The organism is Mycoplasmopsis agassizii (genome assembly GCF_002276225.1).
Taxonomy (GTDB): domain Bacteria; phylum Bacillota_I; class Bacilli_A; order Mycoplasmatales; family Metamycoplasmataceae; genus Mycoplasmopsis_B; species Mycoplasmopsis_B agassizii_A.
The window spans coordinates 1-50274 of the sequence record NZ_NQNY01000010.1 but is presented as its reverse complement, the minus strand read 5'-3'; the positions used below and the strand labels follow the sequence as shown (position 1 = coordinate 50274).

Below are 50274 nucleotides of genomic sequence, written 5' to 3'. Positions count from 1 at the left end.
ATAGGAAGATGATATTTGTTCTTGAATTTTGAAAAATATGATCTTCTTCTTCACCATCTGTTTTTGTAAGAAGATCTCAATCTCCCTTCTGGAGAGTAGGTAGTATGGCACAATCATTAAATAATTATGGTTATGATGAATACATCCGACAATTAAATTGAAATCAAAGAGATATTGATTATAAATATAGGAAAATTAATTTACATAATGCCTTAAATGTTGCAACCCTTAATTTAAATTCATTTAATGTATATCAGAATTTATTGGATCGTAACAATAGGGATGAACCTATCTATTGAGTGGAAAAAAATAATTCAAATAGTATTAATGATAAGGTTATTAAAAAACGCTTAATTAGTGAGGTGGGTTATGAGATTAATTTAAATAATAAGAGTATTACAAAAGGCGTAAATCAATTTAAATCTTATAAACAGTGAATTAGTCAATTTGAAAATGAGATAAAGACTACATTACTTACACCATTTAAGGTAGTGGAAAAAATTTATGAAATTTATCAAATTGATTAAAGGATGAGTTATAATATAATAGGAGATATAAGAGTTTTTAAATTCTCATAATTTCCCAATTTTTGATAAATTCATAAAATGAATAACTTTCTCGGGGTTTATAGGTTACCCCGTAACTTTATAATTTTTCAATTGGTACATCCAATTTATAATGCATTTTTAATTAAAAAAACTACCTGTATTAGGTAGTTTATTTTTTTATAAGAACCACTCGTTTGAAACTATCGCAGAATCTAATGTCGCCTTTAGTTGATGATGTATAATATAAATCATCTTTATTACATTGATAGAAGGCCCCTGATTCTATTACATTTTTTTCTGCGTATCTTTTATCATGCCGTATTAGTTCTATGCGTTCATTATACATGTCATTGTAGCCTTCAATTAAATAATTGCGGGAATATTTTTCTATATAGGTAATAGGGGCAAATATTTTAATATTGGGCTCGTCAATTTTTTCGGGGATGTCTGAATACGTCTCGCATAATATCAATTAGGGTGATTTAACATGGGCGCTAGTTTTTCTAGTTTGCCTTTATGAGTGTGAGTATTTAGGGGTATTTTAGGGGGCTTGTTTGAGATTCAGTAAGTGAATGGGACTTTTTAATTGTCTTATGATAGGCGCTAAAAAATCGTTGTGAATGGGGTGCAAATAGGTGAATTTTGAGGCCTGATATAAGGGGAAAAATTGCTTGTTGATGATGCTAAAAATTGTCCCTATTAGATAGAATTCTTTTCCCATAGCAATTAAATTCTCATATCATCATTTTATTTTAGAAAAAAGGGGGGTTGTGATGATGGGATCGCTATTTTTCATAATTGTTAACTGGTACTCGTTCATGTTAAGATGATCGAGGGCTCAAAATAGTTCATAAGTTTGCTCGAGGTTGTTGTCTTTGAAGGTGAATGAATCAATATAATAATTGATGTCATCAAAATAGGTAAAGGTGACTGTCTTAAATTGTAACTGCTGCGCTGCTTGAGGATTAGTGAAATATTTGTAAAAACCGCTTTGTGAGGAATAGTTAGCGTTACATAAAATGTGCTTATTTTTAAATAAGTCTTTGTTATTAGTTACAAATTGCTCAATGTCCCTTGCTAGGGTGTAGAATTAATCCTTTGGTTGGCTTTTTAATGAGTTGAATCTCTTTCATTCGTGATATTGTGACATTAGTGAGTCTCTCTTTCTTGGGGGGTTTAGTTTTAGGGTTTAATCTTTTCTCAATATCTGAGATTATTTTTAACAGAGTTATTAAAAATCTCCTTTTTTCTTTGTCTAAGGTGTTAGTGTAGAGGGTGTAAATTAGGCGATGATAGAAATGCATATTCAAGTTCCACTATTTATTCAATAATAAACTGTTCTTCAGTGGGGCACTAAAACATTTGGGTGTTTTTGCTTTATCACTTCTATCGTTGCTCTAACACCATGATAATGTCTTTCAAAAAGTTTAAAAAATAATTTTTCAAACTCACTGTAATCAGCTTTATAAAGTTGTGCTCTAACAAATTTTCTTTCTTGACTCATTTTTAAAGCACTGAAATAACCGTAACCATTTTTTGTTGAATTTCTTTTGAGTTCACGAAAAATTGTCGATTCAGCCCTGCTTATTGTTTTTGAAATTTCAGTAATGTTTTTACCTTCTTTTCAAAGTTTGTCGATTAAAAATCGTTCATTTTCAGTTAAATGTTTAAATGCCATATTGTTATTATAAAAAATATTTATTAAATCCTTTTCCTTGCAATTAGGATTTCAATCGACCTAAAGAAAATTACTATTTATTTGATTTTTCAGTTTTTTCATATATTAATTGAAATTTCAATTTATATTGCATACCAAAAATTATAATTCTTTAACAAAAAAGAGCCAAAAAGGCTCTTCGTTCTGCTCTTTTGATGCACCCCGTTTCACACTTGATAACCCACTAGTTAGTCAGTTAATAAATTTAACTTTTTCTCATATCTCATGTTTCTAGCAGTTTCTATCACGACAACATGGCAATAGTGGTTTGATAGCTTTAACGATAACGTAGGGAGCAGTTTATAGCTTTATTATATTTTATTTTTCTTTTTTATCTTTTGGATAAAAAGGAATTATATGAATATGTAAATGGTCAATTACTTGTCCTGCATCTCGACCATTATTAACAACAACTTTGAAATCCTCAAAGTGTCCTTCTTTTCTTCTAACATTAGCTAGTTCAACTGCTTTTGCAAAAGCATAAGTAATATCATCAGTTTTACTATCTTTTAAGTTAACTGAATGATTCTTAGTAATTACTAAAAAGTGGCCTGGATTATAAGGAAATTTATCCATGATTGCAATCACTTTCTCATCTTCATAGATGATTTCGCTAGCTAGTTCACGGTTAATGATTTTTTTAAATGTTAAGTGTATTTCTTCCATAATTAAGCGTAGTACTCTTCTCCTTCAATACTTTTCTTCAGTGATTCTATATCAGTTGAAACACTGTAACCTAAAGCTTTATAATGAGTTAAAGCCTTTGTAATTAATGTTGAATCAATCTTATTTAATCAGAAAGTAATTAGTCTTTGTTGCTCATTACTTGCTCAAGGTGTACCTGTAAAAGTGAAGGTTTCACTAGTTGTATTAAATAGTGGTGCAATCTTAATTGCGTAAGTTGCATTAACTGTAGTTGTACCATTAGTTTCACTCATGACTGTTACTTCTGTAACATCATCTGTACTTGCAGTTGCAGCATTAGCTGTCAATTGCTGTTGAGTATAAAGTACATTACTTGGTAAATCTTGAAATCCTTCAACAATTCCATTACTTGCCGTTCTTGCTTTTAAACTATCCATAGTTCAAGAAAAATCACCTGCAGGAGTAACTGTTTCATTGAAGTTGACAAACCCTTGATAAGCAAATAACGCTGCTAAGTTATCGCTTGAAGCACCATTAACTGCAAAATTAGTGTTAATTGTTTTTAACTGCTGTGCTGAATCAGTCACAATTGCATTATAATCAGCAACCGATTTAACAGTTGCGATTACCCCGGAAGTTATCTGTGATAAAGGTGGTGTAGATGTGTATTTTCACTGATTAACAATTTTTGCATCACTTAATAAGTACTTCATTAAAAAGAAATCACTAGTATTTTCTACATTAATTGCTTTATAGAGAATTTTAGTAGCATCTGTTTCAGCAGTTGCATCACTCATAATTGTGTCATAGTTTGTTAAGGATTTTTTAACATCTTCTAGTGACTGATTCAGTAAATAACGTTTTACTAGCAAGTAATTTACTAAATCATTTCTAATTGTAGAAGTTTGGTTTAAAAATAATGTTTTAAAAGTATTTGCTGATTGGTAGTTATTATCTACATTAATAGTGTTAGTTGTATCTTTAAAATTGTATGAAGAAATTCCGTTAGTATCTCAGGTGCTGCGTTGTTCTTGGAATCAATTAATATTATTTAAGATGTTGGTTGAAGCATAAAATAGTCATGCTGAATAAGCATCTTGATAGAATTCACTAGTTGAATCATCTAGGTAAGTATCATTACTTTGCAGACTATCAATTCCGTATAAATTAGCAAGAATAGTTTCTTTATAAAGATTAAAAACGGCTGCTTTTACAGGTGCTCCACCTAGTGTACCATCTTGTTCACCTTTTTCTGCTGAATCAACTACTTGCCCACAAGCAACTGCTGAAACTGCGACTGCAGATAGACCAACTAGTGGTAGTGATAACTTTAAAAAACTTTTTAAATTGAACTTTTTAGCCATTAGTTTGTCCCTTCTTGAATTGCTCTTGCACCTAGTTGTGAACTAAGTTGTCTAAAGATTTGTGTATTTCAATTTCTTGTGATTTCTACAACGCTAGGGAAAGAAGAGTTGTATAGAAAATCTACATAAGTACCTTTTGAAATTGCTGTATTTAAGGCGTTAGTTGCAGCATCAATCACTGTTCTTGAACTAGTAATTTGGTTTGAAACCGCGTTAACTCTGACATATTGTTGATACTTAGCATAGTCATTAACTATTGAAGAACCATCTGTCACACCTAGTTGAGTTCTAAGAGCAGAAAGCAGTTGTCCATCGTTAGCATTAACTTGTGGTTCTAGTAGTCCTACATAGTAGCTGTTATTAATGTATTCGCTATTTAATGACTGTAATTTAGTGATTGCGCCAAAACTAAATCTCTGTGATTCGTTAGATAATAAGTTAGCATATAAGTCATTAATTAGGTAATTGTTAAATTCTGATTTTGTCTTGACAGAATTTGATTTAACAACTCTTAGACCTGTAGAATCTAGCACTATATAAAGGTTATTGGTTGCATCATAGTACTGAATTTTTCGAGCATTTTGGGTTGCTTTTTGATCAGCATCATTTGTTAAACTTTCGTTATATCTTTCACTTACTGAGAAGGCTTGATTCATAACTGCGTTAATTGCATTTTGGAAATCATTTGTAGGAATGTTATCAATTTTGTCATTCATTTCTTGGTTAAGTTGCACCGCATTATCAGCAGTTACTGTTTCTGTAGAAAATAGCGAAGTAAAGGTAGAATGACCTTGAATAGCAGTAAATAACTTAGTAATAGGATTTCATGCACTATTATCAGTTGTTGAAACTGTTACATTTGTATTAATTAAGTTATTTGCAGGCGCCTGCGCTGTACTTGCATTAATTCTTAGTAATGCAAGTAATAAAATCGCATCCGTAGTTGCAGCGGGTGCTGGTGTTGCAGGATTTGTAGAAGCTGCAGGAGCAGGATTAACTGCATTATATAGGTCTGCAATTGTTCCAAAACTTAAGAAACCATGGTTTGTTTTGCTTGTGTTTGAACTTCTTGTATTAAATCAGAAATTATCAGTAGCAACTTGTGTCTTTTCTGCTTCACTAATGGTTGAATTAGCAAAAACTGTTGCTCCACCGTATTTTAAAACACCGTCATTACTTAAGAAAGTAACTGGGTTAGAATTTCTAATGGCATAGTTAATTAATTTCTTGAAAGTTTCTTTTGAAACTGTTCAATTACCTGTTAAGTTTTCAGGCGCTTTAATATCGATATTAAAGCTACTTACTGTATAAAGTTCACTATATTCTTGTAAATATCTATCAACTAAAGTAGCAGCTGTAGGAACATTATTGGCAGTTACAACTGATTCAGGTAAGAAGTTTAAGAAACTGTTTGTAGAGAAAATTCTTGTAGTTCTAGTACCTTGTGTACCGTTAGGATTAACTATATAATTTTGCAGTTTATCACCTGTAGTAGTTGCATAGTAATTTTGGAAAATCTTACTTCCACTTGTTAAATAAACATCACCTTTTTTAATCCCTAGTGAAGGAATATCGCCTTCATAAGTCACATCACTTGTAACAGTTGCATTTAAGAATGTTTCACTAAAAACATTCAATACTTGAGCGTTAAATCTGCGATTTGCATCAGCTTCAATTGCTTTTAAAACAAGATAATTAAACGCACCTTCTTCACTACCTGTTTTACCGTATTTTTCATCAGTTGCTAGTAAGTTATTTCATTGAGTTAATCAGTTGTTAAATCCAAATTGTTGCTGAGTATTAGCTTTTTGCTCATTAATCACTTGCCGTTGGTTAGTCTTAATAGTTTCTAAAGAATTTAGTTCAGTAAAGCCTGTAGGTGCTGCAGTTGAGGCAAGTGAAGAAGTTGCTAATGCTTTTGAAAAAGTTAAAGACATTACATATTCTTCTTGATAAGCAACCTCTGCTAGTGCCTGATTATACTTTGTATAAGTTTGCTGATTAACTGTTGCTGAAGTTAGACTTCTATTAATTAGATCATTAATATTGACAACTTTTTTGTTATCACCTGGTAAGTTGATAGTAATTCCTGGATTAGAACCATTTAATGCTGGTATTTGAGTAACTGTATTATTAACAATTCCTACTGGTACACCAATACCAATAGCAACTGCTACACCAACTCCACCTAGTATTGATCAGGTCTTAATAGTGCGCTTGCGCGACTCATCTTTTTTCTTTGACTTAAAAAGATTTTTAAAATTCAGTTTTGAGAGATTATTTTTTGCCATAGATTTCCTTTTTTTGATTATATAAAATATAATGCATAATTTTCGAGTTTCTCTTAATATAGACTAAAATAAAAATTATGACCAATGATAACGTTATTTCTTTATTGAAATTATTCGATGAGATCTGTTTAAAGCACGATCTCTTTTATTCGCTAGCCCGTGATGCTGCCTTTTCTATCTATAAGCAGGATGCTTTTTTAGCATCTGCTAAAAATATCGATGTTTTTATGCGTATCGAAGACTATGAAACTTTAAAAAATTATTACCCTCAGTTCTTTGTAGATTCTTTGAGTGATAGTAATTATAAAATATTAAAACCTAGATTCCTAAGTGATAATAATAATTTTAAGACTGCTGATATATATATTAGCATTTTGCTACTAGTTCCTACAAAAATAATAAAAATAGGAAATTTTGATAACCTTTATTTCAAACTATCTCGTATCTGGTCACGTTATCAGCAAGATAAAAGTGTTTTTACTTGAAGATTTAAATTAGTAAAATGGTTTTTCTTGCTCTTTAAAAAGCACTGAGTTCCAATGAATTATAAGTATGTTTATGAACTACTTTACGATCGTGAATTTGAAGGTTACTATTCAATTTCTTCTCCTAAAGAACTGAGAAACGTGAACTGAATTACTCATTTAACTTTCACAACACATCGCTATCAATATGGTGGTAATTACTTTAATTTACTGAATGAATTTAAACTTCACTTTCATAATTATTTTGGTACTGACTGAGAAAGTATTGAATACGACCCAAATAGATAATAAAATGTGCTCTCGTTTGAAAGCACATTTTTTTGTGTAGTTAGCCAGCGCTCATCAGCGTGATGGCTTTAATCTTGACAATCCTGATAAAGGATAGCATGATCGAGAATAAAACAATAACTAGCACAATTACAAACGCTAAAACTATGTGTCACCACTGAATTGAATCAGGTAGTGATAAAGAAGAAGTTCTAGTTAAAATCTCATTTAAAAGCCTGAAGAATAAGTAAGTTGCACCAACTCCGATTGCAAAACTTAAGAGCGTGTACGGTAAGAAAATTGTTAAGAAGATTCTTAGTTTTTCTTTAACGTTGTATCCTAGGATAGAGAAAATAGCTATATTTCTTTCATTTTCGTTAATAATTAAGGCTGAAATTAAGATTAGAATAACGATTGAAATAACTGTTGTTATTAACACAATTCAGTTAATAAATCTTGATAGAGCATCAGAAACTGAACGAGCAAAACTTTCTTCTAAAGTACGGTTAGAAACATCTTGAAGTTGTGTTGTATAGATGGCGTTATCATAGAGCGTAATATATTTGGCAACTGCTTCTTCTGTTAAAACTGTACTTGCAGCAATGTCACTTAATGAATTGACATTAGCAATATTTAATCAGTTTAAAATCTGTTCTTCAGTAAATCCTTTTGATAATAGTAAGCCACCTTGCCCAAAGATAGTTTCAAATAGTTGACTTCTATTTGCTACAGGATAACTAAAGATCGCTGGGTAATAGCCGCTCTTTGAATAAAAAGCAATGCTTTTTGTTGATAAAGGAGAACTTGAATCACTAGTTAGAATTCCGTTATATGGCACATCTCCTGAAGTTCTTAAGGTTTCTAAACCAGTTATTCTATTTACTATGTTTCTTAAACTGATAAATTCATCAGAAACATAGGTGTTATTAATACCAACAACTTTAAAGTAATAAGTATGTGAAGGATTAGTTTTTAGAATTTGTTCTCTGAAGCGATCTACATGGTTTTGCACATCAACTTTAAAGAAGCTGCCAACCTCTAGATTATAACGAACTGAGCTAACATGGTTAACCAAAATTGGAAAGACTTCTGTAGTTGCACTGATAGAAGGATTAATACTTCTAATTTCTTGTAGTGCTAAATCTGCATCGAAATTAGCTAGAGCATCGTTTAAGTTATTACTGAATTTATCTCTTAAAGTAACAAAACGAGAATTATCTTGATAGCCATAAATCTTAATTTCTGGCTTTGTAAGTGGTGTATCTTTTTGATTTAATCTTTCTAAATTGGCTCTTGCATATGAATAAGTTTCATCAGTTTCAGGGTTAAAACCTGATCCTGCAAAAGAAATGATAAAGTCGCTTTCTCCAGTTTCTTCATACAGTCTTCTGTAGCCATCTACTAAGAAATCACGTAGTAAATCTCTTGATGAAGTATTTTTCTTTTGATAGAAATTATAAAGCGTATCACCATTAGTTATTGGTCTAATAGTGGTTTCTTCAGTTCTTTCATCATAATGAACTAAGAAAAAGGCTGAATAGTCAATGTCTGGATTATCAGGTGCATAGTTAATGTAAGAATAAATTTTGCCATCTGCATCAACTAGATTATCTCAGTTTTGATCATAAAGACCTGTATTAGGACTTGGCAATCTAACGATTGCACCACCATTCAGTGCTGAAGTTTGGTATTTAACTAACTTAGAACCAATTGTCTCTAGCGAGAAATTAATTCTTGATCGATAAATTTCAGGTAACTGAGTAAATGAAGCATCCCAAGGATTAATAGTTGTTGCTCCTGTTAAAGTTAGTGAAGCAGAAGCTTTAGTAATAACATGGGGGTCACTGCTTGTAGGACTACCATTTGTTATTCTCTCTGAACTATTAGTTGTATTGCTATTAGGACTATATCCTGGGCTAAAATAATTAGCACTGGTTGTGTCCGCTTCATTTAAAAGACCAATTGGAACATATAAATTATTTTCTAAGTTAGCCCTATTATAAGAAACAAAAGCGCCACCTTCTGTAGTAGGAGTGTCTAAATCTTGGCGATATTCGTATTTCCTATTTTCATAAGTTAAACTGATTGCATCTGTGAAAGTCAAGCGACTGCTAAAGGACAGAATCACGACTATTGAAGTTAGAGTTATCCCGATTACTAATCAAACTAGTTTATAGAAACTATTGAAGAATAAAGCAACTGAAAATTTACTTTTTATTGTTCTTCTGTTTTTAATGCTATTAATCTTTTTAATTGTTCTTGAGAAAATCAACTTATCAGCTTTGGACATCAAATTGATTGATTTTCTTTGAAGTAGAATAATGACACTGATAAAGAGCACAAAGAGCATGAAAACAAGAGGTAGAACAACTGCTATTAAAAATGAAGTTATATCAAAATTGGCAATTGGCGAAGGCGTGCTGGTTCAGAATCCATTTAATAATGAGATGACTGGTTTTTGGAAAATATAGCCTATTCCATAACCTAAAACACCACCAACTAATGTTGCGGCAATTGCAAAAATAGAGGTTGAGCCTGCAATTTGAAACTTACTATAACCCTGTGAAATTAGGATTCCTAAAACTGTTGATTTGTTATTTACATAACGGCGAATTGCGAAAATAAAGGCTATTGAGTTTAATGCTAATAATAAAATTATTACCATTAAATTGAAATTTAAAACATACTGGATTAATTTTGCAGGCGTAGTGATTCTTAGTGAACGTTCAGGGTTAAGTGAATCTAATGCTGTTGCAGCATAGACATTTTCAACATTTTGTGAATCAGAAATAGTTGATGATAATAGACTTCTGGCTTCTTCAACACTCTTTGCAGTTGTAACATTTTCCTTATTTTTAACTAATAAATAATCTTTAACAACTGCTGAAGAATTTAAATTAATTCTGTCTCATCCTTTTTGATTTAAGAAAACGATTGCTTGATAAGTTGTATTAACTCTTAAGTTGTTTTCATCCACAACAGGGTAAATATAATCTGAAGTAATACCTGTTCCTATTATTAAAAAAGGTAACTGATTAATTGATAGAACGAATTTTTTATCTTTATTTTTGTTCATGAAATTAGCCATCTCGATAGTGTTTGCTGGAATTTCTCCGTTATAAACTTCAAGACCATTATTTGATAAAAAGGTGTCATTAACCTTAATTAAATAGGCGCTTGTGTCTAAGTATTTTCCACTCTCTGCAGTTGTTTCTTCTAACTCGGTGAAAACATCTAAAATAGAATTAAAGATTGCATTAGTTTGGATATCAAAAAATAAAAAGTCTGTTTTCGTTGTAGCTTGAGAATTTTTATAATCGACTATTCCTAAATCAATTAATAAGTCGTAATCCAAAGCAATGCTTTTGGTGTCGTTAACTTTTTCAACCGATTGTTGCTGTGGTGCAAGCTGTGCAATTTGATAAAGCATCACTTCACGAGAAGCACTGCTTTCTGTTATATCAATAATTGCTTGTGCAAAATCAGAAGGTATAACATTATAAATATTTCCTTCAACTACTCATGGTAAATAGTCTGTATTGATTCCTAAAATACTTGCAAATAATTTCCCTAAATCTTCATTTGTAACTGATGAAAAATTAAGTAATTTATTATCTACTAGATATGCTAAATTAGATCTCCATCTTAGTTCCTGAGCAGTTGAATTTTTATCTGCTGCAACATCAGAAATAAATCATAAAGTTACTTGTGGAAGAGCAGCATTAAATAATGTATTTAATAAAGTTGAACTTAAATCAAGACTATTAAACAGCTGAGAAGTTTTTTCATTTGAAACTAATTCTTGATAAATTTTTTCGAAAGATTTTTCGTTAGTAATTGCTGCATTTGTATCACTTACTATTCAATTATAAAAGTTAACACTGGTACTTGATTGTCCCGTTTGAAACACTGATAAAACATTAGGATTAAATTCTGCAAAAGAAGCTAAGATAGCAACGTTTTCAACAAACTCCTTTTTAATAGATAAAATTAATTCTCTTGTTTTTAATGCTAAAGATTTGAATCATGAATCAAAAGATGCGTTTTCATAGATACCATCTTTTTCACTAAATAATTCATTGGTAAATAATCTATTTGATGCAAGCGCTTTAGAAATTTTAAAGTTAACATTTAAAGCAATATTATCACTTGTGGTAGGGTATAAAGTTTTTGAATTTAAGTCATTCATAAACCCAGTTATAAAACTTAATGATCCATTATTTATACGACTATTAAATATAGCAATATATTTAGCATATTCATCTTTAAATTGTTGTAGATCATCTTTATATAAATAACGTAGTCTAAGGATAAAACTATAAGCTAAAAATGACTGTCTTGCAACATCATAATTGAAGTCTCCATTTTGAGCAATTAAGCTAACAGGATTTTCTTTTAAAATTTGATTTTTAGCTTGTCTATAAATTTCATCATCAGCATTTGTAGTCAAGATTATATTAGCTATAGATGCAAAGTTATGTTCTCCTTGAATAACTGCATACGCTCTTAAATAATCAATGTGATTTTGAATTAAATTAATAGCTGTTTCTTTATTAGTAATGGTGCTGTAATTAAAATTGTCAATGTTATTTATTAATCAATTTAGTTCATCATTTGTAAGTTCAGTTTCATTACTAATTTTGGTTGATAAATTTGTTGCAGTTTGCAAAAAATTATTTCAATTATTTAAATTGGTAACAATTCCAGAAGTGGTTGATTGTGCCCCGTTTACCGATATTTCCGTATTGTTTCCGCTTGTTGCAGAAGGTGGTGCATTTGGATTTACTGCAGGTTTAATATTAGATAAATAAGCCATCACTGTACCTATTACAGATAGGTCTGAAATCGCTATATGAGTGTTGTCATTAAAGTTTGGAATGTATCCAATTATGTCGTTAAATTCTCCTGCATCTGATAAGTTTAATAACCTAATAATTGAGTTTTTGAATGTCTTATCATTACTTGAATCTTGATCAATTTCATTAATTACTAATGATGAAACAAATGAAGAAAGCAATGCATTTGTTGGAATTGTTTTTACTAAATAAACCCTTGTATTTGTGAAATTAGGAAGTTGCTGATAAACTACATTTTGTTTTAAAAAAGAGGCAAATAAATTTGCGTTTCATAGGTCTAAAATATTTGAAAATTCATCTGCAAAATTAGAGTATGGATTTGCTGTTGTTCCACCGTTTAATTTCTTAAAAAACGTCTTAACAGTTTCGTTATCTTCACCATTATTTGCAACTGCTTTTTGGTATAAAGATGATGTTAAATCTGGGTTCAACATTTTATTAAAATCAATATTATTAAATATCTTTTTAACTTCATTTTTGAAGACCGTAAAATCAATATTATCGAGTAGTGGTAATACTAAATCATATGCTGTTGCCCTTATAACTCTACCCGAAATTTTTCTTCCAACCTGAGTATTAAAAAAATTATTTACTTGCGAAACATATTCAACAAAATTAATTGAACGAATAATTTCAATTAATGAAGTTAGAAAAATTCTAGGGTCTTTTACCCATTCAAAAACATCATCTATATTTAAATTAAAAGGGAGCATTTTTAATAAATCTAAACCAAAATTATTTACAAATGAATTTAGGTTTTTTAACTGTGTTTTTGTAAATTCAATTTGCTCTTCTAATGAATTAGATGAAGCATTAATTTTGTCAATTAAAGTGTTTAAAAAATTAGTAAACAAATTTTCAAATTTCTCTTCTCCGTAATCATTTACAAAATGATAAACAATATCAAATGCAAATTTTAGCATTAAATCATTTGAAAGTCTATTGGTTGCAACTGCAGCAACTAAATTGTTTTCGTAAACTGATTTAAATCCTGAATTAACCAGTTGATTTATTGTTTCAGCAGTCATGAAACCTTCAGTTGCTAAAGATGTTTTTAAAAGACCTTCTTTAATATTTTGAGCTGATGAATCTGCTCTTCCTGTTTCGGAAAATTCTTTTAAAATTGAACGATTAATATTAACTAAATAATAAGGTAGATAAGCATAACTACCTGATTGTTTTGCTCATGATTCAGCATGTGTTTCTGAAATTGTATAATTTTGTTGAACAAAATATTTTTGAATCATTGAATCAAGTTGACCTGCATTATAAGATTCTTTTTGATATCAAACACCATTTTCTTTTTCTGCATAAACGTAACTAATATTTTCTTGAGAGAAAAAAATACCAGCCACAACTTGTTTAGTTGTTTTATCTATAACTTGAATAATTTTTTGTGATGCACTTGTGTAAACATTGTTGAATTGATCGAAATAACTAACTGGTTCTCAAATATAGTTAACTTTTACATAGTCTGGATCAATAAAAAAACTAAGTAGTCCTCTTTCAATGATTGTGTGTAAAAGTCCACTAGGTAAAAATTCAGATTTATAAAAATCTGTATTTTCTGATGATATAGAATTTAGTGAATGCGTTCCACTAAAATCTATTAACTTACCAACATTAGATGTTGTGCCTGAAACTTTGCCTTCTTGGTCACCAATATTTACAAAGTGGTATAGATAGTTATTAACTTGATTACTAGCAGTTTCAATTGTACTCAAAGTTGTAGTTTGTCTTCTACCAATATTTGAAGCACCTGAATAACTACTCATTTCTTCAACGATTCTATCTTTAATATTTCCTGAAGCAGTTGTTTTAAAATTGGCTTCTAATTTTGTTAAGGTTTCTGTATCGCTAATAAATCCAAGTGTAACTGGAAGTTGCACTTGAGAAATATTTGATAAGTTTTCTAAAGTTCTTAAATTAGTTTCAGTAGTTGTTCCTTCTTCAATAATTGCTAAATCTAAATCAGACCTAGTTAAGACAAAACTTGTTTCTGAAGATAACTCACCGCTGATATAGTTTTTAACTTTTTTAACTCAGAAATAATCTGATTTTAAGTTTGGATATTCACCACTATTAATTTTTCTAGCCAAAACTTGATAGATTCCTGAATACTCTTCATCAACGAAATTAAAATCATAAGTTGTTTTAACAAATTGCACTTCTTGTTTAGTTTCTTTAATGTCATCTTTAGGTAAGTTAAAAACTTCATTAGCAATAACTACCAATAGTTGATTTGCTTGTTGAATGTAGTTAGTTGCCAAAAAAGATAATGAAAATTTACCAGTTAATTCAGCACTGTAACTAAGTAAATTTTCATTACCATTAGAAAAATGATTACTAATAGTAATTGTTTTTAAAGCGTTATTGTTATATTCATAAAGACCGTTGCCTTTTAATGAATAACCCATTAAATTAGCTAGATTTTCGCTTGTCAATGTGTAAAGTTCATTATCTGCAGCTCAAATTTGTGATTTGGCAAAACTACGTGTTGCTTCTTTGGTTCTAATATTTAAATAAATAGAACCAATATTTGAAATCTGATCTTTTTCATTTGTTTTTAAATGGATATTAACTAAATCTCTTAAAAAGATGTTTTCATCTAAAGTAAATTCTGTATCACTTGCAATTGTATAAACAGTTGAAGCAGCCACAAAATTATTACCAACTTTGTTATAAAGGGTAAAAGTTGTAGGGCTAGCAAAAGTTAAAGTATCGCTTTCATAATTAAAATTGAAAGCATTGTTAACTTTTTCCTGATTATAAGTTCTTGTGATTTCAGTAGTATCAATATAGATATTTTCTGAAGCAGAACTACGAAAACTAGATAAAGGTTGATACTTATTAGAAAATAATAGTTGTTTCTTAGCTTCACCATTATTTGCTCTGTTATAAGTTTTGACAGAGGCGTTATAAAGCCCTTTTTCAGGTAAATTACCTGATGGATTTATTTCTAAACCAACTGTGTAATCAGGGTTTCCCGAAATTATATTTGTTTCGTTGTATTGAAGTTGGTATGCAGAACGAACATTAAAAATAACTGTTAAAACGGCTGCAGTTAAAAATGCTAGAATACTTAAAAGTAAAATAGTAAATTTATTTTTAAAAAACGATCTAAATACTTCCTTAAACAACTTTTTCATTATTTTATCCTAGTTTCAATTCTGATGGTTTCTTAGGATTAGGGTTGATGACAATACTTTCAACTGAACCATCTTTTAAATTGATAATCTTATTAGCCATCGCTTTCATAGAACTATCGTGGCTAACCATCACAATTGTGGTGTTATATTTTTTATTTGTGTCATACAAAATTTGTAAGACAATCCCTGCTGTTTTTTCATCTAGAGCACCAGTAGGCTCATCAGCAAAAATGATGTCTGAGTTTTTTGCTAGAGCTCTTAAAATAGATACACGCTGGCGTTGTCCCCCTGACATTTGTGCAGGATATTTATTTTTAACTTCAGTTAAATCAAAATAGTCAAACATCTTATTAATGTCAAGTTTTTTTGCTTTATCCTTTTGTAGATATGAACCTGTCTCGACATTATCATAGCCTGTAATATTTTCTAGCAAGTTATATGATTGAAAAATAAAAGAAACATACTTTCTTCTAAATAGAGTTAATTTATTGTCACTTAAATAAGGTAAATTAGTGTCACAAACAATCACATGTCCTGCTGTTGGTCTATCTAGCCCTGAAATCAAGTTTAATAGTGTTGACTTACCTGAACCTGATTTACCATAGAGCATGGCAAATTCGCCCCGTTTAATAGAAAAAGAGGTGTTTTTTAAAACAGGAGTTACTAAATTTCCGTTGATGTAACTTTTAGTTACACCAACAACATCGATAATATTGCCACTACGATTAGGAGTTGCAATATACTTATCCTTTGGTCTTTTCTTATCGTTAGCTCTTTTAAACTTTCTTAAGTTTTTCTTGCTAACTGTAATTTCTTTATTAGCACCTAAAGAAATTTCTTCAGTTTTGACAAAGGTATTTTTTTCTTTCTTTTTAAAAAACATTTAGGCTCTTTTCATGATCATGATCGGTTTTATTTTATTAATTCAAATTCAACTTAAAGTGGACATGACTAGCAAGATTAAGATAATTGCTACCATTGTCAAGAGGATATGTCACCAGACAATTGTAATAGGTAAGGCTAACGATGAAGACGAGATCAATATCCTATTAAAAATTGCAATTGCACCTATTGAAATAAATGTGGCGACCGTGATTGCGATCCCAATTACGGGAGCAAAAATTGCAAAAAACAGTCTAATTTTTTCCCTAGTATTGTACCCTAAAATTGAGAAAAGGGCTATATTTCGCTCGTTTTCACTAATCATAATGTTGGTGATAATAATCAAAATTATGACTGAGATTAAAATACTTGCAATGATAACGTTATTTAAAACGTTGTTAATTAGACTTGTTAAATTACCTGTAAACCCACTTTCAATATCCTTACTAGTGATCTCTGTTACAAGTGTTGAATATAACGAATTTTCATAAAGGCTAGCATATTTATTTAATGCTAAACTGATATTGTTTGGGTTAGCTTTTACTTCTGCTAATGAATTTACATTATCAAGATCTAATCATCTAATGATTTCTGATTCAGTCACACCTTTAGATTGTAATGTTCCACTTGCTCCAAAGATATAATCAAAAACTTGGTTTTGATTATCAAAATTGAATCCCGTTAAGGCTGGCATATAACCTGAGGTTGAATATAGAGAAGAACTAGCAGTAACTTGATCAGGGTTATCACGTTTACTTAAAATTCCATTAAATGCTTGTTGAACCGAAGTTGAATCAATTCCGATTAACTTATTAGCAATTTCTTGTGAAGTTACAAACTCATCATTAATATAAGTAGCATTGATTCCTACAACTCTGAATTTGACATTTGTATTAATGTTTTGATTCTTAATTTGTGAAATAAATCTTTGGCTATGATTTGTAATATGAGCATCAAAAGTTGAGCCTACTCCTAGGTGAAAACGAGCAGCACTAACTACGTTAACAATTACTGGATAAACGTTTTCTTCATCTGTTTTAAAGTTAACAACATTGTCCATTAAATTATTACCATATTCATCTTTAATAGTTAAATATGTTGAGTTAGGTTTGTATCCATTTATCTTAATTGCACTACCATCTAAATTGGATGAAACATAAGTAAATGTTTCATCAAAACGGTCATCAAAAAGTACTCCTTGGAAGATGATTAAATAATCACTTAAATTTTGATTTCTAAATAATTTTTGATAAGCTGAAATTAAAAATTGGCGATATAAATCTCTAACTTTATGAGTAACATTACCACTATCAATATATGTTGAATCTGAAGTAATTGATTCAGGTATATATCTTTTTTCTAGAGCATTTCAACGCTCATAAAAAATACCATTTGCACCATTTAAATCTGCGTAATAATTGAAGTAATTTAATGGTCTTTCAATTGAGCCAAAATAGCTTCTATTATTTTCATCATTAACTAATTTAATTGTCGATTCATCATCTCATTGAGTCTGAGAAAGTAATGGTCCTATTTTTTGTGTGATCTCATCTATTCTAGTTTTTTGTGTATCAGGTAAAACATTATAAGTTAATTCTCAAGGGTTAACTTTAAGCCCAATATTAACTGCAACGCTTGCTCCATATTTAGTAACAATTTTTGAATTAGCAATTGTTGGAACACCATTATTTGAAGCATTAATTGTTCCGTTAGGATTTAATTCTCCATTGACTGCAATTGAATATCCTGGAGCAAAATAATCGTTATATTCTAGGTTAGCTTCACCTGCATAACCTATTGGCATATAGAGTGAATTTTCAAGTGAATTTGCATTCGTTTGATTAATTAATCCACCTTCAGTTGTGGGGCTTGTTAAATCGACTTTATAATTATAATGACGGTCTTCATAAGTCTTAGCAGCAGCACGTGAAAAGACGTTGCTTGAAGAGATCGAAATCATGATTACAACACTAGTTAAAATAAAGGAAATTGTTAATCAAAATAGTTTGAAAAAACTATTCATTAATAATGAAATATTATATTTAGTTTTTATGTTTCGTTTTCTAAAACGAACATAAAATCAATTTGTAAACGAATTAATTTTAACTTCAGAAATACCTGACATTAAGTCAATACTTTTTGTTCTAAGTTGTCATAATGCAATCAAAATGATGAAGGCTGACATGGCTAAAATAGGAAGGATAATTGTTAATATAAATGAGCCAAAATTGAAAGTTTGTAAGGTAGTTGGAATCGACCAATAATTAGAGAATAATTGAATCACATAAGACTGTAAAAAGTGACCTGAAATATAACCTAAAACACCACCTACAACAGCCGTAATTAGGGCAAAAGTGGTTAATGATAAAGATATTTGCATTGGTGTATAACCTTGCGAAATTAGGATACCTAAAACAGTTGATTTTTTCTGAATGTATCTGCGAATAACGAAGATGAACACAATACTTACTAAGACAATTAAAATGATTAAAGAATATAAATTAAAATTATTAATTGCACGAATAATTGCACGTGGTGCACGTATTCTTAAAGAACGTTCTGGATTAAGTGGATCTACTTGATTTGCAAGGTATGATTTTTGAATTGCTGTTCCATCACCTTGTTGACTTGATCTTGTATATTGGTTAATTTCATCCACAATTTCTTGATCGGTTTTTGCTGTTTCATTTTTAACTAACATGAAGGTTTTTACAGCACCAGATGCAAATGATTTTACACGGTCAAAACCTTTTTGATTTAGGTATACAACTGCTTGTGTAGATGTATCAACTTGAATATTATTTTCATCAATAACTGGATAGATAAAATCCGATGTTGTTTCAGTTCCGATGATGACAAATTTTGATCCACCAACATTTAAAATTCAATTAGCTTTTTCATTAGCATTTAATCACTCTTTGAAGGTCAATGCATCAGTTGGAATGTCACCTTCATAGACTGCTAAATTATTATTTTTTAAATAAGCAAAATTTACTTTAGCTAAATATGATGAAGCATCTTCAAAGACAATTAATGAATTATTTCTTTGCTCATAAGTGATTGTATTTAATGCATTAAAAATAAATTCTTTTATATTTAAACCAAAAAATTTATTTTCATCAGAAGCTGCTCCTTCTGCAGAAATTCCAATTTTATTAAAATAATCTATGTCCATTAAAATGGTTGTAATTTCATTAGTTTCTGCAGGACTAGACATCATTTCATCTGGGAAAATCATTGATGTAATTAAGTCTAATTCTTCGTTAGTTAATTCATTAAATTTAATTATTTTATCGTTTAATAAATAAGCTAAATTAGCTCTGTTTTTTCTCTCTTCTAAAGTTGCATCTTTACTAATTTTTGAATCACTAGTAAATCAAATTACAGCTTGAGGTAAAACAGTGGTTCCAAGTGAATTAAGTAAAAAAGATGTGATGTTAATTCTATCTAAAAGGTCACTTGTTTTAATGCTATTTTCAATATTAAAAGTTAAAATTTCTTTTAACTTTTCATCACGATTAAAAATAGAATTTGCACCATTAATAATACCTAAAAATGAACGTCTACTTGTTGATGTAAAAATTTCAAAAGCGTTAGGATTATATTCTAAAAGACTCGCTAATAAAGCAAGCATTGAAACAAATGATTGTTGATTTTCATTGATTGCGTTTTTACTTTCATCACTTAATGAATTTAAAAAATCCATTAGTGATTGATCAGGTTTTGCAACATCAAATAATGACTGTGTTACTTTTCTATTTGCTGCTAAAGCAAGCGAAATATTAAAGCCACCTAGATTAATATTTTGAGCAATATCGTTATATAAATTTTTGCTATTGATTGTATTTAAAAAACTAGAATTAAAAGTAATAGTATTATTATTTTTTGTTGCGTTACTAAATAAAGCAATTAATTTATTGTAGTCACTTTCATATGTTGCAGCATCTTTTGATTTTAATTTTAAGTAAACTAAAAATTTAAATAAGTCAACAAATGATTCACCGTAGCCATAATTTATGCTTCCATCAGGATTAGTTGCAGTAACTGGATTTGCCTGTAAAACTTGATTTCTAGCTTGTTTATAAACTTCGTTATCAGGTTCGCTTGATAATAAAATGTTTGTTAAAGAAGCAAAATTAATGAAGTTATTATCAAAGGCATATAAACTAATTAAAGCATTATATGAACTAATATAACTTCTAATTTCTTCATAGTTTTCCTTTGTAAAGTTAGTTATAAAAGGGAATTGATTTTTTAGAGTTTGAATATCTGAATTAGTCAGAGTTGATGTTAAAGTCCTTGCTGAAATTAAATTTAATTCGGCAAGTAAATCATTTGTGCTTACTTGAAGCTCTGTTAAAGCAGATAAACTTGCTAGACCTAACTTGTTGTCGTTTTTTAATAAAGGTAAATAACCTGCAAGATCATTAAATTCTCCTGCATCTGATAAATTCAATAACTTAATAATGGCATTTTTAACTAAAATGTCATTATTAGAAACTGTTAAGTCTGATGAAATTTTAGTTGCTGCAACAATAAACGAAGATAAAACATCGGTTGTTTTTACACCAAAATAACGATAAGGTTTTTCATCATCTTCTTGAAAAAAATCAACTCATTTTGCACGTGATTCTAATTCACTTATGAATACATCTAGGTTGAAAATATTGATTAATTCAATTAAACCTTCACTAACATTTTTGTAGTTATTACCTGCATTGATACTTTTAAAAACTGCTCTTAAATTTGCTAAATTTGACTTATCAACAGAAAGTTTAGAATAAATTGAACTATCTAATTCTGGGTTTAAGATTTTATTAAAATCTATATTATTTACGATAGTTATCAAACCGTTTTTGATCTCATTTTGATTAGCATTTCTAATAAAAGGTACTAACATGTTGAAATCAGAAATTAGATTTTCTTTGCCATCAACGGTTTTTTGTCAGTTTTCACTATATCAATTTCTGATTTCAGCAATTGCTGAATCAACATCAAAACCATTAACAATTGTCATTAAGCCGTCAATCATTGCGATTGGGTCAACTGTGTAATTTAATATATCTTCAATTGTGATGTTCAAAGGTAAAATTGATAATAAATCAGCTCCAAAACTTTTAAAAACTTCTAATAAAGATTCAATTTGTGTTTGGAAATATTGCTTTTGAGCATCTATTCCACCTTGTTCTTGAATCATTACCTTCATGCGACTTAAAATATTGTTAATAAAGTTTTGGAAAGTATGAGAACCATAATTATGGTTCATATAGTAAATTATGTCTATATAGAACTTAGGAAAAACATTTGAATTTGCTTTACCTACTGAAAGTAGTTTTTCAATTTGATTCGCTTTAGCAGCGACTGAAGCACTATTGATAAAAATTTCCAGAAATTGTTCTGTAAAAAAGCCGTTTTCATATAGAGCACTATTTCTAATTGCTTGTGTTACGTTATTAGCAATTGTAGGAAAGTTACCTGTAGTCAGGATTTCATTTAAAACTTCAGGGTAAGGAACTCTAGCAACAAGCGGCAAAGTAATTCTGTAAGAATTATCAGGATCTGTTCTAGCTCAAGCACCATTGATTGTTTTAGAATCAATGGTTAATTTATTATTAATAAAGAAACTAGTCAAAGCCTGCATATCCATTGCTTCTTGAGGTCTAATAATTCAGTTGTTATCTTCTTTAACAACTGCATAAAATTTATCTTTTTCAGAAATTACACCTTGATTTTGCAAACTGGTGGTTTGTTGTTCTTTAGTAACAACAATTTTTTGATTAGGTAAAGTTGAAACAGTACCATCGGGGTTTTCTCTTAAAACAGGTTCATATAGAACTGTAGTTACTAAATAGTTAGGATCTAAATAGTAATTATAAAGCACTCTTCTTGTTAAAGATGCAGAAATATTGGAATCTAGTTCATCACTTTTGAAGAATAAATCATCTTGTGTGAATTCAGTATTTAACTTTGTGGGGTTAAAATATTCATTATATAAACGCCCTACATTTTGATTAACACCTTCAATAGTAAAGTTTTTATCTCCTGTATTGACAAAAGCATAAGAAACACTTTTGTCTTTATTTTTATCAATTTCGGTGTGAGAAATGGTTTGTCTAATTCCAACGTTTTCAGCACCAACTTTCTTGATGACTTCATCAATTAAAGCTTTTTTAGTAATTGTTTTTGATAAATCAACAATAATTGCTAGCCTTTGGTTAGCAATATCGACATTGACTAATTCAGAAAATTCTTTAGCATCTAAATTAAGTGGGTCGCTAATGTGCTCAATTTCTGCAATTGATGTTTCATTTTGATTGTGATTTACAATTGAAGATTGTAAATCTTGGCGAGTTAAAACAACCTTATTTGTTGAACTTAAAACACCGTTCAAATAAATAACTTGAACTTTTTCTCAGTAGTGAAATGATTCAATTAATTTCTTTTGTTCATCATTCTGTAAGATAGATTCAATTGCTTGTAAATAGTTACCACTTCATCCAGTTGTATCATTTGGATCATAATTTAATTTATAGTTGTGTTGTAGAAAACGTTGTTCAGAACGCATCTTTTTAATATTTTCAACAGAAATACCATAGCTTCCTGGTAGGACTTCATAGTATCTATTTGAGGTATGATCAATAACTGCATTACCTAAATAAGATAAAGAAAAACTACCACTCATTTTTGTAGCGAAACTAATAGTTGTTCTATTAGTTTCAACCTGCACACTAGGTGTTAATTTGATCTGTGGAGTTATATTTGAATCTAAAAAATAGTAGCCACTATTTGCTTCTCTTTCACTAAAACCTAGTAAGCGTGCTAGGTTTTGTGAATCAATAACATAGAGTTCTCCTCTACTTTCTCATTGATGTGCTTTAGCAGTATCGGTTGTTGCTTCTTTAGTAACAGCGTTTATAAATAAAGAGCCTAAATTACTTAAAAAAGCAACGTTATCCTGTCCTGTATTAATTCTAGAAACTAAGTTTAAATTAGTTTCTTTATCAAAAGTAAAGACATCACTACTATTAATAGTATTATTAATAGTTTCTCTGACATATTGCTCGCCAACTTTGTTGTACAGAGCAATTGAATAACCTAAATCAGAAATAATGATCTGATTATCTGTATAGTTGATTGAAATTTGTTCAGTATTTGCAACTGAATTATATAAGTCTTTAAAAACTGTGGCATTAATATATTTATTAATGGGTGCGGCAGGAAAAAGTTCTGTGGCTAAAATATAGTCACCTGAAAAATCTAAAAAGTTAGTTTCTGCAGAAGGGTTTGTTAAAGAATAAGTCGTTACACTTTCATTAAACGTTCCTTGTGAAGGAGTACGTCCAGCACTTTCAACTGATAAATCCACTGTTAAATCTTGTAAACGGCTGACACTAGTATATGAATCTAGTTGGCTTTGATAGGCATTACGTACATCTCAAAAAAGAGTGAAGATTAAACTTGATAGGAAAACAAGGACTGAAATACCAATGACAACAACCTTGCTATTTTTTATCGAGCGAAAAATTTCCTTGAAAAGCCTCTTCATAAATAATATCTCCTGCTTAAAAGTTTTACCTTTAAGGGTTACTACATTTTACTAAAAAATCTTATAAGCAAGCGAAAAAATATTTTTCCTTATTTTTTAAAACTTGAAACTTTTTCAAGTTTTAAATAGTCTTTATTTAACGCTTTAAAAGTCTGTAAAATCTTAAAAAATTAAAAAACCTGTCTTTGAAAGACAGATTTTAGTGTTTTTTGTTATTCAGTTGTTTCTGAGATTAGATCATCTAAAGATTTTTTTTCTGCTGCTTTTTTAGTTTCTTCTTTATTTTCAGGAGGTAATTGTAAATGTTTTGCAATATAGTCGATTTCTTCAGCTACAATGGTTTCATTTTTAAGCAGAGCTTCTTTAATAAGTTCTAATAGTTGAAGGTTTTCTTTAATAATTCTTAAAGCTTCTGTTTCACCTTCAGAAATCAATTTACGAACTTCGACATCGATTTCGTGAGCTATTTTTGATGAGAAACTACCTTTAGCAATATCTCTACCCAAGAATGGATTTTCAGTATCTTCTTCATACTTAATAGGTCCTAGAGGTGACATACCTCATTCAGTAACCATTCTTCTAGCTATTTTAGTTGCTTTAGCAAAGTCATCTGCTCCGCCTGTAGAGACGTTGTCTTTTCCGTAGATAATTTCTTCAGCACTACGACCACCCATAAATGAGGCGATCATTGCTTTTAATTCCTTTTTAGAAGCATTATACTTTTCAGTTTCAGGAAGCATTAAGTTATATCCACCTGCATTACCGCGGGGAATAATAGTAATTTTTTGAACTTTATTCCCTCCAGCCATTTTAATACCAACAACAGCGTGTCCTGCTTCGTGGTAAGCAATTGAAGTCAGTTCTTCTCTAGAAATAACTCTATTTTTCTTAGCTGGTCCAGACATAACACGGTCAATACCTTCATCAATTTGTGATGTAGTAATAACACCTGTTTTTTCTCTAACAGATAATAAAGCTGCTTCATTAACAACGTTTTCTAATTGAGCACCAGAAAATCCTGGAGTTCTTTTAGCAACTCTTGATAAGTCGATGTCTTTTGATAAACGTTTACCTTTAGCATGTAGTTTTAGAATTTCTTCACGCTCTTTAATATCAGGTAAACCTACTAAAATGTTTCTATCGAAACGCCCCGGCCTTAATAAAGCAGGGTCAAGCACATCTGTTCTATTGGTTGCAGCCATGATTAGAATTCCAGAGTTTTCTGTAATTCCATCCATTTCTACAAGGATTTGATTCAGAGTTTGTTCTCTTTCGTCATTTCCTCCACCAATTCCTGAACCACGGCTACGACCGATAGCATCAAGCTCATCAATAAAGATAATTGCGGGGCTTTCTTTACGTGCTTCTTTAAACATTTCGCGCACACGTTTAGCTCCAAGCCCTACGTATAATTCAACAAATCCTGAAGCTGAAATGAAGAAGAAGGGAACATTAGCTTCACCAGCTGTTGCTTTTGCTAATAAAGTTTTACCTGTTCCAGGAGGACCTCCTAATAAGATCCCTTTAGGAAAACGTGCACCACTTGCTGAATATTTCTTAGGATTTTTTAAATAGTCTACTAATTCGGCAACTTCTTCAATTGCTTCTGAATTACCAGCTATATCTTTAAAAGTTTTATCACTCTTAATAAGAATAGCTTGGTTTTTCCCTGGATTGAATAATCCACCACCAGCACCGCTTTGTGCAGACATTTGGATTCTTAAATAGAAAATAAATAGCGCAGCAATTATTAAGATAGGTAATAAACTTCTAAAAATTGATAATGCAGGGTTTTCAGGTAAAGCTGAAAGAGCACCTAGCGAATTGTAATTTGCTCCACCACCATTTGAATTAACTGATGTACTTGCTGACTGCAAGACATTTCATCAAAGTGTTGTTGCAGTTGTTCCGTTTCCAATTTGGTCAGCGACTGCTTGACCAATTTCTGCAGTTGTATAGAATTGGAAGATTTGGCTACTTGCTCCAACTCGATATGAAAATGTTTGATTACCACTAATGTATGTAACAATCAGATTTTGATATTGATTTTGGAATTGAATCTGACTAAAATAAATATCGTCAGTTGTGCTTCGGGCTGCATTAATTAAGTCATTTTGAAACTTACTTGCACTTTCAATTGGGTATCTGTATTCGATACTTGTAAAATGCATAACAAGCCCTCAAATAATTCAAGCAGCAACAATGATTAAGAAAATTGCTCAAAATCAACTGAATTTTAATTTTTTCTTTGGATTTTTCATTACGCTCCTGTTTTTTTATATAAGTCTAGTATTTTAAAACGGTTTAAATTATATATTAATTAACTAATTTTTAAAGTTTTGTTTTTTTTATACAAGAAATGATTTTTATCGATTTTATAGCTTTTGCTTTCGTTGTTGAAAGCCACTACATAACCAACCATACTTTCAAGTTTTTGATTAGAAAGGTTAACATTTTCTAGGTTCTCATAAATAAATTTAAATAATATTTGTTTTTGTTTTTTAGCACTTTTAAAAAACTGAATTGAATAATTTTCGCCTGATCAATTATTATAAATAGAATCGATTTTTTTATTTTCAAAATATTTTAAAAAGTTTCTAAAAAATAATTCAATTATTAATTTAATTTTTAAAAAATAATTCTCTGAAATTATTTTGTTGTTTTTGTTTCTCGTATAAATATCTAAATCATTAGATTCATCGTGACCAAAAATAATTTTTTGTTTAACCAATTTTTTAATTATAAAACTTTTGCTGAATTTTAATAATGGTCTTTCTATAATCATATTTTTAAAAATTCTTTGTTTTTTAATTCCTCAAAACGAAGGGTTTCTTTTTTTGTTTTTTTGTCACAAATAAGTTGCTAAATTATCATCAATATGATGAGCAACATATAATTTTTTAAAATCATATTTTGTATACAAATCAGAAAAAAAATTATATCTAATTTCCCTTGCTCAATTTTGAAAATTGGTGTTTTCAAAATCTTCTGATTTATATATTTTTGGATCAATAGTTTTTATAAAAAGTTTTATATTATTTTCATAGCAATAATTTTCAACTATCTTTTGATCACGAATTGCTGTTTCTCTTTTTGAATAATTAACATGAGCAACTGCAATTTTTTTGCTGCCATGTTTTTTAAAAAGATGGTTCAAAAGATACATTGAATCAGGACCACCAGAAACAGCGATTAAAAACATTATTCTGCCTTTTTTAAATCTTTAAATCTATCAACTACAACCTTCATATCATTAAATATAAAAGTTAAAATATTCTCACTAACTGCATCAATTACTTTATTAAATTTTTCTCTTTCACCAGAAGCAAAAGGACTTAAAACATGATCTGTCATTGATGTATCGGGTTGACCAATTCCAACTCTAATTCTTTTAATTTCTTCGGTGCCTAATTTATTAATTATATCTTTGATTCCTTTTTGTCCTGCGCTACTTCCCCTTGGTTTGAAAACAGCTTGTCCAACTTTGAAATCTTTGTCATCATAAACAATTAAAATTTCGCTTATATCAATATTATAAAAATTTTTAATAGCAACAACAAAATCGCCAGAGTTATTCATATATGTAGTAGGTTTTGCTAATATAAAATCTTTTTCTTTGCAAAAAACACCATTAAATTTTTCTTTATTAAAACTCAAATTTAATTTTGCTGCAACAGAGTCTAAAACCATAAAACCTGCATTATGCTTGGTGTTTTCGTATTCTTTTCCAGGGTTTCCTAGTCCAACAATTAATTTCATTTTTTGCCTCTTTCTTTTAAATATTTTTCTCTTAAATTTGTATCAATTATTTTATCTTTTAAATTTGGAATTAAATTATTTAAAAAATAATTTAAGTCTCCTACTAAAATAATTTTTTCTTTAGCCCTTGATAATGCTGTGTATAAAAGTTTCTTTTCATTCATAAAAGCATACTGTCTTGAAACTGGAAAAATAACTGTATCAGTTTCGCTTCCTTGATATTTATGAACTGTGTTTGCATAAGATATTTCAAGATTTTTAAGAGCTTGTCTTGTGTTTTTGGTTAATTCAATTTTACTTTCTTCTTTGAAAAAATCTACTATTATTTTTTCATTTTTTGGATTCTTTTCATCTTTAATTATTTTAACGATTTTACCAATTTCACCATTAAAAATTTGTCTATCATAATCATTGACCATTTGCATAACTTTATCACCAACAGAAAATTTTCTTTTATTTAAAACAAGTATTTCTTTTTCATCTTTTTCTTGTTTTATTCTCTCATCTAAAAGTTCATTAAATTTATTTGAACCAAAATCTTTATTTCTTAAAGGTATAATAATTTCTTTGTCAAAATTATTTGTATCTCTAGTTTTATTCATATAAATATCTATTAACGTTTCGAATAATTCATCATCGCTTGATTCAACAAAAAACACGTTTTTTAAATTTGTAAAATTAATACTTGAATTATTGATATGATTAAAAAAATCAAATACATCTTGTTTTGTTTTGCTTCTGAAATTTTCTTTTAATTTAGAAACATTTTCAGGAAAAAGATTAATTAAATCTTGCATTAAATTTCCTGAACCAATTGCAGGTAATTGATTTTCATCGCCTACGAAAACAATTTTTTCTAAGTTATCTAATTTTTCTAAAACATCATAAAGAACATTAAGTTCTACCATACTAAATTCGTCGATAATTAAAAATTTGACAAACCCATAATCAAACTCATCTTCATCTTCTTTTGCTAACAGATCGAAAAAACTATGAATTGTTTTACTTCTATAATTAATTTTTTGAGAAAGTTGTGAAGATGCTTTTCCTGTTGGTGTAACAATTGCGATTTCTGATTCAGAATATAATCCATTATCTAAAACTTGATTTAATATTTCTTTTATTATTGTGCTTTTTCCTGTTCCAGGAAAACCTGAAATAATTCAAAAATTATTTTCTAAACTTTTGCTAATAGCTTCTCTTTGTGCCTTAGAATAAAAATTATTACTAGATGTATCTTTTCATAAAATAGGCGTGTTGTCATCTTCAGAAATTTTTTTAATTTTATGATAGATGAACATTTCTTTTTTGTAAGTTTCGATTCTTGTTACTCTTTCATTATCTATTTGAATAATTATTTTTTTATTTAATAAATCATAAAAAATGTCGTCGCTTTCATCAAAGTCTACCTCGTGATTATTTTTGATATCATCAATTATTTTAGTTTTTTTTAAAATTGTGTCATTATTTCTTTCTAGTTTTTGAAGTGAATTGTTTATAACTTCAAATCTTCTTAAATCACTATCGAAATCACCTCACATAACATCTAAATAAAATTTATCTAGATCAGCGAATCAAAAACTACCTGGAAAAACTTCTTTTAATCTGTAAGGATTGTTTAATGAAAAAAAGTTTCTTTTAATTGAATTTGAAATATAGCGAATTGCTCGTAAATACAAAAAAAAGAAGTTATCACCAAAATCTTCTTCGTATTTGCTTAAACCTGTATATTTAAGTAGATTTTTTACTTCTTTATTTTGAAATTTAGAAATTTCTTCCTTTTTAATAAGCCTTAGTTTATTTATGGCTGCCACAACATAATCAAAATATGCCCCTTTTTTTCTATCAAAATCACTTTTCGCCAATTTTTCTTTGTTGTTCCAAAACGACTCATCATCTTTAACTCAAATTAATATTCCTTTATCTTTTGAAAAATAACTATTTTCCTTTTCGTTATCTCACTCAAATTCTAAAAAATAGTAGGATTTATTAACAAATAATTCTGCATTATTTTCTGTTGATAAATTAATTGTTAATTTTTCCTTATTTTCGTTTGAAACTACCAAAAAGTTGTTTTTTTGATTAATTTCTTCAATAAAAATTACTTCTCTCATATTTTCCTTTGTTGATAAGTATGTTGATAAACCATTGTAATCAATTTATTTATTAACATTTTTATGTTGTTCTAAATTTATTAATTAAAATAAAGTTATGAAAAAAATAGACATTAATAAAGATTCGTTGTCTGCTCAGACAGATATTTTAAAAAAACATCTTCAAAACAGTTTGAAAGGTGATGCTTTCTTTATTAATAATATTTTAAATTCATTAAAAGTTGAATCAGTAAATGATAATTTTGTGTCAATTGTTTTAAGTGATGAAAATGATCAAAGTGTTTTGGAAAATTACCTTAATAAAATTTCTCCTTCGGTTCGTGAATTATATGGCGATTCATATGATTTTGGAACTATTCTAACTGATGACAAAATGAAGATTACAAAATCTAAAGAAAAAAAGATTGCTCAACTAAGTGAAATAAAAAGAAGTTCCTTAAGATCTTTAAACCAAAAAAATATTTTGTCTAACTACATAATATTACCTTTTAATAAAGATATTCATCATTCAATAAATAAAATAATTGAAAACGATTTTAATTATAGTTGTTTATATATTTATGGTGAAAGCAGTTTAGGTAAAACTCACGCTATGCAGGCTGTTGCTTTAAACTTTTTGGAAAGTGAAGATAAAAGTGTAATTTACTTACAGTCTAATTTTTTTGCCCATTATATAGCTAAAAAATTGCAAGAAAATAATAACGATGTTAAATTGGAAATTCAAGAAGAATTATTTGATGCAGATTTATTAATTTTTGATGATTTTCAAACTTATTTTCAAGGAGATAAAATTCAAACATTAAATTTTATTTTCGGTGTAATTGATGAAAGAATCAATGCTTCAAAAGTTACAGTTTTTGTTTCAGATAAAAATATTAGATCACTTCCACCAATGGATGACAGGATGAAAACTAGATTACTTAGTGGTTTATCAATTGAATTAGGTTTACCATCAATTAATGAGTATCGAGAGATTTATAAATTTAAAATTTCAAAATCTAATTTGTCTAAATATAATATTGATGAAGATGCAATTGAGTATTTAATTCGAAATACAACTGGTAAATTTAGGGAAGTTGAAGGATTTATTAACAAATTAGATTTTGCAGTTTCTCGGCTTGAAAAAAATATTTCAGAAATTACTTTACCTTTTGTAATTGAAAATATTGGTATTAAAGAAGTTGAGCAAAAAAATATAACTCCTGATAGGATTATTAAAATTGTTGCTGATTATTATAGATTAAAAATCGGTGACATTAAAGGAGAAAGCAGGAAACCTGAATTATTTAAAGCTCGTACAGTTGCAATGTTTATGATGAGAGATTTATTAAAAATGACTTTAGAAAAAATAGGATCATATTTTGGTCGCAACCATGCAACTGTAAAAAATTCCTTATCAGTGTTTGAAAAAGATTTACAGTCGGTGCAAACAAAAAGAACTTATGAGCAGTTATTAACAAATGTTCGTAAGCCTAGCTAGCAGTTTAATCAACATCTTATTTAGATTAAAACACCTTATTATAGGGGTTTTTAGGAACTTATTAACATATCAACAACAATTAATATTAATTATTAATTAGAAAGTAGAAATTATGAAGATATATGTAAAGAAAAGAAATTTCTTAAAATTTTTGGATAACAATTTTAGGATTGTAGATCATGGAAACACTAACATGTCTATGAGAGCAATTTATTTTGATGTCTTAAGTGATAAAATTATTGCAACAACAACTAACAATGAAATGTCTATTCAAAACATTATGGATCTTGACAATATTAAAAACCGTTCTGAGGGAACAGGAAGTTTTTTGGTTTTGGCAAAAAACTTGAAAGCTATTTTAAATTATTGTGATGAAGATATTGCTTTGACAATTAAAAACAATTCTTTAAATATAACTTCTGGTTCATATGTAACAGATATTAGTTTATTGGAGACAGAAAGTTTTCAAGAAATCAATTTTGTTTTACAAAGTAATAAATTCGATTTTGAAAGTGAATTACTAATTAATGCAATTAAAAAAGTTGGTTACATTGCTATGAATCATCCTGCAAAAGAAGATTTAATTCTTTCATCATTAAATCTGAATTATGCAAATGGAAAACTTGAAATAATTTCAACTGATAAAAAAAGAATTGCGATGGAAACGAGAAGTATTAATTACATCGAAGAATTTAATATTTCTTTACATTCAAAAACAATTAGATATTTACAATCTTTAAGTTTTGAAAAAACAATTGAAATATATCCTGGAAGTTATGAATTAAAAATTAAAAATGGCCGTGAAATAATTAAGACGAAAATTGTAAATTTGCCTTATCAAGACTTGTCAACAAATAACCCTTTTAAATGAGAAATGGATATCAGAATTGAAATTGAAAAACAGCACTTAATTAATTTAATTGATAAGGTAACTGTTTTAAACGATTCAAAAAATAATATAGTTAAATTCAAAATTGAAAACCGTGAAAACCAACAATCGCTTGGTTTATCTTCGTATATTAGTGAAGGTGGAAAATTCGAAGTTAAAACTGAAAGTGTAAAAATTCACGGCGAATCTTTTACAGTTAATTACAATGCTCAATTTTTAAAAGAAGCATTAAATGTTTTTAATGGTGATATAGATTTATTTATCAACAAAGCAAGAGGTGCTTTATTGATTGTTTCTGCAGAGTATCAAGAAAATAGGCAATTAATCGCTTCAGTTAAGGGTTACTAATGAATATTGAAATCAGAGGTAACGAAATAAAAGTTGGTCAACTTTTAAAAAAAATCGGCGAAATCCAAACAGGTGGTGCTGCTGAAGTTTTTCTAACCAAACATGTTGTTAAGGTCAATGGTAAAAGAACTATGAGTCGTGGTTCTAAAGTTAGAGATAAAGATATTGTTTGAATTGATGAAAAACTTTATAAGATAGTTTCAATTCCTGAATAAGATTTTTATTAAAAAAATTACAAAACGACAAAAAAGTTATAAAATAGAGTTATCAGGGGTGCTAGTAATGGCTGAGAATATACTCTTTTGACTGATACAGGTAATGCTGTCGTAGTTAGATTTTTTTATTTTCAATTCATTTTAATTACTCCTAGAAAGGAGTAATTTTTTTGTCTTTTATCGAGTTAAACAATATTTCAGCATCATATAAAAACAGTAAAGAAGAATTGCTGAAAAACATTAATTTAAAACTAGATAAAAATGAATTTATAGCAATTATAGGCTCATCAGGGGCTGGTAAGACATCTTTATTTAATCTATTAATTAATCACTTAAAAATCACTGAAGGAGATTTTTTAGTATATGGAGAAAACATTAAAAAGTTTTCTAAAAATGATCTTAAAAAATATGTAAAAAGTTTTGCTTTTTTAAATCAAAGTCCTAATTTAATTTTTGAAGATGATGTTTATAAAAATCTTAAAAGATTTTATAACTTACAAGAAAATAAATTTTTTAGATTCTTCAACATCATCACAAAACAAGATTTTGAAAATATTAAAAAAATTTTAAAAACTTTAAGTATTGAGGATTTTATATTCACACCTGTAGGTAACTTATCTGGTGGTCAAAAACAACGAGTAGAACTATCTAAGATATTTTTACAAAAACCACAAATCATCTTAGCTGATGAGCCTACAACAGGTCTTGATGTCAATATTGCTGAAGATGTGATCAACGCTATTAAATACGTTGCCACAACTGAAAATATTTTAACCTTAATCAATATTCATGATTTGGGTTTAATCAACAAACAAGTCTTCACCAAAGTGATTGGTCTTAAAAATGGAATCATTTTTAAGACATGAGAAATCGACGATTTTTCTATTGATGAAGCAAAAAAAATATACCAAAAGGAATAACAATGAAATTAAAAAGTAAAAAAATACTATTCACTTCTCTAGGGATTGTTTCACTAATAGGAGTTTCAACAGCAATAGCGTGTTCAAATGCTGAAGATCCAAATGTTAAAAAAGTGAACCTAACTCTAGGTACAGAATGATTTAGTCAAAAAACTGGCTCAACTGCTGTTGCAGATTTTACAAAAGTTCTGAATAGCAAAATCAAAGAGTTAAAAGAAAAAGACAAAGACAACAAGTATAAAGAAGCAAAAATTCTTGAAATAAAAATTGCATCTAATGAAGAAAAAACTGCTAGTCTAAATGATTTAAAAGCAGGTAAATCAGCGATGACAATTTTAAATGTCAGACAAGCTGTAGAGGAGCCTAATATTAAAAACGTTGAATACTTAGCAAGAACTGAAACTCGTTCATTTAAAGGAGATACAAAGCAAATGTTTTATAAAGATGAAGGTGGTCCTGAATATTTAAAAAACACTGCAAAATGAGTAAATGATCACTTAAAATTACATCCCTTTAAAACATGAGACAATACTCGTGAAAAATGAGACGGAGTTAAATGAGAATTTTTATATGGTGACTTAACAATTAAAGATGGCGACAAAAATACTACTCCTTATTATCGAGGAATGGTTGCAATAGTTGGTAATGATGAAACTATTGAAAAAATTAAAAAAACTTGGGATGACAAAAACTGACAAGAATTTTATAATTTTGGAATTGTTCATGGTAAACCAAGTAAACAAGGAAAATATATTCTACAAGAAAAATTATTTAAAGATCATTTTGGTGATCAAGCAACAATAGCAAGTATTCCTGATAATAAACACAAACAAGAAAATGGGAATTTACTTGGTACATTAGATGGTTATAGAATTTTTCTAGATGACATGTATTCATTTGCGTGACAACATTACAAAGATGGAGATAAAACAAAAAATATTTTTAATCCACCAGAAGGTGAAAGAATGGAAATTCTTACTCTAACTAATTCTTTATTTTACGATGTTGTTGCATTTAATAAAGATTTATTAAATGAACAAGAAAGAAAATTACTTCTAGATGCTTTCATAGCACTTTCTCTAGAAGATAAAGATTCATTTGGTAAAGGTAGTGGTTATAACTTTTACAGATACATAACTGATTTTGATAAAGAAATAAAGGAGCCTTACAACAACGCTTTAAAATAAAAAATGGTTTGATATAAAAAAGGTAGAAAAATATTTTTAAATCCTAATTTAAAAATATTCTTGTGATTAATTGTGTTGACAATAGTTATTTATTTAACTATTTATATTTCATCACGATTTAATCCTTCAGGGGTAAGTTTATTTAATGAATTTATTTCAGATCTTTTTAAATATACAGATTCAAGTAATTATTTCCCGGGACAAAATCTTTGAATATTATCCTTGCAGCAAATGTGAGTTTCGATTCGTTTGATAGTTCTAGGAACAATTGTAGGTTTTTTGGTTTCACTTGTTTCTTCATATTTTGGAGCAAGAAAGATACACAGTTTTTTTGCATTTACTTTCTACCGATTTTTTATCATACTCTTAAGAGCCCTTCCAATTATTTTATTTGCAAGGGCTTTTTCTAACGCTTTTAGAGCTAATGATGCAGCATTTTTAACTTACTCATGATTTACGTGATTATGAGTTCACAGATATTTGGTTGATATGATTAATAACTCTGATTTACAATATTTTTATAAATCACTTAGTTTGAGAAATAGTAAAATAAAAAGTTTTTACTTAGAAGTTTTTTGAAGAATAAAAACCAGAATTTTAAACTTGTATTTTTTTTCTTTGGAATCAAATTTCAGATGAATTTCATTATTAGGAGCAGTAGGAATAATTGGGACAGGAACTTTAATTTATGTTCCTTTGAGTAACTCTAATTATGATCAACTCGGAGCACCACTAACAATCTATTTTATTTTTTTATTATTAAATGAATTAATGATTTTTTTGATAAAAAAATATTTGTTTCACGGAATTAAATTTAATGCTAAAACAAACAAAAATTCATTCCATTATAATCACCAAAAAATAATTTTGTTAATCATTGGATTCATTAGTTTTATCATTGCTATTATAGCTCTTGCAAATTTAGAATATGATTATTCAAATGCTAAAGTAATAACTAATTTATTGGAAAGGTTTTTTCAAATAGATCTTGCAATTATTTTTGATTCATCAGGTAATTCACCGATAAGTTTGGTTTGAGATGTTTTATTACAAACAATTATAATTTGATTCTTTACTTTTATAATCGGAACTATAATTGGTATTTTTCAAAGTGAAAAAATCAATAAAAAATTTCAATCATTAATATTTAAAATAATTGGTTTGTCAGTAAGAATTATTCCTAGTTTGCTGTTTTTTTATCTACTAAATATTTTATGATTTGAACCAACAACAACTGTTTTTTTAGTCTTAGTTTTACACTCATCATTTAACTTTGCAGTAATTACTAGTTCAACATTTAACAAAATTAATTTTCAAACAATTGAAATATTAAGAAAGCAAGGATTTTCATATTTCAAAATATTAAGAGTATGAGTAATCCCTGCATCTAAAAAAGAATTAATTATCAATGGGAGTTTTTTATTTGAAAATTTATTGCGAGATGTCGTATTTTTCGGTGTTTTCGGTGCAAATAGATTAGGTGCAGCAATTCAAGTAAACATTGATAGATCAATGTTTTTTGAGCTTGCAAATTTTTCTTGACCACTAATTTTTATAACTATTGTGTTAGAATATATTACAAATTATTTAGTAAGTAGAAACATTGCAAACAAAGAAACTTTCATAAATAAAATTAAGGGGTATTATGCTTTATATAAAAAGAAAATTGCCAAAAAAAATATTCAAGCAAATTAACAAAATAAAATTTCATTATAAAGGTTTTCATAATCGAACTTATGTTGCTTATCTAAATGATGTTAAAGTTCAAATTAGAGTTGCAATAAATAAAATTGCTGATCATAAAGACGAAATTATTTTTTTGAAAAATAATGAAGATTACATTTATGTAACTCCATATATTGCAATTAAAAAATGATATGAAGGAGATATCTATTTAAAAAAATATCAAACAAAAGAATCTGATTTTTTATTATTAGATGAACTTAAAAAAGTTTGAAATACAAATTTAAATCTGTCAAAAATGAATTGACATTTTTATAAAACTAAAGACAAAAAATATTTAGAAATAGTTGATAAATATCAAAATGATTTTAATGAAGTTATTCATGGAGATGTAAGACCAAAAAATACTATTTTTACAATTGATAAAAAAGTAAAATTAATTGATTTTGAATGAACAAGAAAAGGCTCAAAATATTTTGATATTGTTTCCTTTTTAAAGTTTTCTGTTTTAACAAAAGATGAAGTGATTGACTATTTAAAATTGGATAAAGAAAAATTAGAAGACTATATTTATATAGTTAATTTATTTAATAAAACTTCTTATGAAGTTGTCTATGATCACATAAAAGATTTTTATGTGAATACCTAAATATATTACATATAATTAAAACATGTTTGATACGATATGCGCAATTTCTTCAGGTGGTGTTGTTAACCAACCTATAGGTATAATTAGAATAAGTGGACCAGATACTTTTACGATTATTAAAAAAATTTTTAAAGGTAAATTTGAAAATAAAAGAGGAATATATTATGGTCATATTCATGATAAAGATGAAACAATTGATGAAGTTGTTTTAATAACTTTTGAAAATCCTAATTCTTATACTGGTGAAGATTTAGTTGAAATAAATGCACACGGTGGTTTAATTGTTTTGCAAAAAATAATTGAACTTATTTTTAATAATGGAGCAAGAGAGGCTGAGCCTGGTGAATTTACAAGAAGAGCTTTTTTAAATGGAAAAATTGACTTAATAAAAGCTGATGCAATTCATGAATTAATTTTTTCTAAAACCGAAACACAAGCTAAAGCAAGCGTGAAAAAATTTAGTGGACAAACATCTAAATTTATTCAAGAATTAATTTCTGATTTACAAATGTTAATTGGACATTTAGAGGTTAATATCGACTATCCTGAATATGATGATATTGAAATTCTTGATGAAGAAAAATTAATAAACAAGGTTTCAAAAATTTTAGATAAAGAAAAAAAAGCAATTGAACTTAGTGAAAAAGCCTCGGTTATTTTTGAAGGTATAAAAGTTGCGATCGTAGGAAAACCTAATTCTGGAAAATCTAGTTTGTTAAATTTACTATTAAACGAAGAAAAAGCAATTGTCACAAATATCCCTGGAACAACTAGAGATATTATTAATGGAGAATTCCAATATCAAGGAGTTCTTTTTCAAATTAATGATAGCGCAGGAATTAGAAATCATAGTAGTGATGTAGTTGAAAATATTGGCATTGAAAGATCTCTGAAACTGATTAATGATTCAAAAATAATTATTCATTTAATTGATGCAACAGAGGGTGAAACCGAAGTTGATAAATTAATTACTGAACAAAGTAAAAATAAAAAATATATAAAAGTTTTTAGCAAATCTGATTTATTAGAAAAATTAGATAAAGAAAAAATTTATATAAGTTCTAAAGAAAAAAATATTGACAATTTACTCGATTTGCTAGTTTCTGAGTATAAGAATTTAGACCTAGATAATGAAAAAATTTTAATTGGTGCAAGACAAATGTCTTTATTAAAATCATCTTATGAAGCACTAAATGAAGCTTATAATGCCTTGCTAAATGGTTTAACTGCAGATATTGTGATCACTGACATTACAAAAGCTTGAGAGGATTTAATAAATATTTCAGGTAAAGCAGACAATGAGTTATTGCTAGATGAAATTTTCAAAAATTTTTGTTTAGGCAAGTAAAAATGAAAGTAATTTTTAAATGCTCTATACACGAAAATCCAAAAAAAGTTTTGAAAAAACCAAATATTTAAAAAATTATGTAATTAAAAAGATTATAATATTAATAGTGGATGATAATTTCGCAAGAAGATTAACTAGAAAATCTTATCCAAACGCCAATAGCATGATACAAGCTTTTGTAAGTGCTAAGAATTTTTTACAGTCCTTTTATAAAGAACACCCTGTAGAAAACTACTCTAAAATATACGATGTAATTCATTCTATTGAGCATAATTATTTTAAAAAATTACGAGCCGTTTTTGAGCATGAAAAAATTGAAATAACTATCGTTAAACAAATTTGTTCTTATTTAAGAACGAGAAATTTAAAACATGATAACCTAAAAATAAAAATTGATCGAGATGGTACTGTGCAAATCAGTCACTGGCACTCTTTTTATTTACAAGTGCTTCAAAACTATGAAATATTCGAACAACGTGATGAATATATAAATCATTTTAACGCAGATTTCATGAGAAAAGAATTTTCAAAATACCAAGAAATTCATGACTTATTAAGCAATGATTTTCATTCAAGTTTAATTGATAAAATCAAAAATTTAATGACAATGAGAAGATATAGCATTAATGAAGCAAAGGATAATGTTTTAGATAATGAAATAGAGAAACATAAAAAATCTTTGCATTCCAACATTCAAAAACTTTTTTATAAATATCACTTAAACGGTAAAGGTTTCGAATTTGAAATTCATTTAAATAACAAAAAAGGTGTCAAAATTTTGAAATGACCTGCATACGAAGAATACCAACAAGTGATTAAAAACTCTAATTTTTTTAATGAAGATACCTCTCTTTTTAATACAAGAATTACACTCAAACACTACTTAAAAAAACGTGGTTTAATTATTTAGAATTGTATTGCTGAAAGTGATACAATCTTTTTTATGTCAAAACTGAAATTTATAGATTTACATACTCACCCTTATTTAGAGTATTATGAAAATCCCATCGAAGAAGTTCAAAGTTGAATTGATACAAACGAATTAGAAATGATCTTCTTCACAGGTGTATCTTTTAAAGAAATTGAAGAAATTAAAACAATGAAGAAAGCATTCCCTAAATTTGTTCAAGAAGTTTTAGGGATTCATCCTATGGAAGTTAAAGGTAAAGAAGACACTAATAAATTGACAGAATTTATTAATGAAGACACTGTAGCAATCGGTGAAGTTGGACTTGATTATTACTATAAAGAAAATCCAAGTAAAGAAATTCAAATTGAAAGTTTTATTGCTCACATTGAAATTGCTAAAGCAAAAAACCTTCCAGTTGTAATTCATAGCCGTGATGCTTTTAACGATATTTTTGAAATTATTTCAAGAGAAGAATATCAAGATGTTAAGTTCATTTTCCACACTTTTAGTGGTGATAGTTTTGAAGTTGAAAGATTTTTAAAACATGTCAAAAATATTTATTTTTCTTTTTCAGGTGTAATTACCTTCAAAAATAATCATGCTTCACGTGAAGCATGTAAAATTGTTCCTTTAGATAGAATCTTTTGTGAAACTGACACACCATATTTAACACCAATGCCTTTTAGAGGTAAACCAAACAAAAGCCCTTATGTTAAATATGTCTATGAAAAAATTGCTGAGGTTAAGGGAATTGACCTTGAAACCTTAGTAAATCAGATTAGAAAAAACGTTAAAGACGTTTTTAATATTTAAGTGATTTTTAAGAGTAAGAAAAATATTCACTAGATTATCAGATAATTGATTATCATATAACTTATGAAACAAAAAGAAACTGATAAAATAAAAGCGTTTGCTAAAAAATATAAAAAGAAAAAAATTTCTTTTTTTTCTGCAATGCTACTTGTTTTAGGTTCTTCAATTGGTGCAGGTATTTTCTTTAAATCAGAAACTGTTTTATCAATGAGTCAAAACTCATTGATACTTTCTTTTTTTTCTTGGATAATAGCTGCAATCGCAGTAATCGCTATGGCACTAGCTTTGATAGAAGTTGCTTCTGCAAAAAGAGACAATTTATCATTAATTTCTTGAAATAAGGTTTTTAATTCAAGAACAGTTTTTAAAGCAAGTAAAAACTTTATGGTATTTATTTATTTACCACTTACTTTCTTTTTTGTACCTTTTTATATAATTTCTTCTTTACAGGATGGTCTGGGTGCAATTATTTACAACCGAATCAGTGCTTATAAGTTTAATTTAGGCGTTAATGCTGAATACGATTGATTAATTTGAGCATTGATTGCTTTCTTATTAGCAATTTATTTCATTATTTTTTCAGGTTTATCCTCAAAATTGGCTGATTGACAGAATAAAATAATAGTTATTTTGAAGTTTATACCAATAGTTTTTATTGTAATAGTAGGTTTTGTTGTTGCTTCACAATATACTTCAAATACTAGCGCTCTAGTGCAAAGACCTACTGATTTAACGATCGCTTCAGGCGCTTCAATTGTAAGGTTTGCACCCGGTCTAGGATTATTTATTTCTTTAGGTGCAATATTTTATGCTTTTGATGGTTTCTATGTTTTAACAGGTGTTCAGAGCGAGCTTGAAAACCCTAAAAAAGCACCACTTGCATTATTTTTAGGACTTGTAATTGTGACAGTTATTAATTTATCAATAGCGATTGCAATGACAATTAATGGTGGTTCTTTCTTCTTGATGGCCGATAAAATAAGAAAGTTATTTGGCACAAATAGCAGTGGCCGAAATGTTGGAATAATTCTTTTTGGAATAGTCAACATTATCATTGCAACAAGCATCATGGGAATCTTAAATTCTTTTTCAGTATGAAGTCCAAGGTATTTAGAAGAGTTAATTGCTCATGGAGAAATACCTTTTTCAGCCAAATTAAGAAAGACCTTAAATAGCGATAAGCCATGAACTGGAGTTAAGTATTCACTTGTTTTAGTTATCCCTTTTTTCATTATTTTCACCCTGATTGGTGCTCTAGGATATATCAATACTTATTCAAATAGAGGTTATGATGAAGCCATGGCTAAACTATATTCTTTTGCAGATTTGATAGCTAACTGAGTAACTGTTTTTACCTTTATGTTTATTATTTTTTCTATCTATGGAGCAATCGTGAACCGACGAAAAAACTTCATTAAGGTAGAAAAAATACGTTGTTTCTTACTTTTTGCTTGAATTGCAGTTGCAACTGTCTTTCTATCTTTAGCAGTAACTTTACTACTTCCTATTATAGATTTTTTCTTAATTCCACAGTTGGAAAGAGAGTTAATGACTAATTATTCTGATGAGATAATTAGTCGAGTCTTATTAGTTGTTGTACTTTTAATTTTTGTTTTCTTTACTTTTGGTTATGGCAGAATTGAAGATTTATTAATGAAGAAAAAATTTAAGAATTTCAATAACTACAAAATTTGAAAAGCAAGAACCTTTAATTTAGATCTACATGAAAAAAATAATTTCTAAAGAAATTTATTTTTCTATATAATTCACCTAATTTACAAATAAAAAAAGTTGGTTACAAATGAAAATTATTATTAAACTTTTCTTTGCCGAACAAACAACCTATCAAATGTTTGAATAGGGGTTTTTGTAAATTAAATTTTTAAATAAAACACAAGAAAAAAATAATACAAAAACCCTTGACAGACATACTCTAGTTAAAGGTTTTTTATTAAGAAAGGAAAAACGTGTCACAAAAAAGTGTACGCAAAATCGGGATGCTAGTCGCTATTTCGCTAGTTGTTGGTTCAATTATCGGTATTGGTATCTTCTTTAAAAACGGCTCAGTTAGTCGTATTTCAGATAGTGAAAGTATAACGTGATTACTAGCCTGATTTGTTGGTGGAATTATTGCTTTATTTTCAGCGTTATCATTCAGTGAAATTTCATCATTAAAAGTCAAGAAGCTTGTGGGAATTAGTTCTTGAGCTTACCAAAACGGAGGTAAAAGATATGGTTACTTCGTAGCATATGGTTGATCATTTTTCTACTGAGGTATCTTATTAATTACTTTAGGAACTTTCTCAAGCGAAATTTTAATTGCTTTTCTAGCTGCTGTTGCTGATTCAGCAACTGGAGCAGCTATTAACACAGCAGTTAATCATGCATGATTCCATTTTATTATTGGAATAACTTTAACTTTTGCGTTTTTAGCTTTAAATATTATCGGTCCGACAGTTAGTGGAATCTTTGCTGCTGTTACTACAGGATTAAAATTAATTCCTTTAGTAATTGCAATTGTGGTTGGAATTGTCTTTGTGAATCAAAGAACACTAGAATCGGGTGTAACCGCCAACGCTTTCGTAACTCACCCACAATTTTCATTCCAAAAAATGATTCTAGCATTACCTGGGGTTTTATTTGCTTTTGATGCTTTCTTATCAGTTGGTTCAGCAAGATCAAGAATGAAAAATGATGGAAAACAATTACCATTAGTAATTTTCTTCGGAATGGTAATTGTTTTAGTTGTTTACGTTTTAATTGCTATTGCTTCTATTTTACAAACCCAGGGATCAATTGGTGGTTTAATTAGTGTCTCTTTAGGTGGATCTAATGGATGAGTTACAGGATTTGTTTACTTCTTCATTTTCATTTCTACTTTAGGATTATTAAACGGATTAACTGGATTCATGATTCAAGATTACTCACGTGCTGTGCAAACTAGATTATCGCTAGGAAGTGACTGATTAATCAAAAATGTTAGAGCAAAATTCAACGGTAGAGATATTAGCAATGAGGTAAGAGCAGTGGTTTTAATTGCAATCTACATGTTGTTATGATTCTTACCAATTTGACTGCCTGCTTTTATTTTTAATTCAGATGCATTTATTGATGGAGCAACTAATTGACCTACTTTATTATTCTTCTTTAACTATGCAATCATCATGGGATTATATGCATACAAACGCTTTAAAGGTCACTTTAAAGAAGGAGAAATTAAAAAAATCAACAATGTTGTTTTCTACGGTTCTACTATTATTGCAATTTTTTTAATTGCAGTTGCTGTAATCGCATACATTTATTCAACCGTTAGTGCAGCAGCAATTGAACCAAATGAGTCTGCAGGTTGAGGATTCTTTGCAGATGGTGGATTTAAAGCAACCAAATTCTTGCAATTTATTATGTTCATTGCCTTTACTTTTATAATGTTATTAGCACCTTTTGTTAATGCTTTATTAATTAAAGCAATTGAAAAAAGAGATGTGGTTGAAGACTTAGCTAAACTTGAAGAGGGTGTTGATGAAAAAACACCTTCATTACAAGTTAAACAAGTTAACAAACACTAATCAAAACAAATTTTAATAAGCCATTATGGCTTATTTTATTTTCAAAATTTATGAAATTTTGAGAAAAATAAAAAAATAATTATTTTCTGATTTACTGAAAAATTTTTTTGCAAATTTGTTAAAATAAAAATGTGAAAATAAAAGTCGGCGAAGACGAATCATACGAATTCAAATTATTGTTGAATTATGATTCAAAAAAGTGGCTGAAAACAGTTGTTGGTTTTCTCAATAATGGTTTCGGTGGTAATCTTTATTTTGGGATAAGGGACGACGGCGAAATGGTTGGTTTGGAATTTTTTCAAAAAGATCAACTTAGCCATAAACAAGCCTCGTTAATGAATCCTATTCATTTTTGCAGTGACGAAATTTTTAAGTGTGTTGATCGCACTATCATCTATATAAGTAATGAGATATCTAAAAATATATATCCTTATTTACTACCTTTTTTTTACAAAATTTCCTTGCGCTCAAAAGATCCTTACATCATAGAATTACGAGTTAAACCAACTCGTGAAATCATCTACTCACTAGTAGATGATCAAAAAAATAAATATCCAGGCAGTGTCTATTTAAGAGATGGCAGCCAAACTATTAAACTGAAAAAAAATGAAATTAATGTTCTAGAAAAAAACCGAGAAAAAGAAGTTAATTACTCATATTTGCAAAGTAATAATCAGTCTCTATCTTTTGTTCAATTATATAATCACGTTAAAACTGATCAAAGTTATAAACAATTTGTTCACGAAGAATTACGCATGAATGGCTTTCTAATTTCTACGAAAAACACGTGGAATTATGAGGCTTTTTTATTAAGTGACAGATGCGAAATTAAAACAACTATTAATAATTTTTCAAATCATTTAGAACCTGAATATAACAACAAGCAAACAATTATTTGAAATCAATCCTTGTTAATGCACTTTTTGAAAATTCATGAAATATTAGAACCTATTTGATATTTGTCTGTTGAATCAGACTTATTAAAAGCAGCAATTTGAGCAGTTTTAATGCAGAATGAATACTTCGATTTTTCAAACAACGGACCTGTGATTGAAGTTTTTGAAGAGTACATAAATTTAAAAGCATTTGTCAAAAGCGAGTATACATTTTTTGAAACCTTACAAAAAGGAAGCAATAAATATCCACACGTAAAATTACTGCTTAAAAAATATTTTCCAGAAATTGCAGCTAAAACAATTACTCAAAATTATCTATATCAATTCGGTGAAATTTATAGTAAAGATTCAATTAGTTTCGAAATTAAAGTTCCTCTTTACAAATATAAAAAGCCCAGTAAAAGCATTCCTGAATACAAAGAAAACTAGAATTTTGTTAGCTTAAAGTTAATAAAAACAATATTAAAAATCTTTTGCACACACAAGAGATTTTTTAAATTAAGCAATGAGAATTTCAAAATCTTAAACAGGAAGTTAAGTATTGTTTTGAATTTTTTAACGAACAACCTATTAGCGATATTTTTGACAAGCCATTTTTATGTTTTGTTTAGCAAAACCTATCTTAATAATCCATAAGAATGTAATACAATTAGCTTTGAAAAAACAAAAACCCCCTGAAAAAACAAGTGGTCTAAAAGAGTGATGGCCAAATCAACTAAGCCATCTGTTGTAATATAAAACTACCTAGCTCTAAAAAATTTAATTATAAATATCATGAAACACTAAGACAGTTAGATAATAAAATTACAATATTAAATTTTTTTTAAATAAAAACCCACTTGAATAAACAAGCGGGTAAACTTTTAAAGAATTTCTATCTTTATGTTTAAAAAAATAAAAAAATTAAAATTTGCCTAGTATATTAACAAACCTTTGAAATTAATTATTATGAGTAAAAAGACAAAGAAAAATAGAACTATGCAGAATAATTATAAATAATTTTTTAAAAAAATTGCCAATTTTTATGCTTTATTATAGGTTGTTTTGTTTCTTTATAAATTTAAGTCAGGGAAGTTTAATAACTAAAAATAAAAAATTAAAAGGTCATATTTTTACTAAAAAATTAGCCACGAAACTACCTAAATTTTCTCAATTAAAAATTCAAAAAATCAAGGTTTTATATTAAAATAAAAAAGCATTTTATTCAGTTTGAAAAAACTGAAGAATGCGACCATAGTCGTGGGAGTTAATTATACAAATTAACAATCGAACCACAAATAATCGAAAGGATATGACAAATGGCAGCACCATTAATCAGAAACGGTAAGAAAGTCGCTAAAATTGCAAAATTGCAGTTTAACGCTGGACAAGCCAAACCAGGACCAGCTCTTGCTGGTGTTGGAATCAAAATGCCAGATTTTACAAAGGCATTTAATGATCAAACAAAAGACAGAGGGAATGAACCAGTTCCTGTAGAAATCACAGTTTATACAGACAAAACTTTTGATTTCAAATTATTTACTTCACCTGCTTCATACAAAATTAAGCAAGCAGCTAAACTTAAAAGTGGTTCAGCAAATGCAAAAGCAAACATTGCTGGCGAAATTACTTTAAAACAATTAGAAGAAATTGCACAATACAAATTACCAGATTTAAATACTCGTGATTTACATGCAGCAATGTCTTCCATTGCTGGAACAGCAAGAAACATGGGTGTTTTAATTCAAGGATGAGATGACATTGCAGCAGCAAAAGCGAAAGCAGCAGTTGAGAAAAAAGCAATTGCTCGTTCAGAAAAAATGGAAGCAGAACTAAAAGCTGCTGAACATGACTTAGTTGATTCTAAAGACAAAGAAATTAAAGTTGTTACTCATGCAGATGAAAAAGAAACTTCTGAAGGAGGTAATCAATAATGTCTAAAATTGGAAAAAAACTAAAATCAGCTAAAGCACAAGTTGACAAAAATGTTGCATTACCTTTATTAGAAGCTATTAAACTAGCTAAAGAAACTTCATATGCAAAATTTGATGCTTCAATTGATTTAGCAATTCGCTTAAATCTAGATACACGTAAAAGTGATCAACAACTTCGTGGAGCAGTTTTACTACCAAATGGTAATGGTAAAACTACTAAAGTGCTTGTTTTAACAGAAACACCATCTGCTAAAGAAGCGGCGCTTCAAGCAGGTGCAGATTCAGTACTTGATCGTCAAGAATTTGAATTATGAATGAAAGAAGCAAAGTTCGATGTTGACGTAATTGTTGCAGATCCGAAAATGATGCCTGTTTTAGGTAAATACGGAAAACAACTAGGACCTAAAGGGTTAATGCCTAACCCGCGTTTAGGAACAGTTACTCCAACTCCTGAAAAAACAGTCGTTGAATTGAAAAAAGGAAAAGCAAACTATCGTGCTGATAAGTTCGGAATTGTACACTCATTAATTGGTAAACAATCAATGAGTGATCAAGCACTTAGTGAAAATGCTAAAGTGTTACTCGACACAATTAAAAGACTTAAACCTGCAGCTGTTAAAGGTGTATACATTAAAAATATAACTGTATCATCTTCAATGGGGCCTTCAGTCAAAATCGCTTTTGACTAAAAAGTAAATTAAAGTTAAAAAACGCCTTCTATACAAAGAAGGTGTTTTTTTGTGTGATTTATTTACTTTAAATATTTAAATGATCAATCATCAAAATCGAAAGAAGTTAGTTTGTCTTTTTTAATTGGGATCATAAAAGATGTAAGTCTTTTAGGGTTTCAAATTTGTATGATTTCCGATACATCTGTTGTATCATTTTCAAATGTAGTGGGTGTTCAAAAAAACTTAATTTTAATGGTTTTATTAACAACATCTATTTCATATTTTGCAATTTCTACGCCCCCCTCAAGAATTGATTCGGGTGAATCATTGTAAGCAATTAAATTGGCAAAATCCTTAAGAAATAAATAATTAAAATTTTTAAAATCAAGTTTATTCTTAAATGTTTCGTAATTAAAATTATTCGACCAAGGGCTAAAATCATCATATAATTCTTTGTCAGTTTTATCACTTAAATTAATTTCCCTAAAATATTTTCGATAATATTCTTTACCTGATTCATCTAGCCTTAAAGCTGATTTTAGGTCGCTATCATTTTTAACTAAACTGACGGACTTTAAATAAGAAGAATCTGATTTTTGTATCTCTTTAGTAGCATAAAAGAAATCACCATATTTTGATTCTGCAGGTTTTTCTTGTAGTTTATCACTTGTAAAAACGTTCTTATACTTACTTCCAAACCACTCTTTTGTTACGTTTTTTGAATTAGAATCCGCAATATTTTTATCATTATTGGAATTTTCAGATTTTACTTCTGGATTTTCGGCTGATTTAACTAACCATTTTCCTGTTTCATCTCTCATTGGTATACCAAATTGTTCGGCCTGTTCTTTAACTGAAGGACCTTCTCAGTATCAATCACTAAATGTATAATATTTTGAACCATAAGTGCTTATTTTCAAATAAGGTTTATTATCTTCACTAGAAGTTTTTTGATAAATTGCAGCATCTTTTTTAAGGCGTGTATGTTTAAAATCGCTATGACTACAAGAAGCCAAAGTTATTATTAAAGAAGCACCTATGCTTGCAGAAGCAAGAAACAACAATTTTCTAAGTTTTTTATATTTCTGAATATGTGAATACAACATCTAATTCCTTTTTTCTGGTTTCATCGTTATTAGATATAGTAACCGGCATCCATCCATCCATCCCTGAAGTAAATTCTATTGTTTTTGTATTTGCCTTTTGCTCCTCATTGCCAGAAGTGATGTAATTTGTTACAGATATAGTGGGTCCCATAAATGGATAATAAATAAAAATGCCAACATCTATAGGTCCTATATGAGTATGTGTATCATGACCAAAAATCCCAAACGTACTTACTCATCCAGTTTTAAAAGAATCTTGATTGGCTCAAGTAATATTAACTCTATATTTTTTACCACTCTCAACATTAATTTTGGTTTGATAATCATAACTTCCACTAGAAGGAGATTTTTTAAGTCTAGCATATTCCATGTGTTCTAGTGATTCTTTGACTTTGGCAAAATTTACTCTACCAAAACCCAGTTGTGGGTTATAAACATCATGGTTTTCTTCTCTATCTAATTTTGAAATAATAGTTCTAGAACCTGCTATCAATGCACTTTTAAATATTAAAGAATCGTCACCTTTATCAAAGAAATTTTTGTAATTCATTGTTAAAAGAGATGCAATTGAGGAAACTGTTGGTGCCGACATGCTTGTTCCATCATACGAAGTTATCTCAGGTCTTATTCCATTAACTGCATAGCCTGTTTCAAAATCATCGGGAGTTGATGCAGAAACATAGTTATCTCGCATCGAATATTCGCTAAATTCTTTTGGCAAAATCAAGGGTTCGCTAATCACTGCTCCAATTACTATAGAATTATATGACAAGTCATATTTTTCAAGGTATTTAGCTATCTGGGCAGGGGTTTTATATTCAATTATTCTTCCATACTTATCTTTTGCAGGTCTTTTTGCATCATTTCCAGATGCTTCAATAAAGATTACTTCTGGATTCTGAAGTAGAAAATTATCTAATCAAATTGCATCATCGTTATATTCAATGGAAAAGTTTGCCTTATCGGTGTCTTTGCTACCTCAGCTATTATTTATAATTTTGACACCATTTCTAACAAAATAATCCAAAGCTGCAGGCTTACCGTTTCATGAAGGAATTGCTTCGCTATAAATAGTTGCATAAGGATTTAATCCTTGTCTTCCGACTATGATTTCAGAAAAAATGTTGGCATGGTCATCTACGATGCCACTACCGACTACAAAATCATTTGAGCTAAAGATGTTTGCATCTTTATTTATTATGCCCACAGCTTCATAAACACCAACTTTTGCTCTTATACCTTTGTCTCAATTATCTCTAGCTTTTATTCTTTCATCTTTTAAAATTTTTTTATTAAAACCGGTAAATTTATAGTGTCTTTGGTTTTTAAAAAAATAATTATCTCATACCTTATCTTCATCAATTTGAGATCTATAAGTTGCTGGTGCTGGGGTAGGTGAAACATAAGGTGTCTCTTCATATGGAGCATCAAAATAACCATTGTCCATAGAAGTGTCATTTTTAATTTCTCTTCATTCTTTTATTGTGTGGCTTGTATCATGTACGGTAATTTGAAGAATAATTTTTGAGTCAAACTTCAAATCCATTAAGGTAATAAGAAGATTTTTAAAATCTTTTAAATCTTTGTATGCGATTGAAAAAGTTAATGCATTTTTTGCATAAACGAAATCATATTTTTCACTTATAAGATTTTTTATTTGGTTCAGTTGATTATTTATTAAAGAAGGTTTAGTTTTAGCTTTGAAAACAATGTCAATTCTGTTAATACCATTAACAGTAACTTCAGTTTTGTATTGTCTGCTATTTGGTGTTGAACTTTCATATTTTCTGTATTTTGCAAATGAACCTTTTAGTACACTTTCAAATGAATCTGAATTTTTTATTTGTTTCAGTAACAAATTTTTTTCGGAATCAGTTTGATTATTTTCAACTTTTTGTTGATTATCAATAGCTGACACACCTGAAATACTAGATAAAACTGTTATTCCAGAAAATAGTAAACCTAAAAAATTTTTTGGTTCCCGCATCGGCCTAATAACTGCAACAGAAAGGTTGTAGTTATTTTTTATAATATAAGTAATATGAAATACAAACAAG

Annotated in this window: 30 protein-coding genes and 1 riboswitch; of the genes, 17 read left to right on the top strand and 13 right to left on the bottom strand. The window is 28.7% G+C overall.

Annotated elements, in window-relative coordinates:
* Positions 1-527, top strand: a 527-nt coding sequence (locus CJJ23_RS03310; RefSeq protein WP_214608195.1) for a hypothetical protein, incomplete at its 5' end; no start/stop codon positions are given.
* 1303 nt (positions 528-1830) lie between these two features.
* Here CJJ23_RS03310 and CJJ23_RS03305 read toward each other — a convergent pair.
* From CJJ23_RS03305 to CJJ23_RS03290, 4 genes are all read right to left on the bottom strand, one after another.
* Positions 1831-2226 carry a helix-turn-helix domain-containing protein gene (locus CJJ23_RS03305; protein ID WP_095334941.1) on the bottom strand — a complete coding sequence of 132 codons (396 nt, stop codon included), beginning with the start codon at positions 2224-2226 and terminating at the stop codon, positions 1831-1833.
* A 357-nt stretch (positions 2227-2583) separates the two neighbouring features.
* A complete protein-coding gene (hinT, locus tag CJJ23_RS03300) occupies positions 2584-2931 on the bottom strand; it encodes a histidine triad protein HinT (protein WP_095334940.1) in 348 nt (115 codons plus the stop codon).
* Positions 2932-2933: 2 nt separating this feature from the next.
* Positions 2934-4274, bottom strand: a complete 1341-nt coding sequence (locus CJJ23_RS03295; RefSeq protein WP_095334939.1) for a HinT-interacting membrane complex lipoprotein P60 — start codon at positions 4272-4274, stop codon at positions 2934-2936.
* Positions 4274-6565, bottom strand: a complete 2292-nt coding sequence (locus CJJ23_RS03290) for a HinT-interacting membrane complex protein P80 (protein WP_095334938.1) — start codon at positions 6563-6565, stop codon at positions 4274-4276. Before CJJ23_RS03290 ends, CJJ23_RS03295 begins: the two co-directional genes overlap by 1 nt.
* A 77-nt stretch (positions 6566-6642) precedes the next feature.
* On the opposite strand from CJJ23_RS03290, the gene CJJ23_RS03285 reads away from it, so the two are divergent.
* Complete coding sequence (locus CJJ23_RS03285; protein WP_095334937.1) at positions 6643-7338, top strand: hypothetical protein; 696 nt, start codon at positions 6643-6645, stop codon at positions 7336-7338.
* A 40-nt stretch (positions 7339-7378) separates the two neighbouring features.
* On the opposite strand, the gene CJJ23_RS03280 is transcribed toward CJJ23_RS03285, so the two are convergent.
* The 7 genes from CJJ23_RS03280 to CJJ23_RS03250 all read right to left on the bottom strand — a co-directional run bounded on the left by CJJ23_RS03280 (position 7379) and on the right by CJJ23_RS03250 (position 29623).
* Entirely contained in the window at positions 7379-15322 is a 7944-nt protein-coding gene (locus CJJ23_RS03280; protein ID WP_095334936.1) for an ABC transporter permease, read from the bottom strand.
* Positions 15323-15326: 4 nt separating this feature from the next.
* Positions 15327-16205 carry an ABC transporter ATP-binding protein gene (locus CJJ23_RS03275; protein ID WP_084232473.1) on the bottom strand — a complete coding sequence of 293 codons (879 nt, stop codon included), beginning with the start codon at positions 16203-16205 and terminating at the stop codon, positions 15327-15329.
* Positions 16206-23750 carry an ABC transporter permease gene (locus CJJ23_RS03270; RefSeq protein WP_095334935.1) on the bottom strand — a complete coding sequence of 2515 codons (7545 nt, stop codon included), beginning with the start codon at positions 23748-23750 and terminating at the stop codon, positions 16206-16208. It abuts the gene before it with no gap.
* Positions 23751-23962: 212 nt separating this feature from the next.
* Positions 23963-26011 (bottom strand): ATP-dependent zinc metalloprotease FtsH, encoded by a 2049-nt coding sequence (ftsH, locus tag CJJ23_RS03265; RefSeq protein ID WP_095334934.1) that lies wholly within the window; start codon positions 26009-26011, stop codon positions 23963-23965.
* A 59-nt stretch (positions 26012-26070) separates the two neighbouring features.
* Complete coding sequence (tilS, locus tag CJJ23_RS03260; protein WP_095334933.1) at positions 26071-26952, bottom strand: tRNA lysidine(34) synthetase TilS; 882 nt, start codon at positions 26950-26952, stop codon at positions 26071-26073.
* Entirely contained in the window at positions 26952-27509 is a 558-nt protein-coding gene (gene pth / locus CJJ23_RS03255; RefSeq protein ID WP_095334932.1) for an aminoacyl-tRNA hydrolase, read from the bottom strand. The genes tilS and pth overlap by 1 nt, the downstream gene beginning before the upstream one ends.
* Positions 27500-29623, bottom strand: a complete 2124-nt coding sequence (locus tag CJJ23_RS03250) for an ATP-dependent DNA helicase (protein ID WP_095334931.1) — start codon at positions 29621-29623, stop codon at positions 27500-27502. Before CJJ23_RS03250 ends, pth begins: the two co-directional genes overlap by 10 nt.
* Positions 29624-29720: 97 nt before the next feature.
* On the opposite strand from CJJ23_RS03250, the gene CJJ23_RS03245 reads away from it, so the two are divergent.
* From CJJ23_RS03245 to rplA, 15 genes are all read left to right on the top strand, one after another.
* Positions 29721-31103, top strand: coding sequence for a DnaA ATPase domain-containing protein (locus tag CJJ23_RS03245; RefSeq protein WP_095334930.1), 1383 nt, complete (start codon positions 29721-29723; stop codon positions 31101-31103).
* A gap of 112 nt (positions 31104-31215) precedes the next feature.
* Positions 31216-32340 (top strand): hypothetical protein, encoded by a 1125-nt coding sequence (locus CJJ23_RS03240; RefSeq protein WP_095334929.1) that lies wholly within the window; start codon positions 31216-31218, stop codon positions 32338-32340.
* Complete coding sequence (locus CJJ23_RS03235) at positions 32340-32555, top strand: RNA-binding S4 domain-containing protein (protein WP_084232489.1); 216 nt, start codon at positions 32340-32342, stop codon at positions 32553-32555. Before CJJ23_RS03240 ends, CJJ23_RS03235 begins: the two co-directional genes overlap by 1 nt.
* Positions 32556-32599: 44 nt before the next feature.
* A riboswitch (TPP riboswitch) is annotated at positions 32600-32690 on the top strand.
* Between the two features lie 35 nt (positions 32691-32725).
* Positions 32726-33475 (top strand): ATP-binding cassette domain-containing protein, encoded by a 750-nt coding sequence (locus CJJ23_RS03230; RefSeq protein WP_180738021.1) that lies wholly within the window; start codon positions 32726-32728, stop codon positions 33473-33475.
* A 2-nt stretch (positions 33476-33477) separates the two neighbouring features.
* Entirely contained in the window at positions 33478-34662 is a 1185-nt protein-coding gene (gene cypl / locus CJJ23_RS03225) for an ABC transporter thiamine pyrophosphate-binding lipoprotein p37/Cypl (protein ID WP_180738020.1), read from the top strand.
* Between the two features lie 3 nt (positions 34663-34665).
* Positions 34666-36357 carry a hypothetical protein gene (locus CJJ23_RS03220; RefSeq protein WP_095334926.1) on the top strand — a complete coding sequence of 564 codons (1692 nt, stop codon included), beginning with the start codon at positions 34666-34668 and terminating at the stop codon, positions 36355-36357.
* Positions 36329-36994 (top strand): phosphotransferase family protein, encoded by a 666-nt coding sequence (locus tag CJJ23_RS03215; RefSeq protein ID WP_180738019.1) that lies wholly within the window; start codon positions 36329-36331, stop codon positions 36992-36994. Before CJJ23_RS03220 ends, CJJ23_RS03215 begins: the two co-directional genes overlap by 29 nt.
* A 22-nt stretch (positions 36995-37016) precedes the next feature.
* Positions 37017-38342, top strand: a complete 1326-nt coding sequence (gene mnmE, locus CJJ23_RS03210) for a tRNA uridine-5-carboxymethylaminomethyl(34) synthesis GTPase MnmE (protein WP_095334924.1) — start codon at positions 37017-37019, stop codon at positions 38340-38342.
* 106 nt (positions 38343-38448) lie between these two features.
* Positions 38449-39252, top strand: a complete 804-nt coding sequence (locus CJJ23_RS03205) for a hypothetical protein (protein WP_095334923.1) — start codon at positions 38449-38451, stop codon at positions 39250-39252.
* A gap of 33 nt (positions 39253-39285) precedes the next feature.
* Positions 39286-40065 carry a TatD family hydrolase gene (locus tag CJJ23_RS03200; RefSeq protein WP_234805554.1) on the top strand — a complete coding sequence of 260 codons (780 nt, stop codon included), beginning with the start codon at positions 39286-39288 and terminating at the stop codon, positions 40063-40065.
* A gap of 63 nt (positions 40066-40128) precedes the next feature.
* A complete protein-coding gene (locus CJJ23_RS03195; RefSeq protein ID WP_095334922.1) occupies positions 40129-41808 on the top strand; it encodes an amino acid permease in 1680 nt (559 codons plus the stop codon).
* 224 nt (positions 41809-42032) lie between these two features.
* A complete protein-coding gene (locus CJJ23_RS03190) occupies positions 42033-43631 on the top strand; it encodes an APC family permease (RefSeq protein WP_095334921.1) in 1599 nt (532 codons plus the stop codon).
* Between the two features lie 131 nt (positions 43632-43762).
* Positions 43763-44956 carry a helix-turn-helix domain-containing protein gene (locus CJJ23_RS03185; RefSeq protein WP_095334920.1) on the top strand — a complete coding sequence of 398 codons (1194 nt, stop codon included), beginning with the start codon at positions 43763-43765 and terminating at the stop codon, positions 44954-44956.
* Between the two features lie 869 nt (positions 44957-45825).
* Positions 45826-46440 (top strand): 50S ribosomal protein L11, encoded by a 615-nt coding sequence (gene rplK, locus CJJ23_RS03180; RefSeq protein ID WP_095334919.1) that lies wholly within the window; start codon positions 45826-45828, stop codon positions 46438-46440.
* On the top strand, positions 46437-47129 hold the full coding sequence (gene rplA / locus CJJ23_RS03175) for a 50S ribosomal protein L1 (protein WP_420329860.1): 693 nt from the start codon (positions 46437-46439) through the stop codon (positions 47127-47129). Before rplK ends, rplA begins: the two co-directional genes overlap by 4 nt.
* Before the next feature lie 62 nt (positions 47130-47191).
* On the opposite strand, the gene CJJ23_RS03170 is transcribed toward rplA, so the two are convergent.
* Together CJJ23_RS03170 and CJJ23_RS03165 are read right to left on the bottom strand one after the other, a co-directional pair.
* A complete protein-coding gene (locus CJJ23_RS03170; protein ID WP_095334917.1) occupies positions 47192-48217 on the bottom strand; it encodes a hypothetical protein in 1026 nt (341 codons plus the stop codon).
* On the bottom strand, positions 48189-50204 hold the full coding sequence (locus tag CJJ23_RS03165) for a S8 family serine peptidase (RefSeq protein ID WP_143823631.1): 2016 nt from the start codon (positions 50202-50204) through the stop codon (positions 48189-48191). Before CJJ23_RS03165 ends, CJJ23_RS03170 begins: the two co-directional genes overlap by 29 nt.
* Between the last annotated feature and the right edge of the window lie 70 nt (positions 50205-50274).